The sequence below is a fragment of the Streptomyces flaveolus genome (genome assembly GCF_000716535.1).
GTDB lineage: Bacteria > Actinomycetota > Actinomycetes > Streptomycetales > Streptomycetaceae > Streptomyces > Streptomyces flaveolus_A.
This window is the reverse complement of the sequence record NZ_JNWV01000005.1, coordinates 1-56432: the sequence shown is the minus strand read 5'-3', so window position 1 is coordinate 56432 and position 56432 is coordinate 1. Positions and strand designations below refer to the sequence as shown.

The following is a 56432-nucleotide window of genomic DNA, read 5'->3' as shown; positions in this document are numbered from 1 at the left end:
CGGGACGTTGCCCTGATCGGTGGCGGCGGCGATGAACTCGGCGCCCTGTTCGACCAGGAAGTGGGTGCACTCGGCGAGCAGGTCGTAGGCGTAGCCGTGGCCCCGGTGTTCCGGCACCACGCCGATGAAGGCGACGCACGGCCCGCCGGGGTTGCGCGCCGGGATGTGGATGCCGACCGCGTCGCCCTCCGGCGTGCGGGCGACCTGCCACCAGTCGCGCGGTGAGGGGAACCAGCGCAGGATCTCCAGGTCCTCCCGGGCCGCCTGGTCCACTCCTCCCTGCTCGATGGCCCGGCGGGCGTGGGCGTCGAGCGTGCCGACGTTGATGCGGCGCAGCAGGTCGAGGAACACGTCGTCGTCCGGTTCGGCGGTGAACAGGAGCCGTCCGGGCCGCTCGGGCAGTCCCCGGTCCGGGGTCCAGCGGTAGAGGAAGCGCTGCACCAGGGGTGTGTAGCCGGCCCGGCGCGCGGCACTCTCCCGGACGGCCACCGCGTCCCGCCGCAGCGGGTCGTCGCGCCAGCCGGTGGGCAGGTCGAGTTCGAGTTCGGGCGTCTTCCAGGGCGCCGTCCGCAGCAGCTCGGCCCCCGCCTCCTCCTCGCCCTCGGCGACGTCGAACCAGTTGATCACGAGCGGCTCGGGGTCCTCGGGGCGGCCCCACCAGGCGGCGCGCGCCACGGTGCGGCCGTCGCGCAGGGCGATGCGCTGCCAGTCGGGGCGGTAGTGGGTGCTGCGGTGCTTGTCGCTCAGGGCGAGCGGGTCGGGCATGGTGCGGAAAAGGTGAGCACTGCTCTCGTCGAGCGTGCGGATGACCACGTCGGTCAAGGAATCCTCCGGGATGCGTACGGTGTGCGCGCTCCCGGTCTGATCAGACGTGACACGCCCGCGGCACGGGGAGGGGGGAGCGCTGGATGCTGGTGATCCACATGACACTCGCCTCCTTCGTCCGTCCGTCTCGGGCGTGATGATCAGAGGCTAGAGGACCGGCCGACCGGGGTCCACCCCTTTTCCCGGGGTGTTTCCGCACGGCCGTCCGCGGGATCTCCGCGCGGCGCGGTCCGCGGGGTGCGGCGTAACTTGGGGATGTGGAATCGGTGCGGGGCCGGTCGTCGCGCGGGGACCGGGAGGATCGCGGCTGGCTGCGGGGCGCGCCGCCGCCGTGGTGGGTGCGGGTGCTGCCCGTGCTGCTGCTCGCGGCCGTCGGCTCGGCCACCCTGGTCACGGCGCACGCGCGCGATCTCGGCTTCCTGCTGGGCGCCATCCCGCCGCTGGCGGTCCTGTCCTACGGCCCGCTGATGACCGGTCTGCTCGGTGTGGGCGCGATCGTGGTGCTGAACCTCCCTGCCACCCATCTGAACCTTCCCGGCAACACGGATGTGCTCACCATCGCGTTCGTGGCCGCGCTGAGTGTGTTCGTGTCCTACGTGCGCAGCCACCGGGACGCCCAGCTGGACACCGAGCGGGCGATCGGCGAGGCGGTGCAGCGGGCCGTGCTGCCGCCGCTGCCGGACCGGGTCGGGCAGGTGGGGTGCGCGGCGTTCTACCGGGCGGCGCAGGACGGGACGCTGGTGGGCGGCGACTTCTTCGACGTGCGGAAGGGGCCGTCCGGCGTGCGCGCGGTGATGGGTGACGTGCAGGGGCACGGGCTGGCGGCGGTCGCGACGGTGGTGTCGCTGCTGGGGGCGTTCCGTGAGGCCGCCCTGGACCAGCCGGACCTGGAGTCGGTGGCCGCCCGGCTGGACCGCCGGCTCGCGGTGGACTCGGCGGACGTCCGGCACGGGGAGCTGTTCGCGACGGCCCTGCTGCTGGAGTTCGCCGCGGACACGGCCGCGGTCCGGCTGGTGGCCTGCGGTCATCCGGTGCCGGTCCTGCTGCACGGGGGACGGGCCCGGGAGGTGACCGTCGCGCCCGGTCCGCCGCTGGGCATCGGGCTCCTCGGCGTCGACCCGCCGAAGGAGGTCACCGTGGCGCTCGGACCGGGCGACCGGCTGTTCCTGGCCTCCGACGGCGTGTGGGAGGCGCGGGACGCCGCCGGCGCCTTCTACCCGCTGCCGGAGCGGCTGGCCGCCCTCGCCGGCACCCCGTCCGCGGAGCTGCCCGGCGCGGTCTGGGCAGACCTGGCACGGCGGCGCTACACGATCCGCGACGACGTCACCATGCTGGTCCTGACGCCCGGGCCGTCCGCCGCCTGACCTCGTCGTCCGTGCCGGTCAGCCCACGTCCCACAGGAAGCGGTGGGTGTGGATGCCGAAGTACGGGAAGGACCGGACCTCACGGACGCCCTCGATGGGGCGCACCGCGTCGTTGACGAAGTCCAGCAGCGCCTTCGGACCGGGAGCGACCACCTCGGCGAAGAGGTCGAAGCCGCCCGAGGTGAGCACCGAGTAGACGACCTCGGGGCGCTCGGCGAGGGTGTCGGCGACGGCCCGTGGGTCGCCGTCGATGCCGATGCCGAGGAGGGCCATGGCCTGGCCGCCCATGGCCATCGGGTCGGTGACGCCGACCACCTGGACCGCCTTGGAGTCCAGCAGCCGCTGCAGGCGCTGCCGGGCCGCCGAGGCGGACAGCCCGACCTTGGGGCCGAGGTCGGCGTAGGCGATACGGCCGTCGGTCTGCAGTTCGCGCAGGATGGCCCGGTCGATGTCGTCCATGTCCTTCATCTCGTCCCGCTCCCTTCCTCAGGCGGCCAGTTCGGCGAGCGCGGCGGCGAACACCTCGGTGTGGGTGTCGACGTCCCGCTCGGTGGTGTCCGGGCACATCAGCGCCATGTTGTGGAACGGGGTCAGCAGGATGCCCCGGTTGGCGAGGTAGAGGTGCAGGAAGTCCTCCAGCTCCGGGTCGGAGGCGGCCGCGGACTCGGTGCCGGTGCGCGGGGCCGGGGAGGTGAAGCGGTACTCGGTGCGGGCGCCGAGCCGGCTGACCGTCCAGGGCAGCCGGTGGGCCTCGATGCCGGCCCGGACGCCCGCCTCGAAGCGCTCGGCGAGGGTCGCCATCCGGGCGAACGCCTCGTCGGTCAGCACGTGCTCCAAGGCGGCGCGGGTGGCCGCGACGGACAGCGCGTTGCCCGCGAGGGTGCCGCCGACGCCGCCCATGTCGACGAGGTCCAGGTCGCTGCGGCCCAGCAGCCGGTCGGCGAGTTCGGCGGAGAGCCCGTAGGCGCCGGCCGCGATGCCGCCGCCGATCGCCTTTCCTATGGTGAGCAGGTCGGGCTCCAGGTCCCAGGCGGCCGTGCAGCCGCCCGGCCCGGCGGAGAAGGTGTGGGTCTCGTCGTTGATGAGCAGGGCACCGTACCGCCGGGTCAGCTCGCGGACGCCGGCGAGGTAGCCGGGTTCGGGCAGGACGATGCCGATGTTGGTGAGGGCGGGCTCCATCAGCACGGCGGCGACGTCACCGTGGGCCAGCTCCCGCTCCAGCCCTTCCAGGTCGTTGAACTCGGCGACCCTGCTGGTCAGCGTCACGTCGCAGGGCGCGCCGACGTTGCCGGGGCGGGCGGTGCCGGTCCCGTCCGGGCCGGTGACGATCAGCGACTCGTCCACGCTGCCGTGGTAGCAGTAGCTGTTGACCAGGATCTTCGGCCGGCCGGTGACGGCCCGGGCGAGCCGGATCGCCCAGCGGTTGGCGTCGGTCGCGGTGAGCGAGAAGCTCCAGCGGGCCAGGCCGAAGCGCCGGGTGAGTTCGGCGCCGACCCACTCGGCGTCCTCGGTGGGCAGCATGGCGGTGGCCCCGCCCAGTTCGGCGTACCGGCGGTGCACCGCCTCGGTGACGGGGGCGGGTGAGTGGCCGGCCATCGCGCCGGTGTCGCCGAGGCAGAAGTCGATGTACTCGTGTCCGTCGACGTCGGTGACCCGGGCGCCGCGCGCCCCGGCCAGGTAGCGCGGAAAGGCACCGGCGGTCTTGTTCATCCAGGTCATCGGCACCCGGCCGAAGAGGTGGTCGGCGCGCGCGTACGCCGCCCGCGAGCGCGGGTTCCGGCGTTCGGCCTCGGCGCTCTCACGGGCCAGTAGGGCGGGCAGACGCGTGCGGTCCATGGGTCACCTCGACAGAGACGGGGAGAGAATGCCGTGAGCGTACGACGGAAATTACACTGATCTCAAGCCTTGACGATTGATTCAACTGTCATGACGCTCGAATCGAGCGCGCGATGTCTGGCGGGTCCCCCGGACGGGTGGCGCGTCCCGGTGACTCGACTGACGAACCGGCACGCGGAGTTCGAACGCCCCGCCTCAAACGCCAGGGCGCGCCACCCCTTCCGCCACGTAGAAATATCTACAACCATGCATATGCCGGGTTGGCGTGCGGACGCACGAAGTGCCCGGCCGCGGTCGTTCCCTGCGTTCGGGCAGGCGAGCGAGGACATCCGGAGCAGTGCATGACGAACACGATGTGGATGCGTGGCGTGGAGTGGCTGGCGGCGGCGTCGGCCGACCCGCGCGCCTGCAAACGGGAATGGGACCACGGCGAGGGCGTCGCACTGCTGGAGGCGGGCCGCTTCTGGGACGTGCTGAGCGTCCCCGACCGGCTGGGACTGCTCACCCTGGACCTGCTGTGGCGGCCGGACCTGCCGGTGCCCGGGCCGACTCTGGTGGACACGGCGGCGGGGCGGGTCGGGTTCTTCCTGCCACCGGACCCGTCCGACGGCTGGATCGGCGCGGGGCTGCGGTACGCGACCAAGGGCTCCTGGGTCGCCGTACCACCGCCGTACCGGCCCGCCCGCTCCCTGGAGTGGCTCGTGCCGCCCGACGGCACCGGCACGCTGCACGCGCCCGGCGCCCTGGAGGAGGCGTTGCAGCAGGCCAACGGCACGCTGGCGGTGCTCACGCCGCCGTGCGGGCAGTACCGGTAGCGGTTCAGAGGTGCTTGGCCTCGCGCCGGGCACCCCGGGCGCGGCCCGACAGGGCGGCCCACAACGCGTCCGGCTCGGCGGGGACGGTCCGCCCCTGCGCCCGCCACTCCGCGACGAGCCCGGCGTAGATCGGCTCCCCGGTACGGTCCATCTGGCGCAGCCGGCGCATCCGGTCCATGCGCTCCATCCGGTCCATCCAGTCCAAGCGGTTCATGCCGGGGCAACGCCCGGGGCCCGCCACCGGTACGCCCCACACCGCCCGCTCACCGGGTCGGGTGACTCCATCGCCCGAACGAGGCCTTCCACCCGTCGGACAAGCATTCCGTCGGTTGAGGGACGTCCCGCCCGGGACGGGCCCGGGACGGGGGCGCGGTTCGTCCGGCGCGCGCCGCCTGCCGGGCGCTCTTATGCTGAGCAGGTCCGGGCTCCGACGTCCGCCCCGCGCACGGTGGCCTCTCACGTGCTTGGAGTCAGCCCATGTCGCCCACGTCCGTACGCCTGCGCCGGGGCGCCATGGTCGCCGTACTGGCGGGAAGCCTGTGCGCGCCGCTCACGGCGGGCGCCGCGCCGGCCGCCGTACCGGCCGCGGCCGTCGCGTCCCCGCCCGGCCCCTCGGCCTCGGAGCCGGACGTCCGCGCCCTCTCCCCCGCCGTGACCCGACAACTCGACGCGACCGTACGCCGGGTGATGCGCGAGGCGAACGTGCCGGGCGTGACCGTCGGCATCTGGACACCGGGTCAGGAGAGTTACGTCCGCTCGTTCGGCGTCGCCGACAAGGCGACCGGCCGGAGGATGACGCCGGACCTGTACACACGCATCGGCAGCGAGACGAAGACGTTCACCGTGACGGCGCTGCTGCAACTGGTGGACCAGGGAAAGGTCGGCCTCGACGACACGATCGGCACGTACGTCGGCGGCGTGCCCAACGGCGATCGCATCACGCTCCGCCAGCTGGCCGGCATGCGCAGCGGGCTGTTCAACTACTCCGAGGACGACGACTTCTTCAAGGCGCTCACCTCCGACCCCCGACGCCCCTTCACCCCCCGGCAGTTGCTCGACTACGCCTTCAGGCATCCGGTGCTGTTCCCGCCGGGTGAGAAGTTCTCCTACAGCAACACGAATCTCATCCTGCTCGGCCTGGTCGTGGAGAAGGAGAGCGGTCGGCACCTCGGGGACTACATCCGGCAGCACATCCTCGACCCGGCCGGCATGAAGCACACGCTCTTCCCGCGGGGCAGCGAGTTCCCCGCCCCGCACGCGCAGGGCTACACCGACCAGACGGCGAACGGGAAGGTCGCCGGGACGGCGGGCTGGAACCCGTCCTGGGGCTGGGCCGCCGGGGCGATGATCTCCACACTGGACGACCTGCGTGTCTGGGCGCCCACGGTCGCCACCGGCGAACTGCCCGACGGCAGCCGCCTGATCAGCCCCGCCACGCAGAGACAGCGCCTCATCACCCCGGCGACCCCGATCCCGGGCGTCGGATACGGGCTGGGCATCTTCGACGTACACGGCTGGATCGGCCACAACGGCTCCCTGCCCGGCTACGAGTCGCTGACCATCTGTCTGCCGGCGACGCGCACGACCCTCGTCGTCCTCCTCAACACCGACATCGACCACGACGGCGAGGAACCCAGCACACTGTTCGGCCGGGCGATCACGGAGATCATCTCTCCACGGCACGTGTTCGACCTGCCGGCCGCACCGGCGGCCAGATAGGTGCCGGCTCGGTGGGTCCATGGACAAGGCTCCGCCGGCGGCCTGGGGGGGGTTGGCCGCCGGCGGAGACGCCGCGCCCCGGGCGGGGGGAAGGCCCAGGGCGACTCAGAGGTCGGATGCCCTGGAATCCGGGAAGTACGCAGACGAATTCCGGCTGCTTTTCAGATTTTCACCAGGCGCAGCGAAACCGCCGGTCAAGCGCCGCGGCGCCCGGGTGCCCCCGGGCGGCCCCCTCGCCGCCGTACCGCCCCTCACTCCGCCTCGGCCGGCCCCTCGCGCCTCATCCCGGCCGCCGCCAGGGCCGCGCCCAGGACGCAGAGTGTGCCGGTGAGTGCGGCGGCGGTGTGCAGGCCGTTCATGAACGCCTGTGCGCTGCCCTCGGTCACGGCTGCCCGGAGGGGGTCAGGCATGGTGCGGGAGACGGGGGCCACCCCCATCGCCACCGCGTCCCCGGCCTCGGCCAGCCTTCCGGCACGGACGTGCCGAGGGCGCCGCCGATCTGCAGGGTGGTGGCCTGGAGTCCCCCGGCCACACCGCCGTCCCGCACCGGCGCGTTGCCGACGATCGCGTCGGAGGAGGCGGAGAGCACCATGCCGACGCCCAGGCCGAGCGCGACGAACGGCGGCCACATGGTGGCGTACGGGGAGTCGCCGGACCAGCTCAGCATGGTGAAGCAGGCCGCCGCCTGGAGCAGCATGCCGAGCGGCATGCAGAAACGGGCGCCGAAGCGTCCGGTCAGCGCGGCGCCGAGCGGGGAGGCGACGAGCGAGGCGAGGCTCAGCGGCAGGGTGTCCTGCCTGGACAGGCGTCAGGCCGCGCACGTTCTGCAGGTAGAGCATGACGAAGAAGATCACGCCCAACATGACGAAGAAGTCGAGGGCGGTGATGACCGTACCGACCGTCAGGTCGCGGCTGCGGAAGAGCCGCATCGGGAGCAGCGGGTGCTCGACGCGGGTCTCGTGGCGGCCGAACACGACGAGGAGCAGCAGGCCCACGATGACCGCGCCCCACGTCCCCGCCGACGCCCAGCCCCAGGTCTCGCCCTTGAAGCGGTGGTGTCCGGTCGTGTTCCTCGACTGCGGCAGCACGTACGCGCTGAAGGCGCAGGCGAGTACGCCGATGGGCAGGTTGACGGAGAACACGGACTCCCAGCCGACGTTCTCCACCAGCAGGCCGCCGACGATCGGGCCGAGGGCCGTGGAGACGGCCGAGACCATCGCCCAGATGCCCACCGCCATGCCGAACTTGCGCGGCGGGAACACCGCTCGCAGCAGGCCGAGGGTGTGGGGCATGAGCAGGCCGCCGAAGACTCCCTGGAGCGCGCGGAAGGCGACCACGCCCGTGAGGGAGCCGGACAGGCCGATGGCCACGGAGGAGAGCGCGAATCCGGCGACGCCGGCGAGATGGAAGGTGCGCCGGCCGAACCGGTCACCGAGCTTGCCGCCGAGGATCAGGGTGGCGGCGCGTTGGTCACCCACTGCAACTGGGCCGTGGACGCGTGCAGTTCACGGCCGATCTCGGGGTTGGCGATCGCCACGACGGATCCGTCGAGCTGGACCATGAACAGGCCGAAGGCGACGGCCACGCAGAGGGTGAGCCAGAGGTTGGCACGCCGTCGGGCGGCGGCGGTGGGCGACGCGGAAGGCGCCGGCGATGCGGGCACGGCGGAGTGGTCCACGGACGTGGACGGCAAGGAGAAGCCTCGTCTGGTACGGGGGTGGGTGACGGAAGCGAAGCCCACGACGGCACGCGCCCCGCGACCGGCGACGGCACGCACGGGCGGCGACGCCGCGGGGGGCTACGGCTCAGTGGGCAGCGGAACGGAGCCCGCGCGTCAGTGCACGCAGAGCACCGAGGGCGGAGCCCAGGGCGTCCATCTCGCCCTCGGTCAGCGAGAGCAGTGCCTCCGTGAGGTGGGAGACCTGCAGGGCGTGCACCTCGCCGAGGCGCCGCCGGGCGACCGCTGTCGGATGCAGGCGGACGACGCGCTTGTCGGTGCCGTCCTGCCGGCGCTCCAGCAGTCCCTGCTCGGTGAGCTGGGAGACCAGCGCGCTGACGTTGTTGGGCTTCATCAGCAGGGCGTCGGCGGCCTCGCGGACCGTGGTGCCCTCGTGCTCGGCGACGTGGCGCAGCAGGTTGAGGTGCCCTTCGGGCGGCTTGGGGAGGGCGTAGTCGCGGGCGACCAGCCGGTCCAGGGCCCGGTGCAGCGCGGGCAGGGCGTCGGCGAGCGCCGAGGCGGCACTGTCGACGTTCCGCCGGGGAGCGCCGGATCCGGGCAGGGAGGACACGACCGCCACGATAGGTATGACTCCATACCTATGTCAAACAGGTATGAGGCCATAGGTATCCGCGCCGGGCCCCGCGACGGCATAAGCTCGGCAGATGGCGAAGTACTTCGACGTGCACCCCGAGAACCCGCAGCCGCGCAGCATCGGCCAGGTCGCCGACGCGGTCCGCTCGGGGGCGCTCATCGCATACCCGACCGACTCCTGTTACGCGCTCGGCTGCCGGCTGGGCAGCCGGGACGGCATCGACCGGATCCGCTCCATCCGCCGGCTGGACGACCGGCACCACTTCACCCTGATGTGCCGGGACTTCGCGCAGCTCGGCCAGTTCGTCCGGGTGGACAACGACGTGTTCCGGGCCGTGAAGGCGTCGACGCCGGGCAGCTACACGTTCATCCTGCCGGCCACCCGCGAGGTGCCGCGCATGCTCCAGCACCCGAAGAAGAAGACCGTGGGCGTGCGCATCCCCGACCACGTGGTCACCCAGGCGCTGCTGGCCGAGCTGGGTGAGCCGCTGCTGTCCAGCACGCTGCTGCTGCCGGACGAGGAGGAGCCGCTGACCCAGGGCTGGGAGATCAAGGACCGGCTCGACCACGTGGTGGACGCCGTGGTCGACTCGGGTGACTGCGGCACCGAGCCGACGACGGTGGTCGACTTCTCCGGCGGCGAGGCGGAGATCGTCCGACGGGGCGCCGGGGACACCAGCCGCTTCGAGTGAGCGGCCGAGGGCATCGGGCCCAGCCGGTGAGCACGGGCTGCTGTACGTGAGCGCCGGTGGCACGCGAGCGCAGCAGCACCGGCCCCCGCACACGAACACCGCGGACACCGGCCGCCTGCACGCCAGCCCGACGGCACCGGCCCCCGCACGCGAGCGCCGGGGACGCCGAGTGCGCCCGACTGGATCTTGCGTGGCAGCATGGCCGTAGCCGCGGCGCCGGGCAGGCATCCGCCGCCCGCGCCCATCCCCGAGGGAGGGCCTTCTCACCATGACCGATGTCCAGGCGACCGCCGTCGACATCCCCACCGAGGACGGCGTCGCCGACGCCTACGTCGTCCACCCGGCCGACGGCCGCCCCCGTCCGGCCGTCCTCTTCTACCAGGACGCCTACGGTCTGCGGCCGTATCTGCGGTCGATGGCCGACCGGCTCGCCGGCGCCGGTTACACGGTGCTGGTGCCGAACGTGTTCTACCGCCTGGGCCGGACGCCGGTCCTGGAACTGCCCGAGTTCATCGACCCGGACGCCGACCCGACCCTCTGGGAGCGGCTCGGCCCGATCGTGTCCGGGCTGACGCCGGACCAGGTCAGGCGGGACGCGGACGCCTATCTGCGGTGGCTGGCCGACAGCCCGGTCGCGTCCGACGGCCCGGTCGCGCTGACCGGCTACTGCATGGGTGCCCGGCTCGTGCTGTGGACCGCGGGCGCCCATCCCGAGCGGGTCGCGGCGGGGGCCGGCTTCCACGGCGGGCGCCTCGCCACCGACGACCCGGACAGCCCGCACCTCCAGGCCCCGAACATCACCGCGGAGCTGTACTTCGGGCATGCCGACGAGGACCCGTCGTTGCCCCCGGAGCAGGTGGCGCGCTTCGAGGAGGCGCTGGCCTCCGCCGGAGTGCGGCACACCTGCGAGGTGTACGCCGGCGCCCACCACGGCTACACCCAGGCGGACACCCCGGCCTACGACCGGGAGGCCGACGAGCGGCACTGGGCCGCGCTGCTCGGTCTGCTCAAGCGCACGTTCTGACGCCGGGACCCGGCGCCCGCCCGGCGGTGGGCGCCGGCCGATCTCGCCCATGTCATTGACATGCACGCGTCTCGGCATGAATCTGAGAGCGCTCTCACAGCGGTACGGACCAAGTCCGTACGACCCCGACCCCACACGGAGGTGGAGAGTGCCTCTCAGGCCCACCCGCCGCGCGCTTCCCCGTCGCGCGCTCCCCCTGGCCGCCGCCGCGGCCCTGCTCGGCGGACTGCTCGCCCTCGGCGCACCGGAGCGCGCCGACGCCGCCGTCCCCGACACCATCCCCCTGAAGATCACCAACAACTCGGGCCGTTCCGAGCCGGTGTACATCTACGACCTCGGCACCCAGCTCTCCTCGGGACGGCAGGGCTGGGCCGACGCGAGCGGCGCCTTCCACGCCTGGCCCGCGGGCGGGAATCCGCCGACTCCCGCACCGGACGCGGCGATACCCGGCCCGGCCGCCGGGCAGTCCACGACCATCCGCATCCCCAAGTTCTCCGGCCGCATCTACTTCTCGTACGGCCAGAAGCTCGACTTCAGGCTCACCACGGGCGGGTTGGTGCAGCCGGCCGTCCAGAACCCGTCCGACCCCAACCGGAACATCCTCTTCAACTGGTCGGAGTACACGCTCAACGACTCCGGGCTGTGGCTCAACAGCACCCAGGTGGACATGTTCTCGGCGCCGTACGCGGTCGGGGTGCAGCGGGCCGACGGCAGCGTCAGCAGCACCGGGCATCTGAAGTCCGGCGGCTGGAACGGTTTCTTCAGCGCGTTGCGCGCGCAGCCGGGAGGCTGGGCGGGCCTGGTCCAGACCCGCTCCGACGGCACCGTGCTGCGCGCGCTGTCCCCGCTGTACGGCGTGGAGACCGGCGCGCTGCCGGCGAGCGTGATGGACGACTACGTGAACCGGGTCTGGCAGAAGTACACGACGTCGACGCTGACCGTCACGCCGTTCGCGGACCAGCCGAACACCAAGTACTACGGCCGTGTCTCCGGGAACGTCATGAACTTCACCAACGCCTCCGGTGCGGTCGTCACCAGCTTCCAGAAGCCCGACGCGGCGAGCGTCTTCGGCTGTCACAAGCTGCTGGACGCGCCCAACGACCAGGTCCGCGGGCCCATCTCCCGTACGCTGTGCGCCGGTTTCAACCGGTCGACCCTGCTGGTGAACCCCGACCAGCCGGACACCACGACGGCGAACTTCTACCGGGACGCGGTGACCAACCACTACGCGCGCGCGATCCACGCGCAGATGTCCGACGGCAAGGCGTACGCGTTCGCCTTCGACGACGTCGGCAACCAGGAGTCCCTGGTGCACGACGGCAACCCGCGGCAGGCGTACCTGACGCTGGATCCGCTGAGCTGACACGAGAGCGGTCCCGCACCCGGCCGTCCGGGTGCGGGACCGCTGTCGTCGGTGCCGGCTCAGCCGGTCGTCAGGGCCGTGTCGTCCACGACGAAGCTGGTCTGGAGGGAGGAGTCCTCCACGCCGTTGAACTTCAGCGTGACCGTCGAACCCGCCAGCGAGGACAGGTCGAAGGTCTTCTGGCTGTAGCCGGAGGCCGCGTTCAGGTTCGAGTAGGTGGCGAGGGTCTTCGAACCGGCGGTCACCGTCAGCTTGTCGTACTGGGTGCTGGTGGTGGTCTCGGCGGTGTCGACGTGCAGGTAGAAGGTCAGGGTGGCCTTGCAGCCCGCGGGGATGGTCACCGACTGGGAGACGGTGTCGGTGTGCGAGGAGCCGTACCCGTCCAGCCAGGCCTTGTAGGAGCCGCTGTGGGCCGCCTCACCGCTGTCGGTGGTGATCACGCCGCTGGTCGCGGTCCAGCCGGTGCTGCCCGACTCGAAGCCGGGGTTGCTCAGCAGCTGGGTGGAGGTGCAGCCGCCGCCGGTCGTGCTGACCGTCCAGCCGAAGGTCGCGGTGCCGGTCGCGCCGGTGGAGTCCTTCACCGTGACGGTGGTGCTGGACGTGCCCGCCGTGGTGGGCGTACCCGAGATCAGACCGGTCGAGCTGTTGATCGACAGGCCGGCGGGCAGACCGGAGGCGCTGTACGTCAGCGCGCCGCTGTTGGTGCTGCTCGCCTGGATCTGCAGGCTCACGGCGCTGCCGACGGTGGCGGACTGGCTGCCCGGGTTGGTCACCGTCACCCCGCTGCTCGGCGGGTTGATGTGGCTGCCCACGTTGATGCCGGCGAAGGCGTTGCCCACTCCGGCGTACTGCGTGGAGTTGGTGCCGTACAGCGCGGCGGCCGCGTTGAGGGCGGCGGTGCGGGCACCGGCGTAGTTGGTGCTGGACGTCATGTACGTCGTCAGCGCCTTGTACCAGATCTTCAGGGCGGCGTCGCGGCCGATGCCGGTGACGGCGACACCGTCGGAGGTCGGGCTGTTGTAGGTCACGCCGTTGATGACCTTGCTGCCGCTGCCCTCGGACAGCAGGTAGAACATGTGGTTCGCCGGGCCCGAGGAGTAGTGCACGTCCAGGTTGCCGACGCCGGAGTACCAGCTGTCGGCCGAACCGCCGTCCTTGCTCGGCTTGTCCATGTACCGCAGCGGCGAGCCGTCGCCGTTGATGTCGATCTTCTCGCCGATGAGGTAGTCGCCGACGTCCTTGGGGTTGTTGGCGTAGAACTCCACGCCGGTGCCGAAGATGTCGGAGGTGGCCTCGTTCAGGCCGCCCGACTCGCCGCTGTACTCCAGGCCGGCGGTGTTGGAGGTGACGCCGTGGCTCATCTCGTGGCCGGCCACGTCCAGCGAGGTCAGGGCGTGGGTGTTGCCCGAGCCGTCGCCGTAGGTCATGCAGAAGCAGCTGTCGTCCCAGAAGGCGTTGACGTAGCCGCTGCTGTAGTGGACGCGGCTGTAGGCGGCGACGCCGTCGTTGCGGATGCCGCTGCGCCCGAAGGTGTTCTTGTAGAAGTCCCAGGTCTCCTGCGCACCGTAGGCGGCGTCGGCGCCCGCGGTCTGGGTGTTGGAGCCCGTCCCGTCGCCCCAGATGTCGTCGGCGTCGGTCATCAGGGTGCCGGTGCCGGAGGTGCCCCGGTTGAGGTTGTACGTCTTGTGGCCGCCGCGCGTGGTGTCGTAGAGCTGGTACGTCGAGCCCGACAGCGTGGTGTTGAGGGTGACGGTGCCGCTGTACTGGGTGTTGCCGGTGCCGGTCTTGATCGCCTGGTACCGGTACAGCTCCTTGCCGGTGGTGGCGTCGGTGATCACGTGGAGCTGGCTGGGCGTGCCGTCGTCCTGGAGCCCGCCGATCACCGTCTCCCAGGCGAGCTTCGGGGTGCCGTCGCCGGCCCAGATCACCTTGCGGGCGCTGTCGGTGGTGGGCTTCTCGGCCTTCAGGGACTTCGCGACCTTCAGGGCCTTGGTCGCGGCGGCGGCCTTGCTGACGGTCGCGGTCGTGGAACGCACCTTGATCGTGCGCTTGTTGTTGAAGGTGGTGCTCACGGTCCCCTTCGCCACCGAGGCGGGCGGGGTGTGCACGACGAGGTCGCCGCCGAGGACGGGCAGCCCGGCGTAGGTGCGCTCGTACCGCGTGTGCAGGGTGCCGTCGTTGTCCTTGACGACGTCCCTGACGACCAGCTTCTCCTGGGCGCCGAGGCCGAGGGTGCGCGCGGTCGTGGCGGTCTGCTGCCGGGCGCTCTTGATCAGCGCCTGGTGCTGGGCCGGGCTGAGCTTGGCCACCAGGCCGCCGGTGCGCAGCGGGCTGGGGTGGGGAGCGGCCGGTGCGGCGGTCGCCGGAACCGCCTGGAGACCGACGGCGAGGAAGGCCGCGGTGGAGACCAGGGCGGCTCCGACCGTGGCCCGCTTGTGGGGAAGGGGTCTGTGGGGTCTCACTCGTACTCCTCCTGCTGCGGCCGCCCGGTCGGCGGCCGGTGACAGACGGGCAGACGGGTCTGCTGCCCGGGGTGAGCTGAGCTGTGCGGGACCGTGATCCATGAACGGGTGGGGTGGATCAGCGTGCTGAGGGAGGATGACAGCATTGACCGAGCCATGTCACCTCGCGGCGGGGCAATCGAGGGTTTTCCCTATCGGTTCGCAAGGCACGAACAGGGAGGTGGGAAGGGGGCCTTGGGGCGTAGGTTGGGCGGTGGCGGAATCCGGCCTTGGCTGAACAGAGGGGCACGATCCATGACCGATCCGACGCCAGCGTCGGCGACGCACCAGCAGATCGACACGTCGGTGCCGCACTCGGCCCGCATCTGGAACCACTGGCTCGGCGGCAAGGACAACCACCCGGTCGACGCGCAGGCCGGCGACGCGTACGCCGCCGTCTTCCCCGGCATCGTCACCATCGCCCGCAGCAGCCGCGCCTTCCTGCGCCGCACCATCACCTACCTGGTCCGCGAGGCGGGCATCCGGCAGTTCCTGGACGTCGGCGCCGGCCTGCCGACCGCCGAGAACACCCATGAGGTCGCCCAGCGGCTCGCGCCCGAGTCACGGATCGTGTACGTCGACAACGACCCGATGGTCCTGGCCCACGCCAGGGCGCTGCTCCACTCCTCCCCCGAGGGCGCGACCGACTACATCGACGCCGATGTCACGGACCCGGACCGCATCCTCGCGTCCGCCGCCGCGACGCTGGACCCGACCCGGCCGACCGCGCTCATCCTCAGCAACGTGCTGGGCCACGTCGCCGACCACGACCGGGCCCGCTCCCTCGTCGGCCGGCTGATGTCCGCCCTGCCACCGGGCAGTCACCTCTGCGTCAACGACGGGTCGCTGGGCTCCGACCCGGTCTTCGAGCGGGCGCAGGAGGCCTACAACGACAGCGGCGCCGTCCCGTACAACCTGCGCACCGTCGAGGAGATCACCTCGTTCTTCGACGGCCTGGACCTGATCGACCCCGGCGTCGTACCGGTCACCCGGTGGCGCCCGGAGCCCGGCTCGCCCGCCCCGGAGATCGTCGCGGAGCACGGAGGGCTCGCCCGGAAGCCGTGACCGTCCGGCACAGATGCTGTGCACAGGCGCACGGTCAGCTCCACGGTCACCTCGTCGCCCACCGCGAGCCCGTGCGGCGTACGCACCGCCTTCTTCAGCGGGAGCAGGTACGTGCCGTGCCTGGGGAAGAGGGAGGTGGTGAAGTCGGTTCCGCCGATCCTGGCCGTGACCGGGATCGCGCCCCAGCCGTAGGTGGCCTGGGCGGCCACCTCGCCGATGTCCGCGGATTCCTGGTCGGGCACGGCGACGAAGTAGTACGGCGACGGTCCCCGCCACTCGACGACCCGGCCGGCGAAGGAGAGTTCCATGCGATCCGTTTCCGTTCCAAAAGGAGGGTGCGCGCCGTCGCGCAGAGCGTAGCGTGCCCGAACCGGACCGGTTCCCGGGCGCGTTGAGCGGGACCCCGGCATCCCAGCGCTGACCGGCGCGTTGTTACCGTGCACCGCGTGTCTGACTCCTCACGCGATACCGCACAGGGCGCCGGCTGGGGCGCGGCGGAACCCGGAACGTACAAGCGGCTGATGCCGGACCACGTCGAGAAGCTGTCGTGGCTGAACCCGCGCGTACTGTGGGCCGCCCGCAACGGCGTGCTGGCGTCCTGGTTCGGCGACCCGACCGGTCGTACCCGCAGCCGCTGGGTGGCCTCGCGGGCGGCCGCGGGAGCGCCCGCGGACAAGGTGATCCGGCGGGACGTACCGGAACGGTTCTCCTTCATGGTCATCGGGGACACGGGTGAGGGGGACGACTCCCAGTACGCCGTCGTGCCCGGGTTCCTGAGGGCGAGTCAGGACACCGACTTCGCGGTGATCGCCAGCGACGTCATCTATCCCGTCGGCAGTGCCGACGACTACGGCGACAAGTTCTTCCGGCCGTACCAGGACTATCCCGCGCCGATCTACGCGATCCCCGGCAACCACGACTGGTACGAGGACCTCGGCGCCTTCATGCGCGTCTTCTGCGCCGACACCCCGCCGCCCGGCCCGGAGCCCCGGCCGCGCCCGCTCACCCGCGCCTGGTGGCGTTCCCTGCTGTGGCACCGGGCGCGTCCCGCCGACGAGCAACGGCTGGCCGAAGCACGGACGTTGCGCCCGGCACCGGGTCAACAGGCCGTGCAGCCGGGCCCGTACTGGGCGATCGACGCGGGTCCGGTGCGGATCATCGGCATAGACACCGGTCTGCTGGGCACCGTCGACGCCGAACAGGGCGCCTGGCTGCGGGAGATCTCCCGGGGGTCCCGGCCGAAGATCCTCGTCACCGGATCGCCGTTGTACGTCGACGGGGAGCACCACCCCTGCCCCATCGAGGGCGGCGGCACGGTGGACGAGATCGTCCGGGATCCCGAGCACCACTACGTGGCCGCGATCGGCGGCGACATCCACAACTACCAGCGGTATCCGGTCGACGTGGACGGCCGCACGATCCAGTACGTCGTCGCGGGCGGGGGCGGGGCGTTCATGCACGCCACGCACACCATCCCGCGCGTCTCAGTCGGCGGTGTCACCGAGCACGCGTTCCGCTGCTACCCGCTGCGCGGCGACTCGCTCGCCTTCTACAGCCGCCTGTACGGCCGCAGGCTGCGGCTGCGCCGTTTCTTCACCCTCACCGAGGCGGAGGCGACGGCCGTGATCGCCGAACGGCTCGGCATCGAGCCGGCCCGCGCCCCCGGCCCGGACGTCCGGGTCACCCGCCGCGCCCGCCTGGTCGCGAGCCTCCTCGGGGCCGGCCGCCGCCCCGGCCGGCCCGCCCGGTTCCGGCTGCCCGTGCGGAAGATCTACACCCAGCTGTTCTCGCCGTCCTCCGCCACCTACAGCCCGCCGTTCTTCAAGTGCTTCCTGCGGCTGGACGTCGGTCCGGACGCCGTCCGGCTGCGCTGCTTCGCCGCGACCGGCAACCGCGCGCAGGAACTCGACCCGCCGGTCGAGGACGAGGTCGTCATCCCGTTGCCCCGGACAGCGTGATCAGGGGCCGGTCGAACTGATCACACGGTTGTCACACTCGCCTGCGAGAATCGGTGCGGAGGCGTCGTACGACCGCTGGAGGAGCCCGTGCCGTCCACCCCTCGCCCGCTGCGCAAGCTGGGCTTCCTCACCATCGGCCTGTTCGACCCGGCGGACCCCGGCCGGGGCCACGAGTCCACCCTGGAGATCATCGAACTGGGCGAGCGGCTCGGCTTCGACAGCGCCTGGGTCCGCCACCGGCATCTGCAGTACGGCATTTCGTCCCCGGTCGCCGTGCTGGCCGCCGCCTCGCAGCGCACCCGCCGGATCGAGCTGGGCACCGCGGTGACACCGCTCGGCTGGGAGAACCCGCTGCGGTTCGCCGAGGACCTCGCGACGGTGGACGTGCTGTCCGGCGGCCGGCTGAACCCGGGCGTCAGCGTGGGCCCGCCGACGCACTACGACCAGGTCAAGGACGCCCTCTACCCGGACACCGCCGACGCGGAGGACTTCTCCTACGAGCGGGTGCGGCGGCTGCTGGACCTGGTGCGCGGCAAGCCCGCCACGGACTTCAGCGGGGTGGAGGGGATCGAGGTCTTCAGCGACGTCGTCCAGCCGCACTCCCCCGGGCTCGGCCGGCGGATGTGGTACGGCGGCGGCAGCCTCGGCTCGGCGCGCTGGGCCGGCGAGCACGGCATGAACTTCCTGACCAGCAGTGTCGTCAAGGCGGAGGACCCGCAGGCGGCACCGGACTTCGCGGAGATCCAGCGGTCCCACGTCCGCGCGTTCCGTGCCCACCACCCGGACGGGGAGGCGGCCCGCGTCTCCCAGGGGCTGGTGGTGATCCCCACCGACTCGGCGACCCCGGGACAGCGCGCCAAGTACGAGGCCTACGCCGCCGGGCGCCTGGCCCGCACGACCTCCCCGCAGGGCCCGGCGCGGCTGCTGTTCGCGCCGGACCTGGTCGGCACCTCCGCGGAACTGGCCGGACGGCTGCACGCGCACGCCGCGTTCCGGGAGGTCGACGAGGTGGCGTTCGCGCTGCCGTTCACCTTCGGGCACGAGGACTACGTGCAGATCCTGACCGACATGGCGACGCGGCTCGGTCCGGCGCTGGGGTGGCGGCCCGGCGGCTGAGTCACCAGCGGCCCGCTTCCGTGCCGGTGACCGGTTCGGAGGGCCGCCCGTCCACCCCGACCGGCACCTCGCCGTGGAGCATCACCCGGTGCATGATCCGCGGGGAGCCCACGTGCGCGTGGTCGCTGGGGGCCAGGTGCATGGTGGCCCGGTTGTCCCAGAAGGCGACACTGCCGGGCTCCCAGCGGAAGCGGACCGTGTACTCGGGACGCACGGCCTGCTCCACCAGCAGCTGAAGCAGCGCCGCGCTCTCCGGCCGGGAGACGTCCACGATCTGCTCGACGTAGTAGCCGTTCACGAACAGCACCCGCTCCCCCGTCTCCGGATGCACCCGGACCAGCGGGTGCACGGACGCGACCTGGTGGTCCAGCAGGTGACGGACGTAGGCGTCGTCGCCGGGCCGGGGCTGGTAGCCGACGCCGAGCCGGTGCTCGGCGCGCAGGCCGTCGACGAAGGCGCGGACCGGGGCGGACAGTCCGGCGTAGGCGGCGGCCAGGTTGGCCCAGGTGGTGTCGCCGCCGTAGGGCGGGACGGCCTCGGCGCGCAGGATGGTCGCGGCCGGCGGGTCGATCCGGGCGCCGTGGTCGCAGTGCCAGCCGCGCAGCAGGGTGTGCCGGCGCCGGCCCAGCCACTCGTCGTGGTCCATGCCGTACCGTCCGCCCAGTTCCAGCCGGTCGGCGGTGGTCTCGACCTCGGGGAAGCCGGGCGGCGAGTGCGGTCCGCGGCGCGGGAGCGCGACCGGCTCGCCGAAGCGGCGCGCGAAGGCGACGTGCCCGGCGTGGTCCAGCCGCTGGCCGCGGAAGAACACCACCTTCCAGCGCAGCACCGCGTCCCTGATGAGCGCGATCACGGCGTCGTCCAGCGGTTCGGCGAGGTCGACGCCGGTGATCTCGGCGCCGATGTGCCCGGCGACCGGCCGCACCTCCACGCCCGGCACGTGTCCCGTTCCGTCCGCGGTCGCCCTGTCCGTCGTCATGCGCCCTCCGGTGCTCGTCCGTATCCGCTACCGGGGAGATCGTGACACCCTCTGCCCCGGCACGGCGAACTCCCGTATCACCGTGTTCCGGAACACGGCGGTGCCGCCGACACTGAACAGGGCCAGGCGGTCGTCGACCAGATAGGGGAACACCTCGGCGGAGTGCACGTACCGGCCGTCGTCCACGAACATCTCCACGGAGGTCCGGTCCACGAGGATCCGCAGCCGCACCCGGCCGGCGGACCGGTCGAACGGGGTGCGGCTCTCCTGCCGGGTGCCGCCGGCGTCGGGGTTGACGGTGCTGCGCCGGTTGAGGAAGGCGTAGTCCCCGTACACCCCGGCGTCGATGTGCCGTACGCCGTCCGGGGAACGGCGCAACTGGACGCCACCGCCGGTGAGTTCGGACCAGGTGATCTCGGTGGTCAGCTCGTAGGAGATGCCGGTGTGGTCGAGCGTGCGGGTGCCGTCGACCGTCAGGTCGCCGAGGCGCACGGTCCGGGAGACGTACGCGTCGAGCGCGGAGAGGGGGCGGGAGGCGAGGTGGTAGCCGCCGGAGGCGGACTTCTTCAGGGTGATCTCGCGGACGACCGAGTCGGTGCCGTTGAAGCCGTCGCAGTCGATGGTGGGTGTGGTGTGCGCGTAGGCCCAGTTGTTCAGCCAGCCGAGGGCGTGGCGGGTCGCCGGGTCCACCGTGCCGTCCGGGTTGCGCTTCTCGAAGGTGACGGCCGCGTACCAGTCCCAGCCGTGGTCGAGCCACTGGGGGTCCGCGGAGTCGGCGGTGAACGCGCCGCCGTCGAACGAACCCGTCCAGTAGGCGTAGGTGCAGGGCTGCCCGGAGCCGGTGCCGTCCGCGCTCACGCCCAGCACCCATTTCGTGGTGCCGTCGTCGGCGGTGATGCGGAACAGGTCGGGGCATTCGAGGACGCCGAGGCCGTCCTCGACGAAGGCGCCCGCGTAGGTCCAGGACCTGAGGTCCGCCGAGTGGTAGAAGCCGACCTTGTTCCGTTCGGCGAGGGCCATCACCCAACGGCCGTGGTCGTCGTCGCGGATCACCTTTGGGTCGCGGAAGTCGAGGACGCCCGGGTTGGCGAGAACGGGCTCCGTGCCGTGGTTCGTGAACGTACGGCCGCCGTCGGTCGAGTAGTACAGGAACTGCTCCTGGTGGTCGGTGCCGCCGCCGGGTGACATGGTGACGACGGCGACGACCGCGCCCGGACCGAAGCCGGCCGTCCCGGCGGTGTCGACCACCGCCGAGCCCGACCACACATCGCCGTTGACGGTCGTGTCCTTGGGGACGGCGATGCCCCGGTCGGTGAAGGAGACGAGGTCGGTGCTGGTGGCCAGCCGCCACGCGGTGCCCTCGCGGCCGTCCAGGTAGTCGGCGTTGTAGAGGTAGTAGCAGTGGTACTCGCCGTCGATCCAGACCGGGCGCTGCGGGTCGTTCTTCCACTGGTCGGGCACGGTGAAGTGGTAGTCGGCGCGGTACCGCGCGCATCCCGCCGCCGGCTCGGACCGCGGCTTCGCCCCGGCGGGCGCCGCGGGCAGCAGCGCCGCGCCGGCCCCTGCGGCCGTGGAGGCGAACAGGGCTCTTCTGCTCAGACCACGCATCACTCGTCGTTCCCCTTCCTGACGGGCCATCGGCTCAAGGACTGTAGACCTAACTCGTTAAAGGTCAAGTGTTCCCACGCCTTGACACGGATGTGACCCGCTTTTCATCATCTGGGGCATCACCCCTCGACTAACACGAGTTAGGCACGCTTGGATGACCGACTCGCTCTTCTCCCGCCGCGCCCTGCTGCGGTACGGCGCCTACGGCGCGGGAGCCGCCGCGCTCGCCGGCACCGCCGCGAGCTGGGACCGGCTCACCGGCGCCGACATCCCCGGCCGCGACGACGGCTCCCTGGTCGTCGCCACCCTGGGGTCCGCGTTCGCCCCGGCCGGGGTCCGCGCCCTGGTCGACGGCTTCCGCCGGCTGCACCCCGACATCAAGGTCCGGATCAACGCGGTGCAGGCCGTGGACTGGTCGGACTTCTTCGCCAAGATCCTCACGCAGATCGCGGCGGGCACCGCGCCCGACCTGGTCTACGTGGCCACCGAGGGGGTCCAGTTGTTCGCCCGCGACCTGGGTGTGCCCCTGGACCGCTGGGTGCGCCGGGACGCGGCCGAACTGCGGGAGTACTTCGCCGACGTCCACCCCTCACTGGTGGAGTCGATGATGTACGAGGGCAGCCTGTACCAGTTGCCGATCGAGTTCAACGCCGCCGACATGTACCTCAACAGCCAGGTACTGCGGCGCGCCGGCGCGGAGTTCCCGGCCGGCGACTGGACGCGGGACGACTTCACCGCGCTGCTGCGCCGGATGAAGAAGGCGAGCGACTCCCACTTCACGCCGTACTTCTGGACCAACCGGCTGTGGGGCGGGGTGGTCCCCTGGCTGTTCGCGAACGGCACCAACCTGCTCGCCGAGTCCAAGGCACCGGGCGGCTCCTGGCTGTGGGACGCCTTCTACCCGGCGGACCGGCGGCGGGGGCGCGGCGGCGGCTTCCGCTGGACGACCCCGCAGGCGACGGACGACCGGGTGGTGGAGGCGTACGACTATCTCGCCTCCCTGGTCCACGACGGACTGTGCACCCGGCCCGAAGGCGGCAACGGCCAGAACCTCATCGGGGTGTTCTCCACCGGCCGCGTCGGGGTCACGCCGGCGGGCGGCTTCTGGGCGGGCGGCCTCCATCTGGCCGGCATGCGCGCCGACGGATTCGACGTGCAGTACTTCCCGCGCCGGCACACCCAGCGGCACCAGTTCGGGGCCGCCGGCTACGCGCTGCTGCGCACCTCGAAGAAGCAGGACGCGGCCTGGGAGTTCATCAAGTACTCGGCCCGGCGCGACACCCTGAGCAAGCTGTTCACCACCAACCAGACGACCCCGGCCCGCCGTTCGATGCTGACCGCGGACCGCTACCGGGAGACCGGCCCGGCGCACTGGCGGGTCTTCTACGACACCCTCGACCGGTTCCCCGACACCGGTCCCATCCCGGCCCCGCCGCAGGTCGCCGAGGTGACCCAGGTGCTGCTCAAGCACACCGGGACGGCGCTGTCGAGCCCGGGCGCGGTCGGACCGGCGCTGCGCCGGATGCAGGGCGATCTGGAGAAGGCCATGGAGCGTGACGTATGACGGACACCCGGATCTCCTCCGTGCGGCCCCGGGCCGCGAGCCCGGCCGCTCGGGCCGTGCGCCCGGGAGCGCGTGAGCGGGGGACGCTGCTGCTGGCGGCGGTGTTCCTGGCGCCGACCGTGGTCGGGATCGTGATCTTCACGGTCGTACCGATCGTCGGTTCGGTCGTGCTGAGCCTCTTCCACTGGAACGTGATCGACGCGCCCGGCTTCGCCGGTACGGCCAACTACCGGGAGGTGTTCAGCGATACGACCGTTCTGGTGTCCTTCCGCAACACCCTCGTCTTCATGGTGTTCGCGGTCGCCGCGCAGCTCCTGATCGCGCTGGCGCTCGCGCTGACGCTGAACGGCCGGATGCCGGGCTGGCTGCGCTCGGTCTTCCGCTCGGCGTTCTTCTTCCCGCTCGTGCTGTCCGCCGCGTCCATCTCGGTCGTGATGAAGTACCTGTTCAACCAGGACTTCGGAGTGGTCAACTGGCTGATCGGCCTGTTCGGGATCGCTCCCGTGCCCTGGCTGACCTCCGAACACGGCGCGATGGCCACGGTGGTCGTCGTGTACGTGTGGCAGCAGTTCGGGTTCTCGTTCCTGCTGTTCGTGGGCGGACTGAACAACATACCCAAGGAGATCCACGAGGCCGCCGCGCTCGACGGCGCGACCGGCCCGCGCAAGCACCTCGCCATCACGCTGCCGCTGCTCTCCCCCACCCTGCTGGTGGCCTCGGTGGTCGGCATCATCAACGCGCTCCAGGTCTTCGAGCAGCCGTACGTCCTCACCGACGGCGGGCCCGGCGACTCCACCCGCACGGTCGTGATGGTCATCTACGAGAAGGCCTTCGAGCAGCTCCGGTTCGGTGAGGCGTCCGCGGTGGGCGTCCTGCTGTTCGTGCTGATCATGGCGGTCACCGCCCTCCAGTTCCGGCTCAGCCGGCGTTTCGTCCACTACCAGTGAGCCGGTGAGTCCCATGAGCCGATCAACCCTGACCCTCAGCCGCGCCCGGTACGCGCTCGGGCCGTGGGCGCGGATCGCCGGACTGGCGGTGTGCGCGCTGCTGACCCTCGGGCCGGTGGTGTGGACCGTGTCCACCTCGCTGCGCACTCCGGCGGAGTCGTTCGATCTGCCGCCGCGGATCGTTCCGGCACATCCCAGTACCGCCGCCTATCGCGGCGTGTTCGAGCAGATCGACGTGTGGCTGCTCGCGCTCAACTCGACGCTCGTGACCGCGTTGATCGCGGTCGGCCAGATGATCACCGCGGGGCTCGCCGGTTACGCGTTCGCCCGGCTCGACTTCCGTTTCAAGAAGCCGCTGTTCGGTCTGGTGCTGGCGACCATGATGGTCCCCTTGCAGGTCACGATCGTCCCGGTGTTCCTGGTGCTCAAGTCGATGGGCCTGACCGACACCCTGCTCGGTCTGATCGTTCCGGCGTTCCCGACCGCGTTCGGCACCTTCCTGATGCGCCAGTACTTCCTCGGCATGCCGAAGGACCTGGGCGAGGCGGCGATGCTGGACGGCGCCGGGCCCTGGCGGATCTTCCGGTCCGTGTACGCCCCGCTGGCCCGGCCGGGCCTCGCCATCGTCGGTGTGCTCGCCTTCAACTACCACTGGAACGAGTTCTTCCGCCCGCTGATCCTGGAGACCTCCGGGCAGAACTACACCCTCCCGCTGGGACTGGTCTCCCTCCAGGGCAACCTCGGCACCGGTTCCATCTCGGTGGTCCTCGCGGGCGTCGTCCTGTCCATGATCCCCGCCGTCGCCGTGTTCGTCGTCGGCCAGCGCCCTCTGCGCGAGGGCATCACCTCCGCAGGAGTCAACCGTTGAGCACCGCCGCTCCCGCCCCGGACCCGGACGCCCCCCGCTTCCGGGTCCGCCCGCCCGCCAACTGGATCAACGACCCCAACGGCCCCTTCCGCTGGCGTGGCCGCCACCACCTCTTCTACCAGCACAACCCGGCCGCCCCGGTGCACGCCGACGTCCACTGGGGCCATGTCTCCAGCCCCGACCTCGTCCACTGGGAGCACCACCCGATCGCCCTCGCCCCGACGCCCGGCGGCCCCGACGAGGCCGGCTGCTGGTCGGGCTGTGTGGTGGACGACGGCGGTGTGCCCACGGCGGTGTACACCGGCGTCGACCACGCCCACACCGGGCTCGGCTCCATCTGTCTGGCCCGTGCGGCCGACCCGGCCGACGACCGGCTCACGGCCTGGCGGCCCCTGCCCATCCCGGTGGTCCCGGGGCCGCCCCCCGGACTCGACGTGGTGATGTTCCGCGACCCGTTCGTCTTCCGGCACGCCGGCCGCCGTTGGGCACTCGTCGGGGCGGGCCACGCCGACGGCACCCCGTCGGTGCTGCTGTACGACTGCGAGGAGCTGACCGACTGGCGGTTCGCGGGTGTCCTGCTCGACGGCCACGACCCCGTCGCCACCGGCGTGTTCGGCGACAAGGCGGTCGGCTGGGAGTGCCCGCAGCTCTTCGAGACGTCCGGCGGCGACCACGTCCTGGTGGTGTCCCTGTGGGACGGAGATCCCCGCACCACCGGATACCTGACAGGCACTCTGAGACTCGGAGAGCAAGGGGAGTTCGTCCCGCGCGCCGGCGGCCGGCTCGACCACGGCCGGGACTTCTACGCCCCCGCCGTCCTCCGCGAGCCGGGCCGGACCCTGATGTGGGGCTGGTCGTGGGAGGCGCGGGACGAGGCGGCGGTGCTGGCGGCCGGCTGGGCGGGCACGCTCACCGCGCCCCGGGTCGTCGACGCCCGTCCCGACGGCAGCCTGCGGGTCGTACCGGCCCCCGAGCTGGAACTCCTGCGGGCCGACCGGCCGTTCGCGACCGGGCCGGGCCGTGCGGTGCCACTGCCGCCGGCGTACGACCTGACGGTGACGGCGTACGGCGCCACCACCGTCACGCTGCTGCGGGCGGCGGACCGGGCGCTGGCGCTCCGGCTGGACCCGGCGGCCGGCACCGTCGTCCTGGACCGCTCCGGGTGGCCCCGCGAGGGCGTCGAGGGATCGGCTCCGGTCACGGTGGGCGTGCCGCCCGGGCCGGACCTCTCCGTGCGCCTCCTGACCGACGGCTCGCTGCTCGAACTGTTCGTGGCGGACCGGGCGACGGTGACCGAGCGGGTCTACCGCCGGCCGGGCGACCTCGCCGAGCTGCTGGTCGAGGGGGACGCCGAGGTCAGCGCGTGGGAGCAGGTCCCACCGAGGCGCGGCTGACCACGGGACAGGCCAGCCGCCGTACGGTGGCGGGCGGGGTGCGGCCGGTGTCGATGGCGTCCAGCAGCAGCCGGGCCGCGGCCTCGCCCATCGCCCGGTGCGGGAGCGCCACGGTGGTGAGGGCCGGGGTGAGGAAGGCGGCCATGTGCTCCTGGTCGTCGTAGCCGACCACCGACAGCTCGCCGGGTACGGCGATCCCGAGCCGGGTCGCGGCGTGCAGCACGCCTGCCGCGACCCGGTCGTTGTAGCAGAAGATCCCGGTGGGCCGGTGGTGCGGGGCGGTGCCGTCGAGCAGCCGGGTGGCTCCCTCGTGGCCGCCGGTGATCTCGCCGCCGGTGCGCACCACCCACTCCTTCGGCACGGTGATGCCCGCGGCGCGCAGCGCGTCCCGGAATCCGCGCAGCCGCTCCACCGAGGCGATGTCGTCCTGCCCGCCGACCAGGGCCACCCGGCGGTGCCCGGCCTCCAGCAGCAGCCGTGCGGCGGTCCGGCCGCCGGCCCGCTCGGCGGGGATGACGGCGGGCAGCGAGTCGTCCACGGGAAGGCAGTTGGCGAGCACGGAGTGGGTGCGGTGCAGGCCCTCGGGGACCCGGACCCGGCGCAGGGACATCGCGGCGTAGATGATGCCGTCCACGCGCCGGTCGAGGAGTTCGGCGACGGCCGCGTCCTCCTTGGCGGGGTCGCCGCCGGAGTCCACGGTGAGGACGAGGTGGTCGCTGTCCCAGGCGGTCTCCATGGCCCCGCGCAGCAGCCGCCCGGCGAACGGGGACGTGGCGATCTCGTCGGTGACCAGGCCGATCACGGCCGTACGGCGACGGCGCAGGCCGCGGGCGACGGGGTCGGGCCGGTAGCCGAGCCGGGCGGCGGCCTGCCGGATGCGTTCCTGGGTGGCGGGTGAGAGGTTGCCCTCGGCGCGGCCGTTGAAGACGAAGGAGACGGCGGTGTGCGAGACGCCGGCGAGCCGGGCGACGTCCCGTGAGGTGGGCCGTCCGCCACCCACGCCGTTCCTGTCCGCGCCGCCGCCCATGCCGTCCGCTGCCCTCTCCCCACCCGCCCGGTTGATCACCGCTCACCCTATCCGTGAGGCTGGGGACAGACACAGAGGGAGACGATCGAGGGAAGGTCTCATCGTGAACGGTGTTCCGCTGTACACGCTCGACGACGGTACGACGATCCCCGCCATCGGCCTCGGCACCTGGCCCCTGGACGACGCGCAGGCCGAGCGGGCCGTGCGCACGGCGCTGGAAGCGGGCTACCGGCTGGTCGACACCGCGACGAACTACCGCAACGAGACCGGTGTCGGCCGGGGCGTGGCGGGCAGCGGGGTGCCCCGCGAGGAGGTGGTGGTCACGACCAAGCTGCCGGGCCGGCACCACGGGTACGAGGAGACCCTCGCGTCCTTCGAGGAGTCCCGGCGGCGGCTCGGCCTGGAGTACGTGGACCTGTACCTGATCCACTGGCCGAACCCCCGGGTGGACAAGTACGTCGACTCCTGGAAGGCGATGATCCGGCTGCGGGAGGACGGTCTGGTCCGCTCGATCGGCGTCTCCAACTTCACGCCGGAGCACATCACGCGGCTGGAGAAGGAGACCGGGGTGCTGCCGTCGGTGAACCAGATCGAGCTGCACCCGCTGTTCCCGCAGGAGGAACTGCGCGCCTTCCACGCGGAGAAGGGGATCGTGACCGAGAGCTGGAGCCCGCTGGGCCGGGGCAGCGCCCTGCTGGACGACCCGGCGGTCGCGGAGGTCGCGCGGGCGCACGGGGTCACCCCCGCACAGGTGCTGCTGCGCTGGCACGTGCAGCTCGGCGCGCTGCCGGTACCGAAGTCGGCGGACCCCGCACGGCAGCGCGCCAACCTGGACGTGTTCGGCTTCGAGCTGGACGAGGACCAGATGGCGGCCGTCGCCCGCCGCTCCCCGCGCCGGCTCGGCGGGGACCCGAGGACGCACGAGGAGTTCTGAGCTACGGCTCCTCGATCGGCTCTTCCTTCCGTTCCCCGGTGGGCGCGCCCGTCCGCCCGGAGGCGGCGAGGCTGCCGAGGATGTCCAGCAGCTCGGCGTTCCGGCTGCCGGGTTCGGCGTGGAAGACGACCAGGGTGAGCCCGTCGGTGCCGTCCACGGACAGCTTGTTCGAGTGCAGGTCGAGGTCGCCGACCTGGGGGTGGCTGAGGTGGCTCACCCGGCCGCGCCGGGGGCGGACCTCGTGGCGGGCCCACAGGGTGCGGAAGCGTTCGCTGCGCAGGGACAGCTCGCCGACCAGGTCGCGCAGCCGGGGGTCGTCCGGGTCGGTCCCGGCCTCCGACCGCAGGGCGGCCACCCCTTCCGCGGTGAGGTCCCTCCAGTCCCGGCGCAGGGCGCGTTCGGCGGGGTCGAGGAACACGGCCCGCAGCAGGTTGACGCCGGGGGCGTAGTTCGGGGTGAGCGCGGTGGCGAGGGCGTTGGCGGCGAGGCAGTCGGTGTAGCGGTTCTGGAGGTAGGCGGGGTTGCGCGGCCAGCCGTCGATGAGCTGGAGCAGACTCGCCGGGACCTGCTGCGGCCGCCGCCCGGAGCGCGGGCCGGGCGCGGGCCGCTCCTGGGCGAGCCCGACGAGGTGGGCGGTGGCGTCCCCGTCCAGCCGCAGCACCCGGGCGATGGCCTCCAGCACCTGCACGGAGGGGTTGCGGTCGCGGCCCTGCTCCAGCCGCAGGTAGTAGTCGGAGCTGATGCCGGCCAGCAGCGCGACCTCCTCGCGGCGCAGCCCCGGCACCCGGCGCAGGCCGCCGCCGGGCAGCCCCACGTCCTCCGGCCGTACCAGCGCCCGGCGGGCGCGCAGAAACTCACCGAGCGCGTTCGATCCGTCCACGCCCCCACCGTACGGCCGGCCGGGCGGCGGTGACTGGCCCTGTCACTCCCAGGATCGCGGGGGCACTGCCGTGCCGGGCGGATCGGGCGGAGGGTGGAGTGCGAGGCCACCGGGAGGGTCCGGTGGCCGGGACATCCTGAGAGGTACGACATGACTGCACAGCTCGGTGGCACCGTGACCCCGGCCGACGGCCTGACCCTGACCCGCGTCGGGTACGGCGCCATGCAGCTCGCCGGACCGCACGTCTTCGGTCCGCCGCGGGACCGGGACCGGGCGGTGGCGGTGCTGCGCGCGGTGGTGGAGGCGGGCATCACACACATCGACACGGCCGACTTCTACGGGCCCGTCGTCGTCAACCAGATCATCAAGGAGGCCCTGCACCCGTACCCGGACGACCTGCGCATCGTCACCAAGGTCGGGGCCCGGCGGGCAGCCGACGGCGCCTGGATCATGTCCCGGCACCCCGAGGACCTGAAGGCGCAGGTGTACGACAACCTGCGCAACCTCGGCGTGGACACGCTGGACGTGGTCAATCTGCGGCTCGGCGACATGGACACCCCGAACGAGGACTCGATCGCCGACCAGTTCGGCGCGCTGGCCGAGCTGCGCGAACGCGGGCTGATCCGGCACCTGGGGCTGAGCACCGCGTCCGCCGCGCAGCTCGACGAGGCCCGGACGATCGCCCCCGTGGTGACCGTGCAGAACCTGTACAACCTGGCGAACCGGCAGGACGACGCGCTGCTGGAGCGGACGGCGGCGGAGAACATCGCCTTCGTGCCGTACTTCCCGCTCGGCGGGTTCACCCCGCTCCAGTCGGACACGCTGGCGAAGGTGGCCGCCCGGCTGGAGGCCTCGCCGCAGCAGGTGGCGCTGGCCTGGCTGCTGCGCCGCTCGCCGAACATCGCGCTCATCCCCGGCACCTCCTCCCCCGAGCACCTGCGGGAGAACATCGCCGCGGCCGGCCTGGTGCTGCCGGACGACGCGATGGCCGAGCTGAACGGCATCGCGGGCTGACCGGACGGCGTCGGGGTACCCGGGGGCGCGTGAGGCGGTCGTAGGCGTCGTGGGAAGGGAGCCGGCGGTGGCGGCGGAGGAGGACCGGCTGCGGACGTACCGCGGCAAGCGCGACTTCGAGCGGACCCGCGAGCCGTCCGGGCAGGCGGCCCGGACGCGGGGTGAGCGGCCACGGTTCGTGGTGCAGATCCACGACGCGCGGCGCATGCACTTCGACTTCCGGCTCCAGGTCGACGACGTCCTCAAGTCCTGGTCCGTGCCCAAGGGCCCGTCCACCGACCCCGGGGACAAGCGGCTGGCGGTGCCGACGGAGGACCATCCGCTGGAGTACGAGGACTTCGAGGGGGTCATCCCGAAGGGCGAGTACGGCGGCGGCACCGTGATCGTGTGGGACCACGGGACGTACGAGCCGCTCAGTCACGACCGCCGGGGGCGCCCGGTGGACTTCGCGGAGTCCCTGGAGCGCGGGCACGCCACCTTCCGGCTGCACGGCGCGAAGCTGCGCGGCGAGTACGCCCTCACCCGCTTCCGCGGCGGCGCGGACGAGGAGGAGACGTGGCTGCTGGTGCGCAAGGGGCCGGCGCGGTCGGACGGGCACGGCACCCCCGATCCCCGGCGCGCCCGCTCGGTGCGCAGCGGGCGCACCCTGGCCCAGGTCGCCGCGGCTGCCGGCCGGGAGTGACAGCGGCGGAGCACGCCGGTCGGAAGTGACTGCGCCGGAGCACGCCGGTCGAGTGTGACAGCGGTGGAGCAGCAGCGCGCGGGCGCCGGAATACGGATCACCGGGTTCCGGCCCCAACCCGCCTTCACGGCCTCTATGTTCGGGCGGTGTCCGCCCGCGCCCCTGGAGGCCCCGCATGCGCACCGCACTCCGTACCGCCGTCGTCGGCGTGGTGACCACCGCCGCCCTCGTGACCTGCGGCCCCGCCGGGGCGACCCCGGCGGGGCCCGGTGTGACGGCGCGGATCCTCGCGCAGACCACCGTCGACGGCACCGACTACACCCTGCGGGAGATCACGGTCCCGCCCGGCCAGAGCACCGGCTGGCACTACCACGACGGCCCGCTGTACGGCGTCGTGAAGCAGGGCACCCTCAGCCACTTCGACGCCACGTGCGGCTCGGACGGCGTGTACCGGACGGGCGCGACGATCCGGGAGCCGTCCGGGAGCGATCACGTCCACATCGGCCGCAACCTGGGGGACACGCCGCTCGTCCTCGATGTGCTGTACGTGCTGCCGCACGGCTCCCCGTTCTCTCAGGACGCGCCGAACCCGGGCTGCGCGTTCCAGTGATCAGTCGTCGGGCAGCGGCTGTTCGGCCCAGATGGTCTTGCCGGCGCCGGTCTGCCGGCTGCCCCAGCGCTGGGTGAGCTGGGCGACGAGCAGCAGTCCCCGGCCGCCCTCGTCGTAGGCGTGCGCCCGGCGCAGGTGCGGGGAGGTGGAACTGGCGTCGGAGACCTCGCAGATGAGGGCGCGGTCGCGGATCAGACGGAGCTGGATGGGCGGTTCGCCGTAGCGGATGGCGTTGGTGACGAGTTCGCTGACGACGAGTTCGGTGACGAAGGCGGTCTCCGCCAGCCCCCAGGCGGTCAGCCGCTCGGTGGCCGCCTGCCGCAGGACGGCGACCTGGGCGGGATCGGGCGGCACGTCCCAGGTGGCGACCCGGTCGCCGCCGAGGGCCCGGGTGCGCACGAGGAGCAGGGCGACGTCGTCGCCGGGCTGGTCGGGCAGGACGGCCTTCAGGACGTCGTCGGCGAGGGCTTCGAGGGAGGCGGCGGGTGCGGTGAGGGCGCGGCGCAGTTCCTCGGTGGCGCCGTCCAGGTCCCGGTCGCGGTCCTCGATCAGGCCGTCGGTGTAGAGGGCGACGACCGAGCCCTCGGGCAGTTCCCGTTCCGTCGCCTCGAACGGCAGTCCGCCGACGCCGAGCGGTGGCCCCACGGTGACGGGGAGGAACTCCGCGGTGCCGCCGGGCAGGACGACGGCCGGGGCGGGGTGGCCGGCGGCGGCCAGGGCGAGCCGGCGGGAGATCGGGTCGTAGACGGCGTACAGGCAGGTCGCGCCGAGTTCGGCGACCTCCTCACCGCTGCCGTCGGCGGCGAGGTGGGTGACCAGGTCGTCGAGGTGGGTGAGGAGTTCGTCGGGCGGCAGGTCGACGTCGGCGAGGGTGCGGACGGCCGTGCGCAGCCGGCCCATCGTGGCGGAGGACTGGATGCCGTGGCCGACCACGTCGCCCACGACCAGGCCGACCCGGCCGCCGGAGAGCGGGATGACGTCGAACCAGTCGCCGCCGATGCCGGCCAGGGAGCCGCTCGGCAGATAGCGGTGGGCGACGTCGACCGCGGCCTGTCCGGGCAGGCCGCGCGGGAGCAGGCTGTGCTGGAGGGTGAGGGCGGTGGAGCGTTCCCGGGTGAAGCGGCGGGCGTTGTCGATGCAGACGGCGGCGCGGCTGGCGAGTTCCTCCGCGAAGACGGCGTCGTCGGGGCCGTAGTCGTCGGGGTGGCCCATGCGGACGCAGACCGCGACGCCCAGGGTGGTGCCGCGGGCCCGCAGCGGCACCGCGATCATGGAGTGGGCGCCCAGCCGGAAGGGGCGGCCCCCGGGCGAGCGCGTGTTGCGTTCCGCCAGCCACTGGACGAACTCGGGCTCGCCGGCCTGGCTGAGCACCGCGCGGCTCTCGTGCAAGGCGCGGGCGGGCGGGGAGGTCGGCTGGTAGACGTCGGTCTCGCCCAGGTGCAGGGCCGCCGCGGGGTTGTCCGGGCGGGTGGAGCCGTGGGCGACGCGGCGCAGGACCACTCCGCCGTCCGGCAGCGTCGGCGGTTCGTCGGCGCCGAGGACCCAGTCGAGCAGGTCGACGCTGGCGAAGTCCGCGTACTGCGGGACCAGCAGTTCGATCATCTCCTCGGCGGTGCCGACCACGTCCAGGGTGGTGCCGATGCGGGTCGCGGCCTCGTTCAGCAGGGCGAGCCGGCGCCGGGCCCAGTACTGCTCGCTGCTGTCGAGCGCGGCGAGCGCGACCGCGGCCGGTTCGCCGGAGGCGTCGCGCAGCGGCCACATCTCGATGCTCCAGGCGTGTTCCTGGTTGAGGGCGGGGGCACCGGTGTAGCTCTCGTAGCGGACCGGCCGGCCGGTCTCGGCGACCTCGCGCAGATGGGCCAGGAAACCACGGCTGGGCTCGGTGTCCTCGACGGTGTCCGGGAAGGACCGGCCGAGCAGCGCCTCCTCGGGGACGCCCATCACATGGCAGGCGGTGGCGTTGACGCGCAGGTAGCGCTGGCGGAGGTCGAACACCGACATGGACATGGACGCCTGCTCGAAGGCCTGGGCCGCCAGGGTCGTGCCGGGCGGCAGGGCCGTGACGACGTAACCGGCGGGCTGTCCGGCGGCGCCGGCCAGCGGGCAGACGGTGACGGGCAGCACGAGGCGGTGCCCGTCGCGGTGGCGCAGGGCGACCGGGCCCCCGCGTGCGGTGAGGATGTCGCCGGGGACGTCCTCGGCCAGCAGGTCCGTGGCCGGCCGGCCCACGACCTCGTCCGCCGGATGGCCGGTGAGCAGCCGCGCGCCCTCGGTCCACCCGGTCACCGTGCCGTGCGCGTCGATCACCGCCACGGCGGCGACATCTTCCATATGCTCCAGGATGATCCGATTGTCCCGGTGCATCAAGCGGCGAGGGTGTCCGCTTCAGCCCTGATGGGCGCGGAGAGCGGCGAGGGCCCGGTCGGCGTGGGTGTTCATGCGCAGTTCGCTGCGGACGATCTCCAGGACGGTACGGTCCTGGGCGATCACGAAGGTGACCCGCTTGGTCGGGGCCAGGGAGAAGCCGCGCTTGACGCCGAACCGCTCGCGGACCGTGCCGTCGGCGTCGGAGAGGAGCGGCATGCCGAGGCCGTGCCGGCCGGCGAACTCCTGCTGCTTGTCGACGGTGTCCCCGCTGATCCCGACGGCCCGGGCGCCGACGGCGGCGAACTCGGCGGCGAGGTCGCGGAAGTGGCAGGCCTCGGCGGTGCAGGCGGGGGTGAGGGCGGCGGGGTAGAAGAAGAGGACGACCGGGCCGTCGGCCAGCAGCTCGGTGAGCCGGCGGGTGGCGCCGGTCTCGTCCGGCAGGGCGAAGTCCTCGGCCTCGGCCCCGATCTCGACGCGCTCGGTCACGACCGCCCCTCCCCGCCCCGGGCGACTCCGCGCGCCCACAGCACCAGCGGCACCTGGAGGGGCAGCCGGGTGAGGGCCGCCGCCCTCAGCGGCGCGGGCCGGTCGCGCCAGTCCACGGCCATCTTGACGTTGGCCGGGAACACGCCGACGAAGAAGGCGGCCGCCGCCTTCGCGGCGAGCGCGCGGGTGCGGGGCGCCGCGATCCCGGCCGCGAGGGCCAGCTCGACGGCCCCGCTCCCGTACGTCCAGGCCCTGGGCGAGCCCGGCAGCGCACGGGGCACGGTCGCGTCGAACTGCCGCGGAACGGCGAAATGGGCCACTCCGGCGGTCGCCAGCAGACCGGCGAGCAGCAGGGGTGAGCGTGGGGACCGGGGCACGGTACCTCCTCTGGTGTCCTGCCGCCGGATATTACTGGACGGTAGGCGCGGGGGTGGCCGTTCCCGGTGGACACGCACCGGATCGATGGTGGGGCCCGGGGGCGTCCCCACCGGGCCGACGGCAATCGCGAGCGTGACCGCGCAACGGACACGCGTCGAACGGCCGGCCCGGGGGGCGGACCGGTGGCGGCGCGTGCCGCCCGGGGGCGGGGGCGCGGTGCCGGAGCGTGTCCGGGGGCGGGACGAGCCGGGCGGCGGGGGCGGCGGGCAGCGTCCTGGGCCAGGACGTAGGCGCCCCTAAAGGTGCCGCCCCGCATCAGCGCGCTGCGCACCTCGGTGAGCTGTAAGAACTTCGCCCCGGCGCCCGCTCATCCGGCCCGGTACAGCTCGGTGAGCAGTTCCAGCACCGCCTGGAGGGCCGGGTGCGGGTCGTCGCGCCACCAGGCCAGCCGTACGGCGACGGGCTCGGCGTCGCGCACCGGCCGGTAGACGATGCCGGGCCTCGGGTACTGGTTCGCGGTGGACTCGGCGGTCACCCCGACCCCCCGCCCGGCGGCGATGAGGGTGAGCCAGTCGTCGACGTCATGGGTCTCCTCGGTGGCAGGCCGGGAGTCCGGCGGCCACAGGTCGGGGGTGGCCGTGCCGGTACGGCGGTCCACCAGCAGGAGCCGGTCGGCGAGGTCGGCGAGCCGCACGGACCGGCGCCGGGCGAGCGGATCGTCGGCGGCGAGCGCGCACAGCCGCCGCTCCAGCCCGACGAGGGCGGTGTCGAAGCGCCGGTCGTCCAGCGGTCTGCGGACGACGGCGAGGTCGCAGGCGCCCTCGGCGAGCCCGGCGGAGGGCGAGTTGACCCGGATCAGGTGCAGGTCGGTGCCGCGGTGGGCCGCGCTCCAGCGCCGCTGGAAGGCGACGGTGTGGCGGCCCAGCGCCGACCACGCGTAGCCGACGCGCAGCCGGGTGTGCCCCGAGGTGGCCTCACGGACCAGGTCCGAGACGTCGGCGAGGACGCGCCGGGCCTGAGCCACCACGCGCACACCAGTGGCGGTGGGGGTCACCTCGCGGGAGGTGCGCCTCAGGAGCCGTACGCCCAGGGCGCGTTCGAGGGAGGCGACGGCCCGGGAGACGGCGGCCTGGGAGACGCCCAGGGCGATCGCCGCGTCCGTGAAGGTGCCTTCGTCCGCGATGGCCACGAGACAGCGCAACTGACGAAGATCGATGTCATGCATACGTTCAGCGTATAGATCGACTCATGCATGCATTTTGCGCAAGCGTGCTGTGCGCGCACGATCCGGGCATGCCACCAGCTCTCGAACACCCCACCGTGGCCGGGCCCTTGGCCCCGGCCGCGCCCGCGCCCCCGCGGCTGGCCGGAGTGGCCGCCATGGCCGGCAGCGGGCTGTCCAACCAGACCGGCGCCGCCGTCGGCGCGCTCGCCTTCCCCGTCCTCGGTCCCCTCGGTGTGGTGGCGGTACGGCAGTACGTCGCCGCGCTCGTCCTGCTCGCGGTCGCCCGGCCCCGGCTGCGCCGGTTCACCTGGCGGCAGTGGTGGCCGGTGCTGCTGCTGGGCGGGGTGTTCGGCACGATGAACCTCAGCCTGTACAGCGCCGTCGACCGGATCGGCCTTGGCCTCGCCGTGACCCTGGAGTTCCTGGGGCCGCTCACGATCGCGCTCGCCGCGTCCCGGCGCCGGCTGGACGCCGGGTGCGCGGTGCTGGCCGGGGCCGGGGTCGTGGCCCTGATGCGGCCTCGCCCTTCCACGGACTACACCGGAATGGCGCTCGGCCTGGTCGCCGCGTGCTGCTGGGCGTCGTACATCCTGCTGAACCGGATCGTCGGGCGGCGCGTCCCCGGCGCGCAAGGCGCGGCGGCGGCCTCGGCCGTGTCCGCGCTGGCCTTCCTGCCCGTCGGCGTCGCCGTCGCGCTCGGCCACCCGCCGACGGCCGGGGCCGTCCTGTGCGCCGTCGCCGCGGGGGTCCTCTCCTCCGCCGTGCCGTACCTGACCGACCTGCTGACACTGCGCCATGTGCCGGCCCGGACGTTCGGCCTGTTCATGAGCGTCAACCCGGTGCTCGCGGCCGTGGTCGGCCAGGTGATCCTGCACCAGGACCCCGGCGCCGTGGAGTGGGCGGGCATCGGCGCGGTGGTGACGGCGAACGCCCTGAGCCTCGCCACGCGGCGCTGACCCGGACCGGCCGCACCCGACCGGCACCCGCGCCGGGCGTGAACCCGGGGAGGGCTTCGGCGGCACACCGGACGGCACGTGCCCGGTGCGCCCCGGGCCGGCGCCGCGGGCCGCCTGTTCACACCGGACCCTGGCACCACGGACGGGCCCCACCCCGCCGCCACCAGCACCGGCCCTCGCCGGTCGCGATCACCCCGCGCGGCGCGACAAGTACTGGACCGACTCCATCGGCCACACCGGGCGCCGGACCCAGCGGGGTGACCGCCTCGGTCCAGATGTGATCGCGGCTGTGCGCGAGGCTCGGCCCCGCCCGCAGGAGGCGCCCGCCATGCGCGCACGTTGCCCTAAGGCCGAGCAGCCCACCCGCCCCCTCGGTACCGGCCTTGCCCGGGCCGGGCACCCGGGGCAGCCTGGTAGCTATGGGTGCTCAGGACGGTCCCACCCTGATCGGCTCCGTGCAGCGGGCCTTCCGGCTGCTGGAGGCGGTGAGCGCGCACGAGAACGGCGCACCGGCGAAGCAACTGGCGCGCGAGACGCGGCTGCCCCTGGCCACCGCCTACCACCTGCTGCGCACCCTGGCGCACGACGGATACGTGCGGAAACTGGCCGACGGCGGGTTCGTCCTCGGCGACCGGCTGAACTCGCTGTACGCGGCGGGCGGCACGCAGTCGCTGCTCAGCCGCGTCCGCCCGGCGCTGACCGCCCTGCGGGACGAGCTGTCCACGCCCGCCTACCTCACCTTCTACGAGGACGGCGAGATCAGGGTGGCCGAGATCGTCGACGGCCCCCGTGCGCCCCGGGTGGATCTCTGGGTGGGGTTCGAGGACGCCGGACACGCCACCGCGCTGGGCAAGTCCGTGCTGCGCGAGCTGGACGCGGAGGCCCGCCGGGACTACCTGTCCAGGCACCACCTCGCCGACCTCACTCCCCGCACGATCACCAGCCTTCCCGAGCTGCTGCGCAGGATCGAGTCGCCCCCGATGGCGCCGGCCGTGACGGACCTGGAGGAGTACGCGGTCGGCACCGTGTGCGTCGCCGTACCCGTCTATCGCGGCACCACCCTCGGCTCGCTGGGCGTCTCCCTGCCGGCGGAGCGGCAGGACCGGCTGCAGGAGATGCGGGCCCGGCTGCTCCCGATCGCCGACCGGGTGACCAGAGGCCTCTCGCTCACTATCTGAAAATCCGCTCCTTGTGGCCACCCCCACTCGACCCGTTCCCTGGATGAAACGGACGATTCGGGTGTGCACCCCCTACAGACGAGGACTGCGGACGAGACATGAGTCAGGCCCCACACCATGGCGGCGCCCACAGGCCGACACAGCTCTTCAGGAACCGGGCGGCCTGCGTCCAGGGATCGGTCCACCGGTGTGCCGGCGGGCTGTCGGCCCCGGTCGTGCACGGGCTACCGGTCCTGGTCGCCGCCGTGGTCGTGCTGGTCGGCGTCACCGGGGGTACGGGGACGATCTGGCTGCCGCTGCTGGCGGCCGGCCCCGCCCTGGCCGCCACCATCAACGGCCCGCGCGGGGTGCTCTGCTCCGGTCTCCTCGCGGCGGCGACGGGCTCGGCGCTGGCGCTGGTGCACGAGGTTCCCGCGCGCGAGCTCGCGGCCGTCCTGTGCGCCCTGCTGGCCGTCACCGCGGCGAGTGGCCTGGCCAGCGCGCTGCGGGGCCGCCGGGAACGGGTCCTGGCAGCCGTACGATCGGTCGCCGAGGCCGCCCAGCAGGCACTGCTCCAGCCCGTCCCCGAGACCGTGGGCCCGTTCCAGGTGGCCGTCCGGTACAGCGCCGCCGCGGCGGAGGCCCGGATCGGCGGTGACCTCTACGCCCTGGTCGCCACCCCGCACGGCATCCGGCTGATCGTCGGCGATGTGCGCGGCAAGGGGCTGCCCGCCGTGGGGACCGCCGCACTGGTGCTGGGGGTGTTCCGCGAGGCCGCACACGACGAGCCCGACCTGCTCGCCGTCGTGAGCCGGATCGAGCGGAGCCTGGCGCGCAACCTCGGCCCGGACGACTTCGTCACCGCGGTGGTGGCAGGCTGCACCGCCTCCGGGCACCTGGAGGTGGTGAACTGCGGACACGCGCCTCCCCTGCTGATATCGGCCGCCGGAGAGGTCGGGGCGGTGGAGCCGGCCCCTCCCGCGCCACCCCTCGGGCTGCGCGCCCTCTCGGGCCAGGTGCCCCGCCTCCAGCGGCTGCCCTTCACGGTGGGCGACCAGCTGCTGCTCTACACCGACGGGGTCACCGAGGCCCGCGATCACGAGCGCGCGTTCTATCCGCTGGCCGAGGGCGTGGCCCGCCATCTGTGCGATGATCCGGCCCGCACGCTCACCGCGCTCCACGACGAACTGCTCGCGCACGTGGGCGGCCGGCTGCACGACGACGCCGCCCTCCTCCTGCTGCGGAGGACGGCCGCGCAGGAGCCCGTCTCCGTGCCCGCAGGCCCGCGGGCGACGCCCCAGGAGCCGCGGACCGCGACGAGCCCGGCCCACCGCGTGACCCCACCCCGACGGACACCCATGCCGTGACCTACCACCGAGACGCGCGCAGGCCCCTCACACCACGACGAGCTCAGCCCACCGCCTGACCCCACCGCGACGGACACCCACGCCGTGACCTACCGCCACAACGCGCGCAGGCCCCTCACACCGCAACGAACTCAGCCCACCGCGTGACGCCACCCCGACGGACACCCATGCGGTGGCCTACCACCGAAACGCGCGCAGGCCCCTCACACCGCGACGAGCTCGGCCCACCGCGTGACGCCACCTCGATGAACGCGTATGCCGTGACGTGTGGCCAGGGCGTGCACGATCGCCTCGCCGCGGCCGTGCTCGTCCGGGTCGATCCCGCCGAGCGGCTGCCCGGCCGGACGCGCGGGTCCCGCGTCGGTGACCTCCACGCGCAGGGTGCCGCCGCCGTCGCTCGCCTCCCAGGACAACCGCAGCTCGGCCGGGGGCCGGGCGTGGATGACCGCGTTGGTGGCGAGTTCCGACACCACCAGCAGCCCGTCCTCGACGATCTCCGGAGACACACGCCATTCGGCGAGGGCCGCCGCCGCGCGCCGGCGGATGGCCGAGACGGCGCCGGGAACGGGCGGCACCGGACACACGCGTTCGTATGCCGCCGCCCGCAGCAGCGTATTGAGCTGTGCCGCCATGTTCTCTCCCGATGGTGTGTGCCGTCCGGGCGCCCGATGCGACGCCTTTCCGGGCTTCAATGAAAGCTATGGAGACAAATCGGGCTGGTCAATGAACGGCGGTCGGCATTACCGAACGCGAGGGTCCGCGACACCCCTCTCGCCCGCGCGGCGAAGCGTCCGCGGCGGTAATAGGCTCGCTTCATGGCCGGCCCAGTCCAGTCGATCGAAAGGGCGGCGGCGATCCTGCGCCTGCTCGCCGGCGGGCCCCGCCGACTCGGTCTCGGTGAGGTGGCGGCGTCGCTCGGGCTGGCCAAGGGCACCGCCCACGGCATCCTGCGCACGCTCCAGCACGTGGACTTCGTGGAGCAGGACGCGACCACCGGGAAGTACCAGCTCGGAGCCGCCCTGCTGCACCTCGGCACCAGCTACCTGGACGTCAACGAACTGCGCTCGCGCTCCCTCAACTGGGCGGACGCCCTGGCCGCCCGCAGCGGGGAGGCGGTGCGCCTCGGGACCCCCCTGGAGGGCAGCGTCCTCATCGTCCACCACGTGTTCCGGCCGGACGACACCTTCCAGACCCTGGACGTGGGCGCGCTGCTGCCCCTGCACGCGTCCTCGCTCGGCAAGGTCCTGCTGGCCTTCGGCACCGCGACCGTCGATCCGGTCCGGCCGCCGGGACTGGAGGCGTACACCCGGCACACACTGGTCGACCCCGAGCGGCTCGCCCGTGCCCTCGCCGAGGTCAGGGAGCTCGGCTGGGCCGCCGAGATCCAGGAGATGAGCATGGGCGAGGCCGGGCTCGCCGCGCCGATCCGGGGACACGGCGGGCTCGTCGTCGGCGCCATCGGGCTGTCCGGTCCGGTCGAGCGGATCTGCGACAGCCAGGGCCGGCCCCGCCCGCATCTGGTCAGCCTGATCCGGGAAGCCGCGCGGGCGATCTCCAGGGACCTCGGAGCCACCCGCTGGTAGGCCAGGACAGCCGCCCCTCGATCCGTCGGAAGGCAGACCCGATCATGGCTGAACGGTACGTAATGTCCATCGATCAGGGCACCAACTCGACCCGCTGCATCCTGTTCGACCACCGTGGGCGGCTGGTCTCGGTGGCGCAGAAGGAGCACCAGCAGCACTTCCCGAGGCCCGGCTGGGTCGAGCACGACGCCGTCGAGATCTGGCAGAACCTGCGGCGCGTGGTGCCCGAGGCCCTGTCGGACGCCGGTGTGGACCAGGGGCAGATCGCTGCGATCGGCCTGGCCAACCAGCGGGAGACGACGGTGCTCTGGGACCGGCGTACCGGCGCGCCGCTCGGCCGGGCGATCGTCTGGCAGGACACCCGGACGGCGCCACTCGTCGACGCCCTCGCGGAGGATCCCGGGGAGGCGTTCTTCCTCGACCGGTGCGGCCTGCCGCCGTCGACCTACTTCTCCGCGCTGCGCATCCGATGGCTGTTCGACCACGTCAAGGGGGTCGAACAGCGCGCCCGGGACGGCGAGGTGCTGTTCGGCACGATGGAAAGCTGGCTGATCTGGAACCTCACCGGCGGCACCGACGGCGGTCTGCACATGACCGACGCCACCAACGCCAGCCGCACGATGCTGATGAACATCCGCAAGCTCGCCTGGGACGACGAGCTGCTGGACTTCTTCGGGGTGCCCCGCTCGATGCTGCCCGAGATCAGGCCGTCCGCCGAGCCGTACGGCGAGGCCCGCTCGCTGCTGCCGGGCGTCTCCATCACGGCCGCGCTCGGCGACCAGCAGGCCGCCCTGTTCGGCCAGACCTGCTTCTCCCCGGGCGAGGCCAAGTGCACCTATGGAACGGGCAGCTTCCTGCTCCTCAACACCGGGACGGACCTGGTGCGCTCCCGGCACGGGCTCCTCACGACGGTCGCCTACAAGATCGGAGACCAGCAGCCGGCCTACGCCCTGGAAGGGTCGATCGCCGTCACCGGCGCGCTCGTCCAGTGGTTCCGTGACCGCCTGGGGCTGATCAGCAGCGCGCCGGAGATCGAGACCCTCGCCCTGACGGTCGAGGACAACGGCGGCTGCTACATCGTCCCCGCCTTCTCGGGGCTCTTCGCGCCGCGCTGGCGCAGCGACGCGCGGGGGGTCATAGTCGGGCTCACCTCGTACATCACCAAGGGACACCTGGCGCGGGCCGTCCTGGAGGCCACCGGATGGCAGACCCGGGAGGTCGTCGACGCCATGAACGCCGACTCCTCGGTCGCCCTCCAGCAGCTCAAGGTGGACGGGGGGATGACCTCCGACAACCTGCTCATGCAGTTCGTGGCGGACGTGCTGGACGTGCCGGTGGTACGGCCCCTGGTCGCCGAGACGGTCTCCCTCGGCGCCGCGTACGCGGCCGGGCTCGCCGCCGGGTACTGGTCCGACCTGGAGGTGCTGCGCCGCAACTGGCACAAGGCCGGCCAGTGGCTGCCCGCCATGGATCCCGAGCGGCGGGAGGCGGAGTACGACGACTGGCAGCGGGCCGTCGAACGCTCCCTGGGCTGGGTCAGACCACCACGGCCCCGCTGACGCGGGGCGGCCCTCCGGTCGGTGGACCCGGCGACGGACGCTCGGGCCGGGCCGCCGGGTGTCAGCCGCTCATGGTCCGGCGCGCGGTGCCCACCGGGGCCAGCCACAGCCCCACGATCGCGTCCGCGAGGCCCGTGGCCACCTCGCCCCAGGTGGCGCGCGGGGTCGGAGTGCCCTCGGCCAGGGCCCGCTCCCGCTCGGCGCAGGTGTGCAGAATCAGCACCCGGACCATCTGACCGCGTTCGGCGCGCACCTCGGGCGGCAGCTCCGGCAGGGCGCGGTTCAGGCCCTCGACCGCCTCGCGCAGCGCCGGTGAGGTCAAGGACTCCTCGACCATGATCTCGTGCAGGGCCGGGTCGGTCATGACCTGGGCGCAGAACCGGGCGTACCAGGTGGGGCTGCCGAGGCTCGCCAGGTGCTCGGTCACCGGCCGGACCAGGCAGTCGACCCAGTCGCGTACGTCCGTCGAGTCACCGGCCGCCGCAAGGGCCCGCTCCCGCAGTGTCTCGATGTGCTCGGCGTGCCGCCGGGCGACGGCGCGGACGAGGTCCGCCTTGGTGCCGAAGTGGTAGCCGACGGCGGCGTTGTTGCCCTGTCCCGCGGCCTCGCTGACCTGACGGTTGGAGACGGCGTACACGCCGTGCTCGGCGAACAGCCGCTCCGCCGCGGTCAGGATCGCCTCCCGGGTCGCGCTCACCTGCTCGGCCCGCGCCGTCCTGCGCGCCATGCTCACCACCGCTCCGGGACTGCGCACCGCCCTGGGCCGGCCCGTCCCGCGCTCCGTCCCAGGTCCTCGACCGGGGCGGCGAGGTCCAGCCAGGGCAGCCTACGGGCCCGCCCGCACCGGCGGGGACAGGCCCCCGCGTGCCGCCGCCCCCTACCGCTACAGTAAGTCAAGCAATTGACTTAAATGAAGCCCGGGCGTCCGTCCGGCTCTTCTGCTCGCCCTTGTCCCCCGGAAGGTTCTCCCATGTCCGACGCCCCCGCCCGGCCCGCCGAGGCCGGCCGCTCCGCTCCGGCCCGGCCGGGTGCCGTGGTCGCGGTGCTGGCCCTGGCCGGTATCACCGTGTCGCTGATGCAGACCCTGGTGATCCCGATCGTCCCGGAGCTGCCCGGCTATCTGCACGCCTCGCCGTCCGACGCCGCCTGGGCGGTGACGGCCACGCTGCTGGCCGCCGCCGTCGCCACCCCGGTGGCCGGCCGGCTCGGCGACATGTTCGGCAAGCGGCGCCTGCTGATGGTCAGCCTCGTGCTGCTGGTGACCGGCTCGGTGGTGTGCGCGCTCAGCGACGCGCTCGTGCCGATGATCGTCGGCCGTACGCTCCAGGGGCTCGCCGCCGCGGTGGTCCCGCTGGGCATCAGCATCATGCGCGACGAGCTGCCGCCGGAGAAGCTGGCCGGCTCGACGGCGCTGATGAGTGCCTCGCTGGGCGTCGGCGGCGCGCTCGGACTGCCCGCCGCGGCCTTCATCGCCGACCACTTCGACTGGCACGTGCTGTTCTGGACGTCCGCGAGCCTCGGCGTCGTCGCGTTCGTGTGCGTGCTGAGCCTGGTGCCGGAGTCCAGTGTGCGCACGGGCGGGCGCTTCGACCTGGCCGGTGCACTCGGTATGGCCGTCGGTCTGGTCTCCCTGCTGCTGGCCGTCTCCAAGGGCGCCGACTGGGGCTGGGGCAGCGGCACCACCCTGGGCCTGTTCGCGCTCGCCGTCGTCGTCCTGCTGGGCTGGGGCCTCTTCGAACTGCGCACCGCGCAGCCGCTGGTCGACCTGCGCACCACCGCCCGCCGCCAGGTGCTGTTCACCAACCTGGCCTCCATCGCGTTCGGCTTCTCGATGTTCGCGATGTCCCTGGTGCTGCCGCAGCTCCTCCAGCTTCCGACCCAGACCGGCTACGGCCTGGGCAGGTCCATGCTCACCGTCGGCCTGGTGATGGCCCCGCAGGGTCTGGTGATGATGGCCATGGCCCCGGTCTCCGCCATGATCACCAAGTCCCGTGGGCCGAAGATCACGCTCATGATCGGAGCGGTCGTCGTCGCCGCCGGGTACGCGCTCAACATCGTGCTGATGAGCGAGGTCTGGCACCTGGTCCTGGTCTCCTGCGTCATCGGCGCGGGCGTCGGCTTCGCGTACGGCGCCATGCCCGCGCTGATCATGGGCGCGGTCCCGGCCTCGGAGACGGCCGCCGCGAACAGCCTCAACACGCTGATGCGGTCCATCGGCACGTCGGTGGCCAGCGCGGTCGCGGGCGTGATCCTGGCCCAGCTGACGATCAGCCTCGGCGGCCACGCGCTGCCGTCCGAGAACGGCTTCAAGGCGGTCATGGCGCTCGGCGCGGGCGCGGCGGCCCTCGCCTTCGTCCTCGCGTCCTTCCTCCCCCGCCACCGCCCCGACGCCCCGGCCCCGGCTCCGGCCCCGGAACCGTCGGCCGAACGGGTCGCCTGAGCAGGACCCCGCCGACCGGGCGGGGCGACCGGGCGGACCCCCGCCGCCGGAACGGGCCGGCTGAGCGGGCCCCGTCGCCCCGCACCGGCCCCACCGGTGCCGCACCCCTCCCACCCCGGCCGGCGCGCCCCCGTGCGCGCCTCCGCGGCGGGACCGTTCAGGGGAACCCGGTGGCAAAGGGGCGTGACGGCGTCGGCGGTGGTCGAGATCTCTGCCGTGACCGTCGTGACCCTGCCGCTCATTCCGCCGATGCTCGCGACGCCCGGCGGCCTGCCCCCCGCCGCGCAGGACGCGCGGTGGGCGTACGAGACCAAGCAGGACGGCCAGCGGGTGATGGTGTACCTGCCCGGCGACGGCAGTGTGCTGCTGCGCGCCCGCTCGGGAGAGGACATCACCGGGGCCTATCCCGAACTCCGGCCGCTCGGCGGGGCGCTCGGCACGACCCCCGCCGTGCTGGACGGCGAGGTACTGGCCCTGGACGAGCGGGGCCGGGCCGACTTCCAGCTCCTCCAGAGCCGGATGGGCCTGGCGCACGCCCCCGCGCGGGCGGCGCGCCGGGCCGCCCAGGTCCCGGTGCACCTGGTGCTGTTCGACGTGCCCTACCTCGAGGAACCCCTGGTGCGGCTGCCGTACGTCCGGCGGCGGGCACGGCTGGAGGCGCTGGGGCTCACGGGGCCGTACTGGTCGACGCCGGCGGCGGTGACCGGGCACGGCGCCGAGGCACTCGCGGCGACCAGGGAACACGGCCTGGAGGGCCTGGTGTGCAAGCGGCTGGACTCGGTGTACGAACCCGGCGTGCGCTCCCGCGCCTGGATCAAGATCCGGAACATGCGGGCCGAGGACGTGATCGTCGGCGGCTGGCTGCCCGGCAAGGGGCGGCTGACCGGACTGCCCGGCGCGGTGCTGGTCGGCCAGCGCGATCCGGAAGGCAGACTGCGGTACGTCGGCGGGGTGGGCACCGGCTGGAGCGAGGCCGAGCGCATCCAGCTGTCGGACCTGCTGCGGGACGCGGCGGGCGACCGGTGCCCCTTCGACCCCGTGCCACGCGTCCCCGGCGCCCGCTGGGTGCTGCCCCGGCTGGTCGGCGAGGTCAGCTACAGCACCCGCACCCGGAACGGCATGCTGCGCCAGCCCTCCTGGCTGCGGCTGCGCCCGGATCTCACCCCGGAGGAGTCGGCGGCCGACCTGCCCGGGGAATTCGGCTGAGGCCGGTGGGTCTATCGTGTGCGCATGCCGGTTCCCGAACTGATCCGAATCGTCTCCCGCGACTCGCCCATGGCCCTGGCCCAGGTCGAACGGGTCCGCGCCGAGTTGGCGGTGCTGCACCCGGGCGTGCGGACCGCGGTCGTACCGGTGAAGACCACCGGTGACAAGTGGCTCGGCGATCTGTCCCAGGTCGAGGGCAAGGGGGCGTTCACCAAGGAGGTGGACGCCGCCCTGCTGGCCGGGGAAGCGGATCTCGCGGTGCACTGTGTCAAGGACGTGCCCGCCGACCGGCCGCTGCCGGCCGGGACGGTGTTCGCCGCGTTCCTGAAGCGGGACGACATCCGGGACGCGCTGGTGCACCCGGACGGGCTCACCCTGGACGAGCTGCCCGCCGGCACCCGGATCGGTACCTCCGCGGTGCGCCGCATCGCCCAGCTGGCCGCCACCCATCCGCACCTGGAGTGCGTGCCGTTCCGGGGCAACGCCAACCGCAGGCTGGAGAAGCTGGCCGCCGGCGAGGCGGACGCGCTGCTGCTGGCGGTGTCCGGCCTGGAGCGCATCGGCCGCACGGACATGATCAGCGAGGTGCTGTCCCCCGAGACGATGATGCCGCCGATCGGCGCGGGCATCCTCGCGCTGCAGTGCCGGGAGGACGACACGGAGCTGATCGACGCGGTCAGCGGGCTCAGCGACCCGGCCACCCACCGGGAGGCGACGGCCGAGCGGATGTTCCTGCACGTCCTGCAGGGACACTGCAACAGCCCCATCGCCGGGTACGCGCGCGTGGACCGGAGCGGCGAACTCTCCCTGCGGGCCTGTGTCTTCACTCCGGACGGCAAGACCCGGCTGAACGCCCACGAGTGGGCGGGCCGGCTCGATCCGGCCACCCTCGGCACCTCGGTCGCGGTGGCGCTGCTTCGGCAGGGCGCGCGCGAGATCATCGACGGCATTCCGCACTGAGCGCCGTGACGGGCGCTCCCCGCGGGGCGACCGTCAGGCGGAACCGGGCTCGGTCTGGTCCCTCAGGAACGCGCTGACCTGGTGGGCCAGGCTGCTCTGTCCGGTGCCGGCGGGTGCGGCCGGCGCGGTCGACTCCGCGATGCCGATGCCGCCCGCCCACAGCCGCCGGTCGGTCCACTCCTCCTCGACCCGCAGCTGCACCTGCACGTCCACGTGCGTGAGGGCGGCCTCGGGCGCGGCGGCGTAGAGGACGGCGGTGGCCCGGCGCAGCGGGTAGATGTCGAAGCCCTCGATGAACTGGGAGTTGCGCCAGTCGATGAAGGCGCCCTCGCCGTCCGGACCGACGCGGACGTCGATCTGACCGTCCTCCAGGTGGATGCCGTAGTGCCGCGCGCCGCGGTTCTCCACGGTCACCCGGACGCTGAAGTACGTCAGCCCGGCGGCGGCGTCGTCCCGTCCGCGCGGCGGCTCGGCCGGCTCCAGGCGGTGGACGCGGACCCGCAGACCGGCATGCTCCTCGTACTCCTGCCAGTCCCCGACCACGTTCGGCTCGTACACAGTGCCCCTCTCGACCTTCGAGAGCTGCTGTCTATCTGTGCGCTCAGCGCACTGTCAAATGAGCGGAATGCGCCGTGGCCAGGGGATTCACCCGCTTTGATCGGTGATCAAGCGCTGCCCAGGAAGAATCCGTATCCGGCCCCCCGCGGCCGGGTGCGCGCGCGTGCCGCACATCACGTCCGCGGCAAGATCAGCGGGCCAGCCGGCCGAGCAGCGCGGAGGCCGCGGTGATGCCCGCCGCGGCGGCGGCCGCCAGCACCCCGAAGTCGGCGGCGAGATGCGCGGGGGTACCGAGCAGCAGGCCCCGCAGGGCGTCCACTTGGTAGCTCAGCGGGTTGACCTTGCTGACGGCCTGCAGCCAGCCCGGCATCACCGACAGGGGGTAGAGGGCGTTGGAGCCGAAGAACAGCGGCATGGTGATCGCCTGCCCGAACCCCATCAGCCGGTCGCGGCTGAGCACGATCCCCGCGATGGTCATCGACAGGCAGGAGAAGAACGCGGAGGCGAGGACCACCGCGAGGGCGACGCCGAGCAGCTTGAGCGGGTTCCAGGTGAGGGCGACGCCGAGCAGCGTGGCGATCACGATCACGACGACCGCCTGGACCAGCGACTTGACCCCGGCAGCGAAGGCCTTGCCGGTGATCAGGGCCGAGCGCGGGGTCGGGGTGACGAGCAGCTTGTTCAGGATGCCCGCGTCCCGCTCCCAGATGATCTGGATGCCGTAGAAGATCGCGATGAACATCGCCGACTGGGCGATGATGCCGGGCGCCAGGTAGTCGAGGTACGGGACCCCGCCGGTGGGTATCGCCCGGATCCGGGTGAAGGTCTGGCCGAAGATCAGCAGCCACAGGGCGGGCTGGACCGCGCGGGTGTACAGCTCGGTCCGGTCGTGGCGCAGCTTCTGGAGCTCGACCGCGCACATGGCGGCCACCCGGGCGGGCAGCAGCCGCCAGCCCGCGCGCGGCACGGGCGGGGTGAGCAGCAGGGGGGTGCCGTCTCCGGGAGTGCCGTCAGCCGACGCGGTGCGCGGTGCGGCGGGTGCTTCGGACATCGCGGAAACCTCCTCCGGAGTCGTCGAGGCCACTGCCGGCGACGTCGCGGAAGACGTCCTCCAGCGTGGGCAGGCGGTCGGTGCCCTGCCGCTCGGCGAGGCCCCGGCGCAGCGCCGCCGGGGTGCCGAGGGCGCGGACCCGGCCGCGGTGCATGAGACCCACCCGGTCGCAGTACTGGTCGGCCTCGTCCATGTAGTGGGTGGTGACGAGGACGGTCATGCCGGTGGCGGCGCGTACGGCGTTGATGTGCTCCCAGACGCCGGTGCGGGCGATCGGGTCCAGGCCGATGGTGGGCTCGTCCAGGATCAGCAGCCGGGGGGCGCTGACCAGGGCCTGGGCGAGTTCCAGGCGGCGGACCATGCCGCCGGAGTAGGTGCCGGCCAGCCGGTCGCCGGCGTCGGAGAGACCCACGGCGGCGAGGGCCTGGGTGACGCGTGCGGCGCGCTCGCGGCGCGGCACGTCGAAGACCCGGGCGAACAGGGCGACGTTCTCCCGGCCGGTGAGCCCGCTGTCGGCGGAGAGCTGCTGGGGGACGTAGCCGAGCAGCCGGCGCACCGCCATCCGCTCCTTGGCGGCGTCGTGCCCGAAGACGCGGACCGTGCCGGCGGGGACGGGCAGCAGGGTGGTGACGCAGCGGATGGCGGTGGTCTTGCCGGCCCCGTTGGGCCCGAGCAGCCCGAACACCTCGCCCTCCCGTACGGCCAGATCGAGCCCGTCGACGGCGCGGGTCTCGGCGAAGGCGTAGGCGAGCCCGGTGCAGGAGACGGCTTCGACGGGGGCACCGGCCTCGGCGTCGGAGGTACCGGCGGCCTGAGACGTGCCGGGTGTCCCGGGTCCTGCGGGCAGGTCGCTCGTCATTCTTCCTCGGCCTCCTCGTGCAGCATGACGGCCAGCCTGCGCAGGGCAGGCAGGGCCGCGCGCAGGGCCTCCCGGTCGGCCTCGCCGAGCCGGGAGGCGTGCCGTCCGACCAGTTCGGCCCGGCGGCGCCGCCAGTCCGCGAGCCGCTGCTCGGCGGCCCCGGTCAGCAGCAGCCGGGCGGCCCTCCGGTCGGCCGGGTCGGTCTCGCGGACCAGATAGCCGTCCCGGACGAGCTGGTTGACCAGGGTCGACACGGAGTTTCCGGCCAGGTGCAGCTCTCTCGCCGCGTCCGAGATGCCGGTGCCGGGCCGGGACTCGACCAGCCGCAGCAGTTCGACCTCGGCGCCGCGCAGCCGGGGCACGGTGAGCCCGCCGCGCAGCCGGCGCCGGGTCAGCCGCTGGATGCGCACCAGCGCGTCGGCCAGTTCCTCCGGAAAGGTGTCGGCGTCCACCCTTCGGAGATTACCTCTGTTACAGAGGTATCGCCTCCCAAGAGGCGGTCAAGAACACCTACCCCAAATCCTCCTATTTGTCCTTATTTGTTTTGAGATGCCCGTCAGCGGGAATGGGCAGAGCAGTGCTTCGGACAGGAGGCACGTCCGTGGGAGCCGGCCCTCGCCGGACGCCCCGGTGTCCTATCCATGGTCCGAGCGCACCTCCCACGGTGTCTGTCATCCAGCACCTGCTGAGAGAGGTGCGCGCGATGCGTGTCACTGGCAGCACGAAACCCCATCCACACGACGACGCCCCGGACACCAGCGGCGCTTTCGAGCGCCTCGCCGGACTGCCCGACGGTCCCGAGCGCCAGGCGCTGCGGGACGAGCTCGTCCGGTTGTGGCTCCCCATGGCCGAGCGGATCGCCGTGCGGTTCCGCGGCCGCGGCGAGGCCCTGGAGGACCTTTACCAGGTGGCCGCGCTGGGCCTGGTCAAGGCCGTCGACCACTACGATCCCGATCGCGGCCGGGCCTTCGAGGCGTACGCGGTGCCCACCATCACCGGGGAGATCAAGCGCCACTTCCGCGACCACATGTGGACCCTGCACGTGCCGCGCCGGGTGCAGGACCTGCGCAACCGCGTCCGCGCCGCGACCAAGGAGCTGGCGCAGACCACGCCGGGCCGGGCGCCCACCGTCACCGAGATCGCCGAGTTCACGCGGCTCAGCGAGGACGAGGTGCGCACCGGGATGGAGGCTCTGGAGTGCTTCTCCGCGCTGTCCCTGGACGCCGAGGTGGCCGGCACGGACGGCTACGCCCTGGGCGACTCCCTGGGCGGACCGGACCCGGGGTACGACCTCGTCGTGGACCGGGCCGCGGTCAAGCCGTGTCTGGAGGCGCTGCCCGAGCGCGAACGCACCATCCTCTACCTGCGGTTCTTCGGCGGCATGACGCAGAGCCGGATCGCCCAGCAGCTGGGTATCTCGCAGATGCACGTCTCGCGGCTGCTGAGCGGCTGCTTCGACCGGCTGCGCGACGAGCTGCTCGCGGAGGCCCGCGCCCGCTGATCCACGGGTTTCCGCACCCCGGCAGCCCGCTGTCGTTCCCCGGCTCCCGGGAGCCTCCTGGCATCCTCCAGGGCTCCCGGGAGTCCTACTGTCCCTCGGACCCCGGCACCTGAGTGGGGCCGTAGCGGTCCAGCGCGTCCTCCAGTTCGGCCCTGACCTCGGCCGGGATGTCACCGCGCCGCCCCCAGATCAGGATCAGCTCCGCGATGTTGCGCAGCTTGATGTTCGTGTGCTGGGAGACCTCCTTCAGCACCTGCCATCCCTGGTCCGGGGTCACCCGGCCGAGGGCCACGACCATCCCGATCGCCTGGTCGATCACCGCGTGGGAGGTCATGGCCTCCTTCAGCTGGTCGACCTCCGCCTGCAGCGCGGCGATCCGGTCCGGCTCGATCTCTCCCATCCCTCCATCGTGCGCAGGGGCCTGCACCCCCGCCACCCGGGGTACTCGACAGGCAGCACACCCGCTTCCGGTTGGACACTGGTGCCAGACCGGTGGCCGCCCGGCCCCGAGAGCAGGACGCGACTGCCATGAACCACGACACCCGCACCGGCGGCGAGCCACGCAGAAAAGAAGTCGTCTCCACCCACTCCGTCTTCGGCGCACCGTGCTGGGTGAGCCTGACCAGCCGCGATCTCCAGGCCACCCAGGACTTCTACGCGGCCGTCCTCGGCTGGCGCTGGCGCGGCGCCAAGCTCGGCGAGCACTTCCGGATCGCCCTGGCGAACGGGGTGCCGGTGGCCGGGATCGCCGCCGTCGCCTCCATGTGGCAGATGGCGGTGGCCTGGACGCCGTACTTCGCCGTGCCGGACGCGGACGTGGCCGTGTCCCGGGTCCGGGAGCGCGGCGGCACGTCGGCGGTCGGGCCGCTGTCCTTCCCGCCGGGCCGGGCGGCGCTGCTCGCCGACCGGGACGGGGCCACGTTCGGGATCTGGCAGGGCGAACTCGTCTCCAACTGGGAGGCGTGGCGGCAGGCGGCACCGACCTTCGTCCGGCTGCACACCCGGGACGCCTTCGATGCCGCGATCTTCTACGGCGAGGTCCTGGACTGGGCGACCGGGCTGCCGGGCTGCTGCGAGGTCGAGTACGAGGGCGGCGAGGTGGTGCTGCGCAGCCAGGGTGACATCGTGGCGCGCATCGACTCGGGCGCGGTGGAGGCGGCCCCGGACCCCTCGGTACGGCCGCACTGGCAGATCCACTTCGCGGTGGGCGACGTGCCCGGCTGCGCCCGCACGGCGGAGAAGCACGGCGGCAGCGTGCTGCGCGAGGAGGAGACCGAGGCGATCCTGCGCGACCCGGACGGTGCGCAGTTCACGGTGACGTCCCGCCGGAGCCGGTAAGACACTCTGAGCCGACGGCGCCGCACCCCGGCGGGGTGCGGCGCCGTCGGCTTCGCGCTCTAACCGGCGACGCGCGACGGGCGCGACAGCAGCACCAGGCTGCGCGCCTCCACGCGCACCTTTGTGCCCGCCTTGCGTTCGCGTTCGTCGGGGACGCCCTCGGGGTCGGCGGTGTCGATCAGCGTGACCCAGCGCTCGCCGAAGGAGTCGTCGGGCAGGCGGAAGACGACCGGCTCCCAGTAGCCGTTGACGAGCAGCAGGAAGGAGTCGTCGACCATGCGGCGGCCGTAGGAGTCGCGTTCGGCGATGGCGTCCCCGTTGAGGAACACCCCGACCGTGTGCGCGTCCCCGCGCTGCCAGTCGCGGTCGGTCATCTCCCGCGCGTCGGGCCGCAGCCACATCAGGTCGGGCAGCGGCTGCTTGGCGTGGGTCGCGGTGTCGCCGCGGAAGAAGCGGCGCCGGCGCAGCACCGGGTGCGCGGCGCGCAGGGCGATCAGGCACCGGGTGAACTCGGCGAGGGCGCGCTGTTCGTCGGTCAGGTCCCAGTCCACCCAGGAGATCTCGTTGTCCTGGCAGTAGGCGTTGTTGTTGCCCCGCTGGGTGCGGCCGAGTTCGTCGCCGTGGCACAGCATCGGGATGCCCTGCGAGAGCAGCAGCGTGGCCAGCAGGTTGCGCTGCTGGCGGGCGCGCAGTTCGAGGACGGCGGGATCGTCGGTCTCGCCCTCCGCCCCGCAGTTCCAGGACCGGTTGTGGCTCTCGCCGTCCCGGTTGTCCTCGCCGTTGGCCTCGTTGTGCTTGTCGTTGTACGACACGAGGTCGCGCAGGGTGAAACCGTCGTGCGCGGTGACGAAGTTGACGCTCGCGCGCGGCCGGCGCCGGCTGTGCTGGTAGATGTCGGAGGAGCCGGTGAGCCGGGAGGCGAACTCACCGAGCGAACCGGGCTCGGCCCGCCAGAAGTCCCGTACGGCGTCCCGGTACTTGCCGTTCCACTCCGACCACAGCGGCGGGAAGTTCCCCACCTGGTAGCCGCCCTCGCCGACGTCCCAGGGCTCGGCGATGAGCTTGACCCGGCTGATGACGGGGTCCTGCTGGATCAGGTCGAAGAACGCCGAGAGCCGGTCCACCTCGTGGAACTGCCGGGCCAGCGTGGCCGCGAGGTCGAAGCGGAAGCCGTCGACGTGCATCTCGGTGACCCAGTACCGCAGCGAGTCCATGATCAGCTGGAGCACGTAGGGGTGCCGCATCAGCAGGCTGTTGCCGGTGCCGGTGGTGTCGTAGTAGTGCGCCCAGTCGCCGTCGACCAGGCGGTAGTAGGAGGCGTTGTCGATGCCCCGGAAGGACAGCGTCGGGCCCCGTTCGTTGCCCTCGGCGGTGTGGTTGTAGACCACGTCGAGGATGACTTCCAGGCCGGCCGCGTGCAGCGCCTTCACCATGGCCTTGAACTCGTTGACCTGCTGGCCCCGGGTACCGAAGGCGGCGTAGGCGTTGTGCGGGGCGAAGAAGCCGATGGTGTTGTAGCCCCAGTAGTTGGACAGGCCGCGGTCCTGGAGCACGCCGTCCTGGACGAACTGGTGCACCGGCATCAGTTCCACCGCGGTCACGCCGAGCGAGGTGAGGTGCTCGGTCACGGCGGGGTGGGCGAGGCCGGCGTAGGTGCCGCGCAGCCGCTCGGGGACGTCGGGGTGGGTCATGGTCAGGCCGCGCACATGGGCCTCGTAGATCACCGAGTCCGCGTACGGCGTCCGGGGCGGGCGGTCGTCGCCCCAGTCGAAGAACGGGTCGGTGACCACGCCCAGCATGGAGTGGCCGGCGCTGTCGGCCGGGGCGGGGCCGTCCGGGGCGCGCTCGTACAGGGAGGCGTGGTTGTCGATCTGGCCGTCCACGGCGCGGGCGTACGGGTCGAGCAGCAGCTTGGCCGGGTTGCAGCGGTGGCCGAGCGCCGGCTGCCAGGGGCCGTGCACCCGGTAGCCGTAGCGCTGGCCGGGGCCGATGCCGGGCAGGTAGGCGTGCCACACGAAGCCGTCGACCTCTTGCAGCGGGACCGGTGTGGCGGTGCCGGCGTCGTCGACCAGGATCAGCTCCACGCGCTCGGCGACCTCGCTGAACAGGGCGAAGTTGGTGCCCTGTCCGTCGAACGCGGCACCCAACGGGTAGGGGTGCCCGCTCCACACGGGCACCCCTTTGCGGCTCTTGCGGGCGGTCACCGGCTGCCCTCCAGGGCGTCGTCACCTGCGGGCGCCGGCGCGGTCAGCACGGCCACCGGCTCCTCGCGCGGGACCATGAGGCCCTCCCGCAGCGTCGGCGCGGGGGCGGTGGGCACCAGCGGGACGCGCTGGCCGGCGCGGGCGCGCTGCGAGAACCAGATGATCTTGCTGCCGGTGTCCGAGGCGCAGCAGCCCCAGCCGTCACTCATCGCGGCGATGTCCGCGAGGCAGGACCTCAGGTCCAGGTCCGGGCGCAGATCCGGGTCGTCGTCACCGAAGGCGGTGATGAGGTGCTGGCCGTTCCACCACATCTCGATGGAGGTGTGCTTGTCCGTCGCGTGCTCGTCGATCGCCCGCAACAGCAGTTCGGCGCCGCGGCAGACGGGATCCACGAGGTTCTCGAGGTCCCAGTAGCGGAGATGGGCGGCCAGGATGCGGCTGACCTGTCCCACCCGTTCCGGGCTGACTTCCACGTCGAGGTGGTAGTAGCAGGGCACTGCGGTCTTCATCGTCGCTTGCTCCTCACCGGCGAAGCTCTCGCTCCCCTCGCCCTGTCCGGGAGGGATCCCGGACACCTAGCGTGAGCGCTGATCGCTTCTGAGTCACCTCCACGGTGAGGGCACTACGCCATTCGTGCAACACGAGCACCCGACACCCCAAATGGTTGAAGCTCCAACAAGACGCTGCGTCGTCGCGCGTGCACCATAAGTGAAAGCCTCGATCGCCGTAACGGTGCCGCGCCTCCCCGTGCGCGGACGCCACCCGACCGTCGGGAACGCGCCCAGTCGAGAGCGTGGAAGGTGAATGAGGGCCATGCTGCTACCCGCCAAGGCCGAAGTGGCCCGGCAGTTGCGGCGTTACCGGGCGTGGGAGCGCGTGATGCTCGCCTCGCCCCACGACCGCACGGTCCGGGCCACCTTCGAGGACTCGGGGTACACGCTGTGCGTGCTGATGGGCAAACGCTGCGCCCGCGAGGCCGCGGACGCCGCCGAACGCTATCTCCGCACGAACCTGGTCACCTACCTGCGCGAGCAGGACGGACGGCCGCAGCCACGCCGGGCGGCCAGAAGAGCGCCGCCGCCGGAGCGGCGTTCCACGGCGCCAAGCCCCTGACCTGGCACCGTACAAGGCGTTCCTCTCGGACCGGCGCGCGCCGGCCCGACTTTCGGATCGCGGAGCCGGGCCGGGTGTCCGGCTCCGCGCACGGCGGAGGTGAGATACATGCGCAGGACCCCGGCCATCGGCCGTGTACCGGTACGTGACGTCCGGCCGGCCGTGGAGTGCGGCAGGCGCCCGGCGAAAGCGGTGGCCGGGGAGACCTTCGAGGTCACGGCCACCGTCTTCCGCGAAGGGCACGACGCCGTGGGGGCGAACGTGGTCCTGCGCGATCCCAACGGCCGCCGTGGCCCCTGGACACCGATGCGGGAGCTGTCCCCGGGCAGCGACCGCTGGGGTGCGGAGATCACGCCGGACACGACGGGCCGTTGGACCTTCCGGGTGGAGGCCTGGAGCCATCCGCTGGCGACCTGGCGGCACACCGCCTCCGTGAAGGTGCCGGCCGGGATCGACACCGGCCTGGTCCTGGAGGAGGGCGCCGAGTTGTACGAGCGGGCCGCCGCCGGAGTGCCCAAGGGCCCCGAGCGCGCCCCGATCCGATGCCGTTGCTGGTGGAGCGCGAACGGGCCCTGTTCGGGTCGTGGTACGAGTTCTTCCCCCGCTCGGAGGGGACCGCCGAGGAGCCGCACGGTACGTTCCGCACGGCCGCGCGCCGGCTGAAGCCGATCGCGGACATGGGCTTCGACGTCGTCTACCTGCCGCCCATCCACCCGATCGGCACGACGTTCCGCAAGGGCCGCAACAACACGCTCACCGCGGGCCCGGACGACGTCGGCGTGCCCTGGGCGATCGGGTCGCCGGAGGGTGGCCACGACGCCGTGCACCCCGGCCTTGGCACCCTGGAGGACTTCGACTTCTTCGTCGGCGAGGCGAAGAAGCTGGGCCTGGAGATCGCGCTGGACTTCGCGTTGCAGTGCTCGCCCGACCATCCCTGGGTCCACAAGCACCCCGAGTGGTTCCACCACCGCCCGGACGGGACGATCGCGTACGCGGAGAACCCGCCGAAGAAGTACCAGGACATCTACCCC

Annotated in this window: 51 protein-coding genes and 3 pseudogenes (1 of these 54 running past the window's edge); 29 read left to right on the top strand and 25 right to left on the bottom strand. The window is 72.8% G+C overall.

From position 1 onward, the window contains the following. Positions 1 to 822 carry the 5' portion of a GNAT family N-acetyltransferase gene (locus tag OO52_RS05885; protein WP_030641649.1) on the bottom strand. The gene continues 87 nt to the left of window position 1, outside the view, so the window shows 822 of its 909 coding nt (coding positions 1-822); it begins with the start codon at positions 820 to 822; its stop codon lies beyond the left edge, outside the window. A 260-nt stretch (positions 823 to 1082) separates the two neighbouring features. On the opposite strand from OO52_RS05885, the gene OO52_RS05880 reads away from it, so the two are divergent. Then, positions 1083 to 2189 (top strand): PP2C family protein-serine/threonine phosphatase, encoded by a 1107-nt coding sequence (locus tag OO52_RS05880; protein ID WP_030641647.1) that lies wholly within the window; start codon positions 1083 to 1085, stop codon positions 2187 to 2189. Positions 2190 to 2207: 18 nt separating this feature from the next. Here the strand turns inward: OO52_RS05880 and OO52_RS05875 are convergent, their stop codons facing one another. Next, the gene (locus tag OO52_RS05875; RefSeq protein ID WP_030641644.1) at positions 2208 to 2648 is read right to left on the bottom strand and encodes an Lrp/AsnC family transcriptional regulator; all 441 of its coding nucleotides are present in this window, start codon (positions 2646 to 2648) and stop codon (positions 2208 to 2210) included. A gap of 27 nt (positions 2649 to 2675) precedes the next feature. Next, complete coding sequence (locus OO52_RS05870) at positions 2676 to 4025, bottom strand: transaminase (protein ID WP_030641642.1); 1350 nt, start codon at positions 4023 to 4025, stop codon at positions 2676 to 2678. Between the two features lie 341 nt (positions 4026 to 4366). Between OO52_RS05870 and OO52_RS05865 the strand changes: the two genes are divergently transcribed. Continuing rightward, a complete protein-coding gene (locus tag OO52_RS05865) occupies positions 4367 to 4840 on the top strand; it encodes a hypothetical protein (RefSeq protein WP_030641641.1) in 474 nt (157 codons plus the stop codon). 4 nt (positions 4841 to 4844) lie between these two features. On the opposite strand, the gene OO52_RS05860 is transcribed toward OO52_RS05865, so the two are convergent. Further along, a complete protein-coding gene (locus OO52_RS05860; RefSeq protein WP_231406285.1) occupies positions 4845 to 5054 on the bottom strand; it encodes a hypothetical protein in 210 nt (69 codons plus the stop codon). A gap of 263 nt (positions 5055 to 5317) precedes the next feature. On the opposite strand from OO52_RS05860, the gene OO52_RS05855 reads away from it, so the two are divergent. Beyond that, on the top strand, positions 5318 to 6559 hold the full coding sequence (locus OO52_RS05855; protein ID WP_030641637.1) for a serine hydrolase domain-containing protein: 1242 nt from the start codon (positions 5318 to 5320) through the stop codon (positions 6557 to 6559). A 251-nt stretch (positions 6560 to 6810) separates the two neighbouring features. On the opposite strand, the pseudogene OO52_RS05850 reads toward OO52_RS05855, so the two are convergent. Beyond that, positions 6811 to 8252 (bottom strand): annotated as a pseudogene (locus OO52_RS05850) (MFS transporter). A 112-nt stretch (positions 8253 to 8364) separates the two neighbouring features. Then, a complete protein-coding gene (locus tag OO52_RS05845) occupies positions 8365 to 8838 on the bottom strand; it encodes a MarR family winged helix-turn-helix transcriptional regulator (protein WP_030641635.1) in 474 nt (157 codons plus the stop codon). A 103-nt stretch (positions 8839 to 8941) separates the two neighbouring features. On the opposite strand from OO52_RS05845, the gene OO52_RS05840 reads away from it, so the two are divergent. The 3 genes from OO52_RS05840 (at position 8942) to OO52_RS05830 (ending at position 11949) form a co-directional block, all read left to right on the top strand. After that, positions 8942 to 9562 carry an L-threonylcarbamoyladenylate synthase gene (locus OO52_RS05840; RefSeq protein ID WP_030641633.1) on the top strand — a complete coding sequence of 207 codons (621 nt, stop codon included), beginning with the start codon at positions 8942 to 8944 and terminating at the stop codon, positions 9560 to 9562. 268 nt (positions 9563 to 9830) lie between these two features. After that, complete coding sequence (locus tag OO52_RS05835) at positions 9831 to 10586, top strand: dienelactone hydrolase family protein (protein WP_030641631.1); 756 nt, start codon at positions 9831 to 9833, stop codon at positions 10584 to 10586. Positions 10587 to 10734: 148 nt separating this feature from the next. Next, entirely contained in the window at positions 10735 to 11949 is a 1215-nt protein-coding gene (locus OO52_RS05830) for a glycoside hydrolase family 64 protein (protein WP_030641629.1), read from the top strand. 59 nt (positions 11950 to 12008) lie between these two features. On the opposite strand, the gene OO52_RS05825 is transcribed toward OO52_RS05830, so the two are convergent. Next, positions 12009 to 14411 (bottom strand): M4 family metallopeptidase, encoded by a 2403-nt coding sequence (locus tag OO52_RS05825; protein ID WP_030641628.1) that lies wholly within the window; start codon positions 14409 to 14411, stop codon positions 12009 to 12011. Positions 14412 to 14705: 294 nt separating this feature from the next. Between OO52_RS05825 and OO52_RS05820 the strand changes: the two genes are divergently transcribed. Beyond that, positions 14706 to 15515 (top strand): SAM-dependent methyltransferase, encoded by an 810-nt coding sequence (locus tag OO52_RS05820; RefSeq protein ID WP_030641626.1) that lies wholly within the window; start codon positions 14706 to 14708, stop codon positions 15513 to 15515. A gap of 23 nt (positions 15516 to 15538) precedes the next feature. On the opposite strand, the pseudogene OO52_RS46900 reads toward OO52_RS05820, so the two are convergent. Further along, a pseudogene (locus OO52_RS46900) lies at positions 15539 to 15823 on the bottom strand (DUF1905 domain-containing protein); the annotation flags it as partial. Between the two features lie 138 nt (positions 15824 to 15961). Here OO52_RS46900 and OO52_RS05815 point away from each other — a divergent pair. Together OO52_RS05815 and OO52_RS05810 are read left to right on the top strand one after the other, a co-directional pair. After that, the gene (locus tag OO52_RS05815) at positions 15962 to 17473 is read left to right on the top strand and encodes a metallophosphoesterase family protein (protein ID WP_030641623.1); all 1512 of its coding nucleotides are present in this window, start codon (positions 15962 to 15964) and stop codon (positions 17471 to 17473) included. A gap of 87 nt (positions 17474 to 17560) precedes the next feature. Next, positions 17561 to 18589, top strand: coding sequence for an LLM class flavin-dependent oxidoreductase (locus OO52_RS05810; protein WP_030641621.1), 1029 nt, complete (start codon positions 17561 to 17563; stop codon positions 18587 to 18589). A gap of 1 nt (position 18590) precedes the next feature. Here OO52_RS05810 and OO52_RS05805 read toward each other — a convergent pair whose 3' ends face one another. Together OO52_RS05805 and OO52_RS05800 are read right to left on the bottom strand one after the other, a co-directional pair. Next, positions 18591 to 19565 carry a TauD/TfdA dioxygenase family protein gene (locus OO52_RS05805; RefSeq protein ID WP_030641619.1) on the bottom strand — a complete coding sequence of 325 codons (975 nt, stop codon included), beginning with the start codon at positions 19563 to 19565 and terminating at the stop codon, positions 18591 to 18593. Between the two features lie 27 nt (positions 19566 to 19592). Beyond that, positions 19593 to 21173 (bottom strand): glycoside hydrolase family 32 protein, encoded by a 1581-nt coding sequence (locus OO52_RS05800; RefSeq protein ID WP_030641617.1) that lies wholly within the window; start codon positions 21171 to 21173, stop codon positions 19593 to 19595. A gap of 154 nt (positions 21174 to 21327) precedes the next feature. Between OO52_RS05800 and OO52_RS05795 the strand changes: the two genes are divergently transcribed. Genes OO52_RS05795 through OO52_RS05780 form a run of 4 tightly spaced genes read left to right on the top strand, consistent with a single transcriptional unit; the run spans position 21328 to position 25946 of the window. After that, the gene (locus OO52_RS05795; protein ID WP_030641615.1) at positions 21328 to 22737 is read left to right on the top strand and encodes an ABC transporter substrate-binding protein; all 1410 of its coding nucleotides are present in this window, start codon (positions 21328 to 21330) and stop codon (positions 22735 to 22737) included. Then, positions 22734 to 23684, top strand: a complete 951-nt coding sequence (locus OO52_RS05790) for a carbohydrate ABC transporter permease (RefSeq protein ID WP_030641613.1) — start codon at positions 22734 to 22736, stop codon at positions 23682 to 23684. The genes OO52_RS05795 and OO52_RS05790 overlap by 4 nt, the downstream gene beginning before the upstream one ends. Before the next feature lie 13 nt (positions 23685 to 23697). After that, positions 23698 to 24552, top strand: a complete 855-nt coding sequence (locus OO52_RS05785; RefSeq protein ID WP_030641611.1) for a carbohydrate ABC transporter permease — start codon at positions 23698 to 23700, stop codon at positions 24550 to 24552. After that, positions 24549 to 25946: a glycoside hydrolase family 32 protein gene (locus OO52_RS05780; protein ID WP_030641607.1), complete on the top strand. Its 1398-nt coding sequence runs from the start codon at positions 24549 to 24551 to the stop codon at positions 25944 to 25946. The genes OO52_RS05785 and OO52_RS05780 overlap by 4 nt, the downstream gene beginning before the upstream one ends. On the opposite strand, the gene OO52_RS05775 is transcribed toward OO52_RS05780, so the two are convergent. After that, on the bottom strand, positions 25909 to 26973 hold the full coding sequence (locus tag OO52_RS05775; RefSeq protein ID WP_030641605.1) for a LacI family DNA-binding transcriptional regulator: 1065 nt from the start codon (positions 26971 to 26973) through the stop codon (positions 25909 to 25911). The genes OO52_RS05780 and OO52_RS05775 overlap by 38 nt on opposite strands. 103 nt (positions 26974 to 27076) lie before the next feature. Between OO52_RS05775 and OO52_RS05770 the strand changes: the two genes are divergently transcribed. Further along, the gene (locus OO52_RS05770) at positions 27077 to 27907 is read left to right on the top strand and encodes an aldo/keto reductase (RefSeq protein ID WP_030641603.1); all 831 of its coding nucleotides are present in this window, start codon (positions 27077 to 27079) and stop codon (positions 27905 to 27907) included. Between the two features lies 1 nt (position 27908). Here OO52_RS05770 and OO52_RS05765 read toward each other — a convergent pair whose 3' ends face one another. Then, positions 27909 to 28787 (bottom strand): helix-turn-helix domain-containing protein, encoded by an 879-nt coding sequence (locus tag OO52_RS05765; RefSeq protein ID WP_030641601.1) that lies wholly within the window; start codon positions 28785 to 28787, stop codon positions 27909 to 27911. A 150-nt stretch (positions 28788 to 28937) separates the two neighbouring features. Here OO52_RS05765 and OO52_RS05760 point away from each other — a divergent pair, with 150 nt between their 5' ends. From OO52_RS05760 to OO52_RS05750, 3 genes are all read left to right on the top strand, one after another. Further along, a complete protein-coding gene (locus OO52_RS05760) occupies positions 28938 to 29801 on the top strand; it encodes an oxidoreductase (RefSeq protein ID WP_030641599.1) in 864 nt (287 codons plus the stop codon). Between the two features lie 67 nt (positions 29802 to 29868). After that, the gene (locus tag OO52_RS05755; protein ID WP_030641597.1) at positions 29869 to 30483 is read left to right on the top strand and encodes a DNA polymerase ligase N-terminal domain-containing protein; all 615 of its coding nucleotides are present in this window, start codon (positions 29869 to 29871) and stop codon (positions 30481 to 30483) included. A 175-nt stretch (positions 30484 to 30658) separates the two neighbouring features. Further along, positions 30659 to 31093: a cupin domain-containing protein gene (locus OO52_RS05750; protein WP_030641594.1), complete on the top strand. Its 435-nt coding sequence runs from the start codon at positions 30659 to 30661 to the stop codon at positions 31091 to 31093. Here OO52_RS05750 and OO52_RS05745 read toward each other — a convergent pair whose 3' ends face one another. The 4 genes from OO52_RS05745 to OO52_RS05730 form a co-directional block, all read right to left on the bottom strand. Next, entirely contained in the window at positions 31094 to 33424 is a 2331-nt protein-coding gene (locus tag OO52_RS05745; RefSeq protein ID WP_030641592.1) for a SpoIIE family protein phosphatase, read from the bottom strand. It abuts the gene before it with no gap. A gap of 54 nt (positions 33425 to 33478) precedes the next feature. After that, positions 33479 to 33946, bottom strand: coding sequence for a peroxiredoxin (locus OO52_RS05740; RefSeq protein WP_030641591.1), 468 nt, complete (start codon positions 33944 to 33946; stop codon positions 33479 to 33481). Then, the gene (locus OO52_RS05735; protein ID WP_030641590.1) at positions 33943 to 34323 is read right to left on the bottom strand and encodes a DoxX family protein; all 381 of its coding nucleotides are present in this window, start codon (positions 34321 to 34323) and stop codon (positions 33943 to 33945) included. The genes OO52_RS05740 and OO52_RS05735 overlap by 4 nt, the downstream gene beginning before the upstream one ends. Before the next feature lie 368 nt (positions 34324 to 34691). Then, on the bottom strand, positions 34692 to 35549 hold the full coding sequence (locus tag OO52_RS05730) for a LysR family transcriptional regulator (protein ID WP_030641589.1): 858 nt from the start codon (positions 35547 to 35549) through the stop codon (positions 34692 to 34694). A gap of 146 nt (positions 35550 to 35695) precedes the next feature. Between OO52_RS05730 and OO52_RS05725 the strand changes: the two genes are divergently transcribed. The 3 genes from OO52_RS05725 to OO52_RS05715 all read left to right on the top strand — a co-directional run bounded on the left by OO52_RS05725 (position 35696) and on the right by OO52_RS05715 (position 39029). Then, the gene (locus tag OO52_RS05725; protein ID WP_030641588.1) at positions 35696 to 36505 is read left to right on the top strand and encodes an EamA family transporter; all 810 of its coding nucleotides are present in this window, start codon (positions 35696 to 35698) and stop codon (positions 36503 to 36505) included. Between the two features lie 419 nt (positions 36506 to 36924). After that, a complete protein-coding gene (locus tag OO52_RS05720; RefSeq protein ID WP_030641587.1) occupies positions 36925 to 37683 on the top strand; it encodes an IclR family transcriptional regulator in 759 nt (252 codons plus the stop codon). 98 nt (positions 37684 to 37781) lie between these two features. Further along, on the top strand, positions 37782 to 39029 hold the full coding sequence (locus OO52_RS05715; protein ID WP_078876721.1) for a PP2C family protein-serine/threonine phosphatase: 1248 nt from the start codon (positions 37782 to 37784) through the stop codon (positions 39027 to 39029). A 203-nt stretch (positions 39030 to 39232) separates the two neighbouring features. Here the strand turns inward: OO52_RS05715 and OO52_RS05710 are convergent, their stop codons facing one another. Beyond that, the gene (locus OO52_RS05710) at positions 39233 to 39661 is read right to left on the bottom strand and encodes an ATP-binding protein (RefSeq protein WP_030641584.1); all 429 of its coding nucleotides are present in this window, start codon (positions 39659 to 39661) and stop codon (positions 39233 to 39235) included. A 183-nt stretch (positions 39662 to 39844) separates the two neighbouring features. On the opposite strand from OO52_RS05710, the gene OO52_RS05705 reads away from it, so the two are divergent. Both OO52_RS05705 and glpK read left to right on the top strand, forming a co-directional pair. After that, positions 39845 to 40612, top strand: a complete 768-nt coding sequence (locus tag OO52_RS05705; RefSeq protein ID WP_030641582.1) for an IclR family transcriptional regulator — start codon at positions 39845 to 39847, stop codon at positions 40610 to 40612. 44 nt (positions 40613 to 40656) lie between these two features. Further along, complete coding sequence (gene glpK, locus OO52_RS05700) at positions 40657 to 42171, top strand: glycerol kinase GlpK (protein ID WP_030641581.1); 1515 nt, start codon at positions 40657 to 40659, stop codon at positions 42169 to 42171. 61 nt (positions 42172 to 42232) lie between these two features. Here the strand turns inward: glpK and OO52_RS05695 are convergent, their stop codons facing one another. Then, on the bottom strand, positions 42233 to 42898 hold the full coding sequence (locus tag OO52_RS05695; protein ID WP_078876733.1) for a TetR/AcrR family transcriptional regulator: 666 nt from the start codon (positions 42896 to 42898) through the stop codon (positions 42233 to 42235). A 243-nt stretch (positions 42899 to 43141) separates the two neighbouring features. Between OO52_RS05695 and OO52_RS05690 the strand changes: the two genes are divergently transcribed. From OO52_RS05690 to hemC, 3 genes are all read left to right on the top strand, one after another. Further along, complete coding sequence (locus OO52_RS05690) at positions 43142 to 44611, top strand: MFS transporter (protein WP_030641576.1); 1470 nt, start codon at positions 43142 to 43144, stop codon at positions 44609 to 44611. Positions 44612 to 44836: 225 nt separating this feature from the next. Then, positions 44837 to 45817 (top strand): ATP-dependent DNA ligase, encoded by a 981-nt coding sequence (locus OO52_RS05685; RefSeq protein ID WP_030641574.1) that lies wholly within the window; start codon positions 44837 to 44839, stop codon positions 45815 to 45817. Between the two features lie 18 nt (positions 45818 to 45835). Beyond that, positions 45836 to 46777 carry a hydroxymethylbilane synthase gene (hemC, locus tag OO52_RS05680; RefSeq protein ID WP_196943423.1) on the top strand — a complete coding sequence of 314 codons (942 nt, stop codon included), beginning with the start codon at positions 45836 to 45838 and terminating at the stop codon, positions 46775 to 46777. Between the two features lie 33 nt (positions 46778 to 46810). Here the strand turns inward: hemC and OO52_RS05675 are convergent, their stop codons facing one another. From OO52_RS05675 to OO52_RS05660, 4 genes are all read right to left on the bottom strand, one after another. After that, a complete protein-coding gene (locus OO52_RS05675) occupies positions 46811 to 47335 on the bottom strand; it encodes a hypothetical protein (protein WP_030641570.1) in 525 nt (174 codons plus the stop codon). Positions 47336 to 47525: 190 nt separating this feature from the next. After that, on the bottom strand, positions 47526 to 48386 hold the full coding sequence (locus OO52_RS05670; RefSeq protein WP_030641568.1) for an ABC transporter permease: 861 nt from the start codon (positions 48384 to 48386) through the stop codon (positions 47526 to 47528). Beyond that, positions 48346 to 49245 carry an ABC transporter ATP-binding protein gene (locus OO52_RS05665; RefSeq protein ID WP_234337752.1) on the bottom strand — a complete coding sequence of 300 codons (900 nt, stop codon included), beginning with the start codon at positions 49243 to 49245 and terminating at the stop codon, positions 48346 to 48348. Before OO52_RS05665 ends, OO52_RS05670 begins: the two co-directional genes overlap by 41 nt. Next, a complete protein-coding gene (locus OO52_RS05660) occupies positions 49242 to 49697 on the bottom strand; it encodes a MarR family winged helix-turn-helix transcriptional regulator (protein WP_030641565.1) in 456 nt (151 codons plus the stop codon). The genes OO52_RS05665 and OO52_RS05660 overlap by 4 nt, the downstream gene beginning before the upstream one ends. 251 nt (positions 49698 to 49948) lie before the next feature. Here OO52_RS05660 and OO52_RS05655 point away from each other — a divergent pair, with 251 nt between their 5' ends. Next, the gene (locus tag OO52_RS05655) at positions 49949 to 50746 is read left to right on the top strand and encodes an RNA polymerase sigma factor SigF (RefSeq protein WP_030641563.1); all 798 of its coding nucleotides are present in this window, start codon (positions 49949 to 49951) and stop codon (positions 50744 to 50746) included. A gap of 85 nt (positions 50747 to 50831) precedes the next feature. Here OO52_RS05655 and OO52_RS05650 read toward each other — a convergent pair whose 3' ends face one another. Continuing rightward, positions 50832 to 51146, bottom strand: a complete 315-nt coding sequence (locus tag OO52_RS05650) for an ANTAR domain-containing protein (RefSeq protein WP_030641561.1) — start codon at positions 51144 to 51146, stop codon at positions 50832 to 50834. Positions 51147 to 51274: 128 nt separating this feature from the next. On the opposite strand from OO52_RS05650, the gene OO52_RS05645 reads away from it, so the two are divergent. Then, positions 51275 to 52084: a VOC family protein gene (locus OO52_RS05645; protein ID WP_030641560.1), complete on the top strand. Its 810-nt coding sequence runs from the start codon at positions 51275 to 51277 to the stop codon at positions 52082 to 52084. A 59-nt stretch (positions 52085 to 52143) separates the two neighbouring features. Here the strand turns inward: OO52_RS05645 and glgX are convergent, their stop codons facing one another. Then, complete coding sequence (gene glgX / locus OO52_RS05640; protein WP_106971947.1) at positions 52144 to 54288, bottom strand: glycogen debranching protein GlgX; 2145 nt, start codon at positions 54286 to 54288, stop codon at positions 52144 to 52146. After that, positions 54285 to 54797, bottom strand: coding sequence for a hypothetical protein (locus tag OO52_RS05635; RefSeq protein ID WP_030641558.1), 513 nt, complete (start codon positions 54795 to 54797; stop codon positions 54285 to 54287). The genes glgX and OO52_RS05635 overlap by 4 nt, the downstream gene beginning before the upstream one ends. A gap of 304 nt (positions 54798 to 55101) precedes the next feature. On the opposite strand from OO52_RS05635, the gene OO52_RS05630 reads away from it, so the two are divergent. Together OO52_RS05630 and OO52_RS05625 are read left to right on the top strand one after the other, a co-directional pair. Beyond that, a complete protein-coding gene (locus OO52_RS05630) occupies positions 55102 to 55401 on the top strand; it encodes a DUF5133 domain-containing protein (protein ID WP_030641557.1) in 300 nt (99 codons plus the stop codon). A 108-nt stretch (positions 55402 to 55509) separates the two neighbouring features. Further along, positions 55510 to 56432: pseudogene (locus OO52_RS05625) on the top strand (maltotransferase domain-containing protein); the annotation flags it as partial.

Bases quoted from the DNA above. Each gene is read 5' to 3' on its own strand.
- OO52_RS05820 (WP_030641626.1), top strand. From the start codon at position 14,706: ATGACCGATCCGACGCCAGCGTCGGCGACGCACCAGCAGATCGACACG.
- OO52_RS05855 (WP_030641637.1), top strand. From the start codon at position 5,318: ATGTCGCCCACGTCCGTACGCCTGCGCCGGGGCGCCATGGTCGCCGTA.
- OO52_RS05720 (WP_030641587.1), top strand. From the start codon at position 36,925: ATGGGTGCTCAGGACGGTCCCACCCTGATCGGCTCCGTGCAGCGGGCC.
- OO52_RS05665 (WP_234337752.1), bottom strand. From the start codon at position 49,245: ATGACGAGCGACCTGCCCGCAGGACCCGGGACACCCGGCACGTCTCAG.
- OO52_RS05860 (WP_231406285.1), bottom strand. From the start codon at position 5,054: ATGAACCGCTTGGACTGGATGGACCGGATGGAGCGCATGGACCGGATG.
- glpK (WP_030641581.1), top strand. From the start codon at position 40,657: ATGGCTGAACGGTACGTAATGTCCATCGATCAGGGCACCAACTCGACC.
- OO52_RS05875 (WP_030641644.1), bottom strand. From the start codon at position 2,648: ATGGACGACATCGACCGGGCCATCCTGCGCGAACTGCAGACCGACGGC.
- OO52_RS05710 (WP_030641584.1), bottom strand. From the start codon at position 39,661: ATGGCGGCACAGCTCAATACGCTGCTGCGGGCGGCGGCATACGAACGC.
- OO52_RS05645 (WP_030641560.1), top strand. From the start codon at position 51,275: ATGAACCACGACACCCGCACCGGCGGCGAGCCACGCAGAAAAGAAGTC.
- OO52_RS05650 (WP_030641561.1), bottom strand. From the start codon at position 51,146: ATGGGAGAGATCGAGCCGGACCGGATCGCCGCGCTGCAGGCGGAGGTC.
- OO52_RS05670 (WP_030641568.1), bottom strand. From the start codon at position 48,386: ATGTCCGAAGCACCCGCCGCACCGCGCACCGCGTCGGCTGACGGCACT.
- OO52_RS05750 (WP_030641594.1), top strand. From the start codon at position 30,659: ATGCGCACCGCACTCCGTACCGCCGTCGTCGGCGTGGTGACCACCGCC.
- OO52_RS05730 (WP_030641589.1), bottom strand. From the start codon at position 35,549: ATGCATGACATCGATCTTCGTCAGTTGCGCTGTCTCGTGGCCATCGCG.
- OO52_RS05800 (WP_030641617.1), bottom strand. From the start codon at position 21,173: ATGCGTGGTCTGAGCAGAAGAGCCCTGTTCGCCTCCACGGCCGCAGGG.
- OO52_RS05690 (WP_030641576.1), top strand. From the start codon at position 43,142: ATGTCCGACGCCCCCGCCCGGCCCGCCGAGGCCGGCCGCTCCGCTCCG.
- OO52_RS05655 (WP_030641563.1), top strand. From the start codon at position 49,949: ATGCGTGTCACTGGCAGCACGAAACCCCATCCACACGACGACGCCCCG.
- OO52_RS05795 (WP_030641615.1), top strand. From the start codon at position 21,328: ATGACCGACTCGCTCTTCTCCCGCCGCGCCCTGCTGCGGTACGGCGCC.
- OO52_RS05635 (WP_030641558.1), bottom strand. From the start codon at position 54,797: ATGAAGACCGCAGTGCCCTGCTACTACCACCTCGACGTGGAAGTCAGC.
- OO52_RS05695 (WP_078876733.1), bottom strand. From the start codon at position 42,898: ATGGCGCGCAGGACGGCGCGGGCCGAGCAGGTGAGCGCGACCCGGGAG.
- OO52_RS05745 (WP_030641592.1), bottom strand. From the start codon at position 33,424: ATGGAAGATGTCGCCGCCGTGGCGGTGATCGACGCGCACGGCACGGTG.
- OO52_RS05805 (WP_030641619.1), bottom strand. From the start codon at position 19,565: ATGACGACGGACAGGGCGACCGCGGACGGAACGGGACACGTGCCGGGC.
- OO52_RS05865 (WP_030641641.1), top strand. From the start codon at position 4,367: ATGACGAACACGATGTGGATGCGTGGCGTGGAGTGGCTGGCGGCGGCG.
- OO52_RS05835 (WP_030641631.1), top strand. From the start codon at position 9,831: ATGACCGATGTCCAGGCGACCGCCGTCGACATCCCCACCGAGGACGGC.
- OO52_RS05870 (WP_030641642.1), bottom strand. From the start codon at position 4,025: ATGGACCGCACGCGTCTGCCCGCCCTACTGGCCCGTGAGAGCGCCGAG.
- OO52_RS05715 (WP_078876721.1), top strand. From the start codon at position 37,782: ATGAGTCAGGCCCCACACCATGGCGGCGCCCACAGGCCGACACAGCTC.
- OO52_RS05790 (WP_030641613.1), top strand. From the start codon at position 22,734: ATGACGGACACCCGGATCTCCTCCGTGCGGCCCCGGGCCGCGAGCCCG.
- OO52_RS05760 (WP_030641599.1), top strand. From the start codon at position 28,938: ATGACTGCACAGCTCGGTGGCACCGTGACCCCGGCCGACGGCCTGACC.
- OO52_RS05630 (WP_030641557.1), top strand. From the start codon at position 55,102: ATGCTGCTACCCGCCAAGGCCGAAGTGGCCCGGCAGTTGCGGCGTTAC.
- OO52_RS05840 (WP_030641633.1), top strand. From the start codon at position 8,942: ATGGCGAAGTACTTCGACGTGCACCCCGAGAACCCGCAGCCGCGCAGC.
- OO52_RS05705 (WP_030641582.1), top strand. From the start codon at position 39,845: ATGGCCGGCCCAGTCCAGTCGATCGAAAGGGCGGCGGCGATCCTGCGC.
- OO52_RS05785 (WP_030641611.1), top strand. From the start codon at position 23,698: ATGAGCCGATCAACCCTGACCCTCAGCCGCGCCCGGTACGCGCTCGGG.
- OO52_RS05775 (WP_030641605.1), bottom strand. From the start codon at position 26,973: ATGGGCGGCGGCGCGGACAGGAACGGCGTGGGTGGCGGACGGCCCACC.